A 55,399-nucleotide genomic window follows, 5' to 3' on the forward strand; every position below is an offset into this window, starting at 1 on the left:
GAGGCGCCGGCGACGCTCGGCCTGGTGCTCGGCTGGCTGGCGATGGGCGGTTGGACGCTGCTGTTCGTGCTGGCGGGCTTCGGCGCGCTCGGCTGAGGCGGCCGGGCCGGCCGGGTCGCAGCGGGCAGGACCGCCGCGGGAGGGACCGTCGCGGGCGGGGCCGGGCCGGACTGCGGAGGCGGTGTCCCCGGTCCCGCTACCACGCCGAGGCGCCCAGGTCCCGCTGCCGCGCCGACGCGGCCCGATAGTATGCCCGGCAGCGAAAGTCAGTACGCCCGGCAGCGGAGCGGGGAACCACCGCCCGCACCGTCGTCCCCGGCCCACCCACCAGCCCCAGGGCACCGGCCCGGCGGACTTCGGACGCCGGCCGAGGCTTGCTGCGCACCTTCGACCGGCCGCCCGGCCCGGCACCGACCAGCAGTAGGGACACCGTCAGTGACAGTCAGCACCGAGGGGGCCGCCGACGTGCGTCCGGGCACCCCGAGCGGACCGGCCGCCGGGCCCACCCCCGCGCCCACGGGCCCAGGCCCGGGGCGCGGCCCGCGCACCCGGGGCGGCCTCCTGCTGCTGGAAGCCGTCGTGGCGTTCGGCGCCGCCCTGGTCCTGCCCGTGCTGGCGCGCAGCTTCAAGCTCGACCCGCTGAACCGGATCGCCCAGGTCAGCGGCCTCGCCGCGCTCCAGCTGCGGTTCGCGCTGCTCGGGCTGGTGCTCATCGCCGCGGTGGTGCTCGCGATGCGGCTGCGCCGCGGCCGCCACTTCGACCTGGCCACCCGGCTCGCATCCGCCGGCATCGCGGGCCTGGCCAGCGGTTTCGTCGCCGCGGGCGCGGTGATCGCGCTCCTGGGAACGCCCTGGCCGATGTTCGGCCTCAACGGCGACAGCGGCCGCATCGTCGAGTGGGCCCACGCCGTCGCCAACGGCCGTCCCTCCGGTTCTGCGGTCTACCCGCCGCTGCCCCTGTACACCCTCGGCTACTACGCCGAGTGGTTCCACGGCGGCAACGCCGCGTACGCGTTCAAGGACCTGCAGATCCTCGGCGCCGCCGCGTTCGGGCCGCTCGTCTACCTGGCCTGGCGCATGCTGCTGAGCCCCGTCCGGGCGCTGGCCTTCGGCGTGGTCCCGGCCTTCGCGCTGATCGACTCGTACAAGCCGTACAGCCAGACCGTGCTGGTGCTGCTCGTGCCGGTGCTGGTGGCGATGGTGGTGGCCCTGCGCCGCACCGGGACCGAGGGCTGGCGGCCGCTGCTGTTCAAGGGCGCCGGGTTCGGTGCCGTCCTGGGCGTGCTCTTCCTCACCTACTCGGGTTGGTTCCTGTGGAGCGCGGCCGGCGTGTTCTTCGCCGCGCTGCTGTACTTCCCGTGGCGGACCGGGCCGGCCAAGGGCGCGGCCTTCATGGGCGCCGCCCTGGGCGCGTTCCTGGTGGTGGCCGGGCGCTACCTGAAGGTCATGCTGGTCGAGGGGCAGACCACCAAGGACTACAACTTCCGCTTCGACAACTTCACCGACCCGGCGTACTACCTGATGTGGCGCACCGACATGCCGGGCAAGGTCGGCGACTGGCCGCCGCCCGGGGAGTTCGGCGGGGTCGGGCTGTTCGCGCTGGTGACGTTCGTCTGCCTGGGCGCGGCGATCTGGCTGGGCCTGCGCAAGCCGCTGGTGGTCACCATCGCGGCCATGTTCATCAGCGCCTGGGTGATGCGCATGTACATCGCCTCGCACATGTACGAGACGCAGACCGTCCAGCTGTACACCCGCACCAACAACCAGCTGCTGTACTGCGGGCTGATCCTGTGCGCACTGGTGGCCCACCTGGTCTCGCTGCGGCTGGCCGAGCGGCGTACGGCCTCCGGTTCCGCTTCTGATTCCGCTTCCGCTTCCGGTGCCGCCTCCGCCGTCGCGGAGCCGGCCGGCGGTACCGGCACCGCCACCGGCTTCCCCGGTCGGGAAGGGGCGGTGATCGGGGCGCTGTGCGCGCTCCTGCTGCTGCTCGGTACCGTCTCCTCGTCCATGTCCGACCGCTACATGCCCGCGCAGGACGGCACGTACCGGATCCTGCCGTGGGTGTCGCACACGATCCGGATGCAGGACGGGAAGTGCCCGAAGTTCGCACCCAAGGGCGCATGCTCGAAGGACGGCGACCAGGGCTGGCTGAGCTACATCCGATGACCCGGGAAGACCGATGATCTCCGCACTGACGCGGGCGGCCGACTGGTCGGCCCGGACCCCCAAGCGGCTCTGGGCCGTCGCCTTCACGCTGTTCTTCGCCCTGTCGGCCTCCTGGGCGGCGGCCACCCCGCTCGGCGGCTCCCCCGACGAGCACGCGCACTTCATCCGTGCCGCGGCCGTCGCCCGCGGCCAGCTGGGCGGCCCCGAAGTGATGGTCCCGCACATGGTGGCGGGCATCGAGGGGAAGTTCGCCGAGACCGGGGTGCAGCTGCCGCAGTGGTACGCGCAGCTGCCCAAGCAGCACGAGTGCTACGCCTGGAAGGAGGGCACGCCCGCGTCCTGTGCGCCGGCCCTCGGGCACTCCGGGAAGACCGTCCAGGTCACCACCGCCGCCGGCCGCTACCACCCCGCGTACTACCTGGCGACGGGCTGGCCGAGCCTGCTCGTGAAGGGGCCGCACGCGCTGTACCTGATGCGGCTGGCCTCTGCGGCGCTCTGCTCCGCGCTGCTGGCAGGCGCCGTGGTCACCGCCGCCGAGTGGCGGCGCCGCTCGGCGGCCCTGCTCGGCGTCTTCGCCGCGGCCACGCCCATGGCCCTGTACATGGGGGGCATGGTCAACCCGAGCGGCGGTGAGATCGCCGCCGGGATCCTGGTGTGGACGGCCCTGCTGTCGGTCCTGATGTCGCCCGACGCGCGGCTGCTGAACCGGCGGCTCGCCCGGGTGGGCATCGGCGGCCTGGTGCTGATCAACATCCGGCCGCTCGGCCTGATCTGGTTCGCCGGCGCGGTGTTCTTCGCCCTGCTCCTGCAGCAGCGGGGCGTCCTGGGCCAGGTGCTGCGCCGCAAGGCGCTGTGGGTGTGGACGGCGCTGCTCGGCGCGGCCACGGTCGGCGCGCTGCTGTGGGCGGGCGCCCACCCGGACAACTCGGTGATCAACACGCCCAAGACGCTGACCATGAAGGAGGCCGCGCGCCAGACCTTCGGCAACACCGAGACGTACGTCCACCAGATGCTCGGCTACTTCGGTTGGCTGGACACCCCGGCCCCGGCCTTCACCTGGCTGGTGTGGCTGGGCGTGCTCGCGGTGCTGACGGCGCTGGGGCTGGTGTACGGGCGGGGCCGCGAGGTGGTGGCGCTGCTCGGCATGCTCGTGGCGATCGTGGTGGTGCCGGTGGTGGCGCAGACGCTCCAGGCGGAGAAGCTGGGCATGGTGTGGCAGGGCCGCTACCTGCTGCCCTTCGCGGTGGGCCTGCCGCTGATGGCCGTGATGACCGCTGCGAGCCGGTCGCCCGAGGGGAGCTTCCCCTGGCGCAGGCTGACCGGTTTCGCGGTGGCCGGGCTGGCGCTCGCCGACGCGGCGGCGTTCTTCTGGACGCTGCGGCGCTTCGCGGTCGGCACCTCCGGCCCGTGGGTGCCGTTCGCGGCGCACTGGGCGCCGCCGGGCGGCTGGATGCTGTGGACCGCGGTGTACACGGCCGCGGCGTTCGCCGTGGTGCTGCCGGCTCTGGTGCGGGACCGGGAGCCCGCGGCGCCGGAGGACGGCCCGCGGCAGGACGGCGCCGCCCGCCCGTGGCAGCAGCGCCCGCGGGTGCCGGCAGCCGGCTGAACCGGACTCCCGCGCGGCTGCGCGGCCGCGTGACCGCCTGCCCCGATCCCTGACGGCTCGACCCTCCGGCCGGCCCGCGTGTCCGGGCCGGGCGGGCCGGGGAGCGCCGGGGCGCCGGTCAGGCGGTGAGGTCGGCCGTCACCACCGTCTGCGTACGGTCGTCCGCCTCGGCGAGCAGGGTGCCGCCCGGGGCCCAGATCGCGGCCCGTCCGCAGCCGGTCCACGGGCCGGCCCGGCCGACGTGGTTGGCGAGGGCCACGTACAGGCCGTGTTCCTTCGCCAGCCCGGGGTGGACGGCGGCCCGCTCCTCGACGCCGCCGCCCGTCCCGTACAGGGAGGACGCGAGGTGGACGCGGCAGCCGGCCGCCGCCGCGCGCCCGGCGAGCTCGGGGAAGTGGTTGTCGAAGCAGATGCCGAGCGAGAAGCGGATCCCGCCGAGCTCGAAGTGCCCGTCGCGGTCGCCCGCCGCGAAGACGTCCTGCTCCTGCCGGTACAGGTGCTGCTTGGCGTACGTCGTGACGTGCCCGCCGTCCGCCGCGTAGACCAGCGTCGCGATGGCGGGCCGCGGGCCGCCGGTGCGCAGCGCGACGTTGACGGCGACGGCGGTGCCGGCGGCCCGCAGCGGGTCGAGCCGGGGATCGTCCGGGTCCGCGATCCACAGGCCCGGGTCCGCGGCCAGGGCGGCCAACTCGTAGCCGGTCAGCGTGAACTCGGGGAACACCACGAGCCCGGCGCCCGCGTCCCGGGCCCGGGCGGCGAGGGCGGCGGCCCGTGCGGTGTTGCCGGGGACGTCGGCGGGTATGCAGGTCAGCTGCGCTGCGGCGATCTTCATGGGCCCCAGGATGCCGGACCGCCGCGGCCGGGTGGCCGGAAAGCACCCGTCGACGGGGGCCGCAGGGCGGGGGCGGGGGCGCGGCCCGGGCGGGGGCGCGGCCGGGGCGGGCCGTCAGCGCGGCGGCTCGGCGGCGGTCACCTGTCGGTGCGCCAGCTCCGCGAGCCGCGCCTGCCCGTCCCTACCGGGGTGGAACCAGTCCCAGTGGCTCAACTGATCTGCGGCGAAGGGGTACTGGAACACCGCGCCGCCGTCGTAGCGGCACAGCGCGTCCTTCGCGCAGACCTCGCGGAGCACCTCGTTGTACTCGACCACCCGCGCCCGCACCTGCTCGCGCCGGGTCGTTGCCGACGCAGCGGACGACAGCGGATCGGCGAGCATCGACTGGCAGATGCCCAGCTTCCACACCTGCCGCACCATGGGACTGTCCTTGCCCTGCTGCCACAGCCGCTGCAGGTCCGGGATGCTGGAGACGTACACCTGGGAGGCGGGCGAGGCCGCGCGCAGCGCGCCGATGGCCTTCTCGAAGCCCGTTCGGAACTCCGCCACCGAGGTCATCGCCGAGGCCGACGGGCGGCACGCGTCGTTCGAGCCCACCATGACCGTGACCAGCTCGGGCTTGTGCTCCGCGGCCGAGGCCAGCTGTCCTTCCAGGTCCGCCATCCGCGAGCCGGTGGCCGCGTGGTTCCAACTGCGCGCCGCCACCTCGGCGTCGCCGAGCAGCCGCGCGGCGAGCGAGCGGACCGCGGGGTCGTTCCCGGTGGCCCAGGAGACCTCCGGGCAGTCGGCCAGGACCGAACAGGCGTCGAAACCGCGGGTGATGGAATCGCCGACGGCGGCGATCGACGCGGGCGCGGTGTTCCAGCGCGGCCCGGCCTGCGCGCCCCGCTCGCCCTGCTCCGGCGTGGCGGCCGCCTGACACCCGGTCAGCGCCCCGGCCAGGAGGGCCGTGGCCGCCGCCGCGCCCGCGAGTGTGCGCCGCGTGCGGCGTCCGGGAGCGGTGGTGCGCATCGGGTGGTCCTCCTTGTCGCCCCGCATCCTCACGGGGGGCGTCCTGCTGAGTGAAAGCTCTGGGTTTGGCGGCCTCGGACCGACCGTACGACACACCATGGCCCCTGCCGCACGGTAGCTTTTTCCCCGTGGCGTTTCGGCCGCAGGTCCCGCAGCGCGATGTCAGATTATTTCCGTTACATTACATCACGTCACATTCTGTCCGTTTTCTGGAGTTTATTCCCGACCTCGTCCCACACTGGAGGTCCCGGTGACGACACGTGGAGTTCTGTACGTGCATTCCGCACCGCGCGCGCTCTGCCCGCACGTGGAATGGGCTGTTGCGGGCGTGCTGGGGGTGCGGGTGAACCTCGACTGGATCCGGCAGCCCGCCGCTCCGGGCACCTGGAGAGCCGAGTTCTCCTGGCAGGCCGAGGCGGGCACCGCGTCGAAGCTCGCCTCCGCGCTGCGCGGCTGGCACCTGCTGCGCTTCGAGGTGACCGCGGAGCCCTGCAGCACCGCCGAGGGCGAGCGCTACAGCTCCACCCCGGACCTCGGCATCTTCCACGCCGTCACCGGCCTGCACGGCGACATCCTGATCCCCGAGGACCGGCTGCGCGCCGCCCTCGCCCGCTCCGCATGCGGCGAGACCGACCTGGAAGAGGAGATCTCCCGGCTGCTCGGCAAGCCCTGGGACGACGAACTGGAGCCCTTCCGCTATGCCGGCGAGGGCGCACCCGTGCGCTGGCTGCACCAGGTGGTCTAGTGCCGTGACGTGCGAGAGGCCCACCCGGATCCCCGGGTGGGCCTCTCGTGCACGGGGCGCGGCGTCCGCGGCGCGGAGCGGCGGACGGCGCCCCCTTCGGGCTCAGACGCTGCGGAAGCCCAGCGTGACGTTGTGGCCGCCGAAGCCGAACGAGTTGTTGATCGCGGCGATCGGGCCCTCGGCGGGCAGCTTGCGCGGCTCGCCACGGACGATGTCCGCGGTGATGTCCTCGTCCAGCTCGTCGATGTTGATGGTCGGCGGGGCCGTCCGGTGGTAGAGCGCCAGCACGGTCGCGACGGTCTCGATACCGCCGGCGCCGCCCAGCAGGTGGCCGGTCATCGACTTGGTCGCGGAGATCGCGACGTGGTCGAGGTCGTCGCCCAGGACCTTGCGCAGGGCCTTCACCTCGGCCGTGTCACCCTGCGGGGTGGACGTGGCGTGCGCGTTGACGTGGACCAGCTCGGCCGGGTCCAGGCCGGTGTTGTCGAGCAGGTTCTGCACGGCGGCGGCGACACCGCGGCCGGTCGGCTCCGGCTGCGCGATGTGGTGGCTGTCCGCGGACAGGCCCTGGCCCAGCACCTCGCAGTAGACGCGGGCACCGCGCGCGGCGGCGTGCTCCGCGGACTCCAGGACCACGACGCCCGCGCCCTCGCCGAGGACGAAGCCGTCACGGCCCTTGTCGTACGGGCGGGAGGCGTGCTGGGGGTTCTCGTTGTTCTTGGACATCGCCATCATGTTGGCGAACGCGGCGATCGGCAGCGGGTGGATCGCCGCCTCGGTGCCGCCCGCGACGACCACGTCGGCGCGGCCGGTGCGGATCATCTCGACGGCGTAGCCGATGGCCTCGGCGCCGGAGGCGCAGGCGCTGACCGGAGTGTGCACGCCCGCCTGGGCGTTGACCTCCAGGCCGACGTTGGCCGACGGGCCGTTCGGCATGAGCATGGGGACGGTGTGCGGGGAGACCCGGCGCACACCCTTTTCCTTCAGTACGTCGTACTGGTCGAGCAGAGTGGTGACACCGCCGATGCCGGAGGCGATCACGGTGCCGAGGCGGTCCGGCGCGACGGACTCGTCCTCGCCGGCCGGGGCCTTGAAGCCGGCGTCGGCCCAGGCCTCGCGGGCCGCGATGACGGCGAACTGGGCCGAGCGGTCCAGCTTGCGCGCGAGCGGCTTGGGGAGGACTTCGCTCGGGTCGACTGCGACCGGTGCGGCAATGCGGACCGGGAGTTCGGCGAAGCGCTCGCCCTCCAGGGGCTTGACGCCGGAACGGCCGGCGAGCAGACCTTCCCAGGTCGAAGCGCTGTCGCCACCCAGCGGAGTGGTTGCGCCGATACCGGTGACGACCACGGTGCGATTGGTCGGGCTCACAGGAATTCTTTCTCCACGTCTCAGGGGGTGCTGAATTGTCACGGCGCCACCGCCGGGTGGCGACAAACGCTCGTCAGGCTCAGGCCTGGTGCTTCAGGATGTAGTCGGCGGCGTCACCGACGGTCCGGAGACCCTTGACGTCCTCGTCCGGGATCTTGACGTCGAAGCGCTCTTCGGCGGCGACGACGACCTCGACCATGGACAGGGAGTCGACGTCCAGGTCGTCGGTGAACGACTTGTCGACCTCGACGTCCTCGACGGGGATACCGGCGATCTCGTTGACGATCTCCGCCAGACCCTCGACGATCTCTTCCTGCGTGGCGGCCATGTGGCGCTCCTTCTGTAGCTGACTGCGGTGAAACAGGCCCAGATGTGGTTCTGGGTCCTAGGGGAGGGTAACGACCGTCGCGGCGTAGACGAGCCCCGCCCCGAAGCCGATGACGAGCGCGGTGTCGCCGCTCTTCGCCGCTCCGGTCGCCAGGAGCCGCTCCATCGCGAGCGGGATCGAGGCGGCCGACGTGTTGCCGGTGGTTTCCACGTCACGGGCGACCGTGACGTGCTCCGGCAGCTTGAGGGTCTTCACCATCGAGTCGATGATCCGCATGTTGGCCTGGTGCGGGATGAAGACGTCCAGGTCGTCCGGGGTGATCCCGGCGGCGTCGAGCGCCTGCTGGGCCACCTTGGCCATCTCGAAGACGGCCCAGCGGAACACCGCCTGGCCCTCCTGCGTGATGGCCGGGAACTTCTCGCCGGCGTCCCTGCCGAGGTACTCGTCCCACGGCACGGTCTGCTTGATCGTCTCGGACTTGTCGCCCTCCGAGCCCCACACCGTGGGGCCTATGGCCGGCACGTCCGAGGGGCCGACGACCACGGCGCCGGCGCCGTCACCGAACAGGAAGGCCGTCGCGCGGTCCTCCAGGTCGGTCAGGTCCGACAGCCGCTCCACGCCGATGACCAGCACGTACTGCGCCGAGCCCTCGACGACGAGGCCCTTGGCCAGGGTCAGGCCGTAGCCGAAGCCGGCGCAGCCCGCCGAGATGTCGAACGCGGCCGGCTTGACCGCGCCGACCCGGTGGGCGATCTCGGTCGCGACCGCGGGGGTCTGCCGGAAGTGCGAGACCGTGGAGACGATCACGGCGCCGATCTGCTCGGGGGAGATCCCGGCAGCGGCCAGCGCCTTGCCGGAGGCCTCCACCGACATCGCGGCGACGGTCTCCTCGGGCGAGGCCCAGTGCCGGCTCGAAATGCCCGAGCGGGAACGGATCCACTCGTCGGACGAGTCGATCTTCTCCAGGATGACGTCGTTGGGGACGACCCGGGACGGGCGGTAGCCGCCGACGCCGATGATGCGGGCGTACGGGGAGCCCTGGGCAGGCTTGATCTTCGACATGCTGTGTGGGCTCCTTCTCTCAGGCCGACTGCTCGGCGACGAGCGCCGCGGCCTTCGCGAGGTCGTCCGGGGTCTTCAGGGCCACGTTCGGCACGCCCTTGAGCGCGCGCTTGGCCAGCCCCGTCAGGGTGCCGCCCGGGCTCAGCTCGACGATCCCGGTGACGCCGAGCTCGGCGAACCTCTCCATGCACAGGTCCCAACGGACCGGGTTCGCGACCTGGCCCACCAGACGGGCGACGACCTCGGCGCCCGAGGCGACGACCTGGCCGTCCTTGTTCGACACGTACGTCAGCTCCGGGTCGGTCGGCGCGAGGGCCTTGGCGGCCTCGTCCAGCGTCGCGACCGCGGGAGCCATGTGGTGCGTGTGGAAGGCGCCCGCGACCTTCAGTGCGACGACCTTCGTCGAGCCCTCGGGCTTCTCGGCGACCAGGGCGTCGATCTGCTCCTTGGTGCCGGCGGCCACGATCTGGCCCGCGCCGTTGATGTTGGCCGGGGTCAGGCCCAGCTTCTCCAGGTGCGCGACGACCACGTCGCGGTCACCGCCCAGCACCGCGGCCATGCCCGTTTCGGTGACGGCTGCGGCCTCGGCCATCGCCAGACCCCGGGTCCGCACGAACGACAGCGCGTCGGTCTCGGAGAGCACACCCGCGCAGGCGGCAGCGGTGATCTCGCCGACGCTGTGGCCCGCGACGACACCGAAGGCCGTACGGGAACCCAGCGCCGAAGCGGAGAGCAGTCCCGCGGCGACCAGCAGCGGCTGGGCCACGGCCGTGTCGCGGATCTCGTCCGCGTCCGCCTTCGTGCCGTAGTGGGCAAGGTCGAGCCCGATGGCGTCCGACCACGCGGCGACGCGGTCAGCGGCGCCGGGCAGTTCGAGCCAGGGGGTCAGGAAGCCGGGCGTCTGTGCGCCTTGGCCGGGAGCGACGAGTACGAGCACCCTCACACTCTCTCTTGTCGAGGGTCCCAGCCGCCCGTGGGGACAGGGACCAAGAACCGTCAGGGTAATTGTTGAAGTCCGACAAAAGTCTAGGGCTGCTGATCGTTGTCGGCCAGGCGCCCGAGGATCAGGGCGATCCTCAGTGTGAACGCCGAGCGGACATCAGAAGGCGACCAGCCGGTGACGTCGGTCACACGTCGGAGCCGGTAGCGCACCGTGTTCGGGTGCACGAACAGCATCCGCGCGGCCCCTTCGAGACTGCTCGCCTGTTCCAGGTAGACGCTGAGCGTCTCCAGCAGCGCCGACCCCGCCTCCTCCAGCGGTCTGTAGATCTCCTCCACCAGCTGCTCCCGGGCGGAGGGATCCGAGGCGATGGCGCGCTCTGGCAGGAGATCGTCCGCGAGCACCGGCCGCGGGGCGTCCTGCCAGGCCGAGCAGGCCTTCAGGCCGGCCGCGGCCGCCTGCGCGGACCGGGTCGCGTTCAGCAGGTCCCCGACCACCGGGCCGGCCACCACCGGGCCCGCCGCGAACGGCCCGATCAGCGACTTCGCCACCTGCAGCGGGTTGTCGCTGCCGCCCGCGATCACCACCAGGCGGTCGCCGAGCACCCCGGTGAGCACCTGCAGCTTGTGGTGCCGGGCGGCCCGCCTGATCGCCTCGACCGTCAGCTCGCTGTCGCCCTCCGGCGCGGTGCCGAGCACCACGCAGACGTGCTCCGGCGAGTTCCAGCCGAGGGCCGCGGCCCGCGAGAGCGCGCCCTCGTCGGCCTCCCCGGACAGCACCGCGTTCACCACCAGGGACTCCAGCCGGGCGTCCCAGGCGCCGCGCGCCTCGGCGGCCTGCGCGTACACCTGGGCCGTCGCGAACGCGATCTCCCGCGCGTACACCAGCAGCGCCTCGCGCAGGATCGACTCGTCGCCCGGGGCCGCCACCTCCTCGATCGCGGCCTCCATGACCTCGATCGTGGTGCGGACCATCTCGACGGTCTGGCGCAGCGTGATCGCCCGGGTCAGCTCGCGCGGCGCCGTCCCGAACACGTCGGTGGAGATCGCCTGCGGGGTCTCGGGGTGCCGGAACCATTCGGTGAACGCGGCGATGCCGGCCTGGGCGACCAGGCCGATCCAGGACCGGTTCTCCGGGGGCATCGCCCGGTACCACGGCAGGGTCTCGTCCATGCGCGCGATGGCGTTGGCGGCGAGTCGGCCGGAGGACTTCTCCAGTCGGCGCAGCGTCGCGGCATGCGGATGGGCGGCAGCGGGATGCGCGGGGGAATGCTCACGTTCGGGTTGGGGCACGGGACAAGACTGCCTTATCGGGACGGCGGCGCGGAGTGCGCCCTCACACCCAAGGTCTACCGTGGGCCCATGATTGATGTACGCCGCGGTGCCGACCGGTACCCGGGCGGTGACCCCGAGGCGGGGATCACCACCCGGCACGCCTTCTCCTTCGGCAGCTTCTACGACCCGGACAACCTGCGCTTCGGCCCGGTCCTCGCCTGCAACGAGGAGGCCCTCGCCCCGGGCGCCGGCTTCGACGAGCACCCGCACAGCCACACCGAGATCGTCACCTGGGTCGTCGAGGGTGAGCTGACGCACAAGGGCAGCACCGGCGAGGAGGCCGTGATCCGCCCCGGCGACGTCCAGCACCTCGGCGCCGGGTCCGGCGCCCGGCACATCGAACGCAACGACGGCGCCGAGCCGCTGCGCTTCGTGCAGACCTGGCTCGCGCCGCTGGTCCCCGGCGGGGAGCCTGCGTACCGGCTCGTCCGCGGCCTCGCCGACGACGCCCCGTACGAGGTCCCCGCGGCCGGGGCCGTCCTGCACGTGCGGCGGCCGGGCGCCGGCGAGCACGTCGCCGTTCCCGCCGCGGAGCGGGTCTACCTGCACGTGGTCCGCGGCGACCTGCGGCTGGACGGCGTGGAGCTCGGGCCCGGGGACTCGGCCCGCATCACCGCAGAGCAGGGCCTGCAGGCCGTGGCGGGGTCCCCGGGGGAGCTGCTGATCTGGGAGCTCCCGTAAGCCTGCGGTGCGGCCGCTCAGCGGTGGAGCGGACCGGAGAGCTCGGCGACGACCCCGTCCGTGAACCCGGGCCAGGCCTCCACGGCCCACGGGCCGAAGGCGCGGTCCGTCAGCGCCACGCAGGCGGCGCGCACGGCGGGGTCCACCCACAGGAAGGTGCCGGCCTGGCCGAAGTGGCCGAAAGCGGCCGGCGAGGAGGAGGCGCCCGTCCAGTGCGGGCTCTTGGTGCCGCGGATCTCCACGCCCAGCCCGAAGTCGTTCGGGGACTGGTGCCCGTACCCGGGGAGCACGCCCTTGAGGCCGGGGTGGACCACGGTGGTGGCCTCCGCGACCGTGCGCGGGTCGAGCAGGCGGGGCGCCTGCAGCTCGGCGGCGAAGCGGACCAGGTCCGACACGGTGGAGACGCCGTCCTTGGCGGGCGAGCCCTCCAGGGTGGTCGAGGCCATGCCCAGCGGCTCGAACACCGCCTGGTGCACGTACTCGGCGAAGGGGATGCCGGTGGCCTTGGTGATGTGGTCGCCGAGCACCTCGAAGCCGGCGTTCGAGTACAGCCGGCGCGTCCCGGGCGGGGCCATGACCCGGTGCTCGTCGAAGGCCAGGCCGCTGGTGTGCGCCAGCAGGTGACGGACCGTCGACCCCTCGGGGCCCGCGGGCTCGTCCAGCTCGACGGCCCCCTCCTCGTACGCGACGAGCGCGGCGTACGCCGCGAGCGGCTTGGTCACCGAGGCCAGTGCGAACCGGTGGTCGACGGGTCCGCGGGAGCCCGCCAGGCTCCCGTCGGCCCGGACGACGGCCGCCGCGGCGTTCGGTACCGGCCAGGTGTCGATGATCCGCAGGCTGTCCAGGGTCTCCACGCTCTCCATGCCGCCGAGCCTACTTGCTTGGAGTGCACTCAAGGGTTCTAGCGTGGTCGCCATGAGCCTGACAGGGACGCAGACGCGGTACACGATCAGCGAGGTCGAGGCCCTGACCGGGCTGAGCCAGCACACCCTGCGCTGGTACGAGCGCATCGGCCTGATGCCGCACGTGGACCGCTCCCACTCGGGACAGCGGCGGTTCAGCGACGCCGACCTGCAGTGGCTGTCCTTCGTGGGCAAGCTGCGCGCCACCGGGATGTCGGTGGCCGACATGGTGACCTACGCCGAACTGGTCCGCGAGGGGGAGCACACCGTCGACCGGCGGCGCGAGCTCCTGGAGCGGACCCGGCGCGAGGTGCGGGCGCGGATCGCGGAACTCGGCGACGCGCTCGCCGTACTGGACTTCAAGATCGAGCTCTACACGGGGAAGGCGGCACACCAGTGACGCAGAACAGCACCATCGAACAGGTCGAACTCGGCAAGGGCGGCCCGCGGGTCGGCGTCCAGGGCCTCGGCTGCATGGGCATGAGCGAGTTCTACGGGGAGACGGACGAGGCGGCGGCCCGCGCCACGCTCGGGGCGGCGCTCGACGCCGGGGTCACCCTCTTCGACACCGCGGACGTCTACGGGCGGGGCCGCAACGAGGAGTTCCTCGCCCCCTTCGTCGCCGCGCACCGCGAGGAGATCACCCTCGCCACCAAGTTCGGCATCGAGCGCACCGACGACCCGCACCACCGCGGCATACGCAACGACCGGACCTATGTCCGCCGCGCGGTGGAGGACAGCCTGCGGCGGCTCGGCACCGAGGTGATCGACCTCTACTACATGCACCGCCGCGACCCGGAGGTCCCGCTGGCCGAATCCGTGGGCGCCATGGCGGAGCTGGTGCAGGAGGGCAAGGTGCGCCACCTGGGGCTCAGCGAGGTCACCGGGCCGGAGCTGCGCGAGGCGTACGCGGTGCACCCGATCGCCGCGCTCCAGTCGGAGTGGTCCCTGTTCAGCCGGGACGTGGAGCGCAGCGCGGTGGCCGCGGCGGCGGAGCTGGGCGTGGCCTTCGTGCCGTACTCCCCGCTCGGCCGCGGCTTCCTGACCGGCGCCTTCGCGGACGCGGCGGAGCTGTCCGAGGGCGACTTCCGGCTCTTCCAGCCGCGGTTCACCGGCGACAACGCCAAGGCCAACGCGGCGCTGCTGGAGCCGGTGCGGCAGGTCGCGCGGGCCCACGGGGCCACCCCGGCGCAGATCGCGCTGGCCTGGGTGCAGCAGCGGGCGCAGGTGCACGGGCTGACCGTGGTCCCGATCCCGGGCACCCGCAGGCCGGGGCGGCTCGCGGAGAACACCGCGGCGACCCGGATCACGCTCACCGGGCAGGAGCTGGCCCTGCTGGAGCCGATCGCCGGGCAGGTCGCGGGGGACCGCTACCCGGACATGACCTTCACCTCGGCCGCTCGCGAGGGGTAGCCGCAGACGGGGCCGGCGCCGCGAGGGCCGAGGGCGCTACGCCCCGGGGAGGTCGGTGGTGAAACGATCCCGCAGGGCCGAGTACTCCGCGTCCGTCAGCAGGCCCGCACTGTGCAGCTCGCTCAGGTGGTGCAGGCGCTCGTCCGTGCGCGGCGCCGGCACCGAGGCGACCGGAGTGCGCACGCGCAGGGCGGCCAGCACGGCCGCGGCGAACGGCAGCGACTCGTGCACGGCCCCGTACCCGGTGCCGAAAACGGCGGCGGCCAGGTCGTGGTCCGGCCGCGGGTCGACCCCGGTGCCGTCCCGGCGTATGAGCCGCAGGTGGCCGCCCGGCCCCTCCGGTGAACGCCATTCGATTCCGGCCAGCTCCGAGAGCGGGTAACGCTGGTCGCCCGCCTTCCACTTGGTGCCGGTGGCGCCCGTACGCGACCAGTGGAAGCTGACCGCCGAGCCGTCGAAGCCGACGCGCGCGTCGTACGCCTTCAGCTGCAGCGGCGGCTCCGCCACCGGCACCAGGAAACGCTCGGACGGCTCGTCCGCCTCGGGGCCCAGCCGCTCGCGCAGCCGGTCGGCGAACTCCCGCGCCTGCTCGGCCCGGTCACCCGGCACCACCAGGCGGTAAGGGTCGCAGACCTCGCGCAGCTGCCCCGCGGCGGCCTCCATCAGCGGATCCGCGCCCGGTCTCGGCGCAGCCTGCAGCACCACCGCGTCCCGTCGGCCCGTGGCCGAGCGGGCGGTGAGCTCCACCGCGGAGAGCGCCTCGAAGGGGATCCGCCGCTCCCCGAGGGCATTCCACAGCCTTGGCGTTCGCATCCCCCGGGTGAAGCAGATGAGCACCGAGTCCGAGTCGAACTCCCAGACGGCATGATTTCCGGCCAGTACGTCACCCATGCGGCACATGGTAAAGGGACACGCCCCTGTGCGTCCCCCTCGGCGCGGGGCCCGATTTCCGGGGCTCTACGCGTGTCCGTCCGCTTCTGTACCGGAAATTCCACGGCGGCAGGCGTCGTCCCCGGTCGCGCAGACCACCGAGTCGAAGGTGCCGGTTCCGATTTTGGCGAAGTTGTCCAGGGAGCTCGTGCCTGGCTCGAAATAGCCGGTATGCCGCTTGGCCCCGGCCGAGGACAGCAACCGCGCGCCGAACTCCGGCGACACCGGGTCCGCCCCGTGCCCCACGCCGCCGACCTCCAGGTGCGGCACGTCCGCGATCCAGTCGTCGGAGTCCCGCATGGCCCACACCCGCGCCGAGGTGCGCAGCTCGGCCACCGAGCCCGCACGCATCCCCGGACTGCCGGCGACGACGACGTCCGTCACCCGGTCGGGCAGCGCGTGCGCGGCGACCCCGCAGACCACCGACCCGTAGCTGTGGCAGAACAGCGCCACGCTCGCGTCCCCCGGCAGCGCCGCCGCGAGGGCCTCCAGCCGTACGGCGCCGTCCACCGCCATCCGCCCGGTGGCCGCGTCCACGCCGACCCCGGACGGGGCGGTGTAGTCGGCCCAGGCGACGACGGCGGTCCGGCTGCCCGGATCGGCGGCGCGCTCGGCCGCGTACAGCGACTGCGCCATGCCGACCGGGGCGGTCAGCCGGCGCTGCGTGCGCTCGAAGGTGAGGACGTCGGTGTCCACGCCGGGGACGATCACCGAGACCCGCTCGGCCCGGTCGAGGTCGCCGAAGACCTCGGCGATGCGGCCGCCGCCGGTGGGGTTGAAGGCGAGGATCTGCCGGCCGGGCTCGGCGAGGGAGGCGAAGCGGTGGGCGCGCCGACCGGCCGTGGTGCGGTCGGCCGGGGTCAGGCTGACGTCGCGGCTGCGGGCCTCCTCGGCCTTCTCCGCGAGCGAGAGGGCGCGCAGGTTGGCGCGGTAGCGCAGGACGGCGGGCGCCCCGTCGAGGTTCCCGACGACGAACGGGTGGGCGTCGGCGAGCCGGGCCCGCTGGCCGGGCTCGATGCCGGCGAAGAACCGGGCCACCGTGCGCACGGGGGCGTCGGCGGGCGGCACCTGCCGGCCGTCGATCCGGGCGGTGGACCAGGCGGTGAGAGCGGCGGCCCGCAGCGAGGTGCCGGCATCGGGCCGGTGCACGGTGGTCCAGCCGGTGGTCGCCAGCATGAGGAAGACGACCGCCAGCGCGAGCAGCATGCGCAGGACGGCAGGGCGCGGATCGGCGCCGATGGCGGTGGGGTGGGCAAGGCCGGGCAGGTTCACTGGGACCAGCGTATGAGACCGGAACGGGCCCTGAGGCACAGGGTGATGGGGACCACGGGGTGAGCCGGGACACGGTGACGGGGCTCACGGTGACGGGGCTCACGACCCCCGCCCGCCGCGCCCCCGGCCGTCGTGACCCGGCTCACGCCGGCCCCCGCTCCTACTGACCGTGTTTCAGCGCCAGTCCGCGGCGAGCGCCGGGCCGATCCGGTCGAGGTACGCGTCGGTCATGTCCCGCAGGGCGGCGACGCTGGCGTCCCCGCCCTGCCCCCACAGCCGTCCGGTGACCCGCATCACACCGGAGAACACGGCGACGGCCACCCGGGGGCGCGGGTCGCCGTCCACGTCCAGGCCCTCGCGCTCCGCGATCAGCCGGGCCAGCCGCTCCTCCAGTTCGGTGCCGCGGCGCAGGTGGACGGCGAGCAGCGCCGGGGTCGACTCGATGAGCTGGTAGGTGCGCATGTACAGGTCGAGCGGGACGACGTCGGCGAGGGCCTCGCCGAGGGTGTCCCACACGTCGCGCGTCGCGGCGCGCAGGGCCGTGAGGGGGCCCTCCGCGGCGGGCCGGGCCCGCAGGGCGGCGAGGAGGTGGGTTTCGGCCAGGTCCTGGGCGGCGAAGGCGACCTCCTCCTTGTTGGCGAAGTAACGGAAGAAGGTGCGCTGGGAGACGTCCACGGCGTCGGTGATCTCGTCGACGGTGGTGTGCTCGTACCCCTGCGAGACGAAGAGGAGGAGGGCGGCGCGCAACAGCGCGTCCCGGGTGCGCCGCTTCTTGCGCTCGCGCAGTCCGGGCGCCGGGGCCGGCCGCTCGTCGGTCATCACCGCGGGAGTCCTTTCAAGGCTGGTTTCGGGCCGGTTTCGGGCCGGTTCCGCCCGGTTCGGGCGCCGGGCGCGGGGGTTTCCAACACCGGGACCGCATGCCCGATCTGACGCTGAGTGAGCGGTCAGGGTACCTGTGACCGACGTGACAGCCGCTGCCCCGTTAAGCCGTCTGTGAAGTGTCAGTCGCTGTCACTAGCCTGTTCGCATGACTCATCAGATCACCGTCGACGGCCGCGACGACCGGACACCCGTCAAGGAGCCGGGCGGGGCGCCGGCCCGGTCGGGGCTGCGCGGCCACCCGTGGTTGACCCTCTTCGCCGTGGCCATCGGCGTCATGATGGTCACGCTGGACGGCACGATCGTCGCCGTCGCCAACCCCGCCATCCAGAAGGACCTCGGCGCCTCGCTCTCCGACGTCCAGTGGATAACCAACGGCTACCTGCTGGCGCTCGCCGTCTCCCTCATCACCGCCGGCAAGCTCGGTGACCGTTTCGGCCACCGCCAGGCCTTCCTCCTCGGCATCGTCGGCTTCGCCGGCGCGTCCGCCGCGATCGGCCTGTCCTCCAGCGTCGAGTTCCTCGTCGGCTTCCGGGTGGCCCAGGGCCTGTTCGGCGCCCTGCTGATGCCCGCCGCGCTCGGCCTGCTGCGCGCCACCTTCCCCGCCGAGAAGCTCAACATGGCCATCGGCATCTGGGGCATGGTCATCGGCGCCTCGACCGCCGGCGGGCCCATCGTCGGCGGCCTGCTCGTGGAGCACGTCAACTGGCAGTCCGTCTTCTTCGTCAACGTGCCCGTGGGCGTCATCGCCCTGGTCTTCGGCCTGGTCATCCTGCTCGACCACCGCGCCGAGAACGCCCCGCGCTCCTTCGACCTCCCCGGCATCGTCCTGCTGTCGCTCGGGATGTTCTCCCTCGTCTGGGCGCTGATCAAGGCCTCGGAATGGGGCTGGGGCGACACCCTGACCATGCTGTTCCTCGGCGGGTCCGTGCTCTGCTTCGTGCTCTTCGCCGTCTGGGAGGCCAGAGCCGGCGAGCCGCTGATCCCGCTGGGGATGTTCCGCTCGCTGCCGCTGTCCGCGGGCACCGTGCTCATGGTCCTGATGGCGTTCGCCTTCATGGGCGGCCTGTTCTTCGTCACGTTCTACCTGCAGAACGTGCACGGCATGAGCCCCGTCGACAGCGGCCTGCACCTGCTGCCGCTGACCGGCATGATGATCGTCGGCTCGCCGCTGGCCGGCGCCGCCATCACCGCCGTCGGACCGCGCGTCCCGCTCGTCGCCGGCATGGTCGCCACGGCCGCCGCCTGCTTCGGGCTGTCCGGGCTCACCCCGGGCACCGGCACCCTCGAGATGTCGCTGTGGTTCTGCCTCCTCGGCGTGGGCCTCGCCCCCGTCATGGTCGGCGCCACCGAGGTCATCGTCGGCAACGCCCCGCTGGAGCTGTCCGGTGTGGCCGGCGGGCTCCAGCAGGCCGCCATGCAGGTCGGCGGCAGCCTCGGCACCGCCGTCCTCGGCGCCGTCATGGCCCGCACGGTCGGTGACTCGTTCGGGGACAACTGGCGGGCCGCGGAGCTGCCGCCGCTCGCCCCGGAGCAGCAGGCCCTCGTCGAGAAAGGGGTCCAGGTCGGCATCGCACCGGTCCCGCAGGGCGCGCCGCAGCCGGTCGCCGACGCCATCACCCAGGTCGCGCACGACACGTTCGTGTCCGGCATGAGCACCGCCTTCACCGTCGCCGGCGTCGTCGCGGTCCTCGCCGCGGTCGTGGCCTGCTTCACCAAGCGCGGTGAGAACGCCGCCGCGGGGGCGGGCGCGGCCCACGTCTGAGCCCTGCGCCGTCAACCCGCTGTGCACCACAGCCCCGCCGGACGGTTCCGGCGGGGCTGTCGCCTATCAGGGTGGACCCGCCCGAACCCCCTTCCGCCGGCCCGTCCGCGCAGGTCAGCGTGGTGGCCGAGCCGCTGCGGAACAGGTCCGGGGGCGGCACGTCCACAAGGAGTCGACCCGTCATGCGTACGAGTTCCCCCACAGGTGTCACGCCCGCCCGCACCACCACCGCCACCCGCACCACGTCCCGTACGGCCCCTGGCACCGCCACGGGCACGGGCACGTCCCGCGCCACCTCCGGACGCGCCCATGCGGTGCTGGCCGTGGCCGCCCTGGTGCTGGCCGCCCTCCTGCCCGGCGCCTCCGGCACCGCGCACGCCGCAGGCCCGCCGCCGACGAGGGCGGTGCCCTGCGCGACCGGGCAGCTGTGCCTGTGGGCGCAGCCCGACTTCAAGGGCAAGCGGCACGTCCACGAGCTGAGCAGCCTGGACATCAACAGCTGCACCGCGCTGCCCGCCGGGACCAGCGCCCAGTCCCTCGTCAACCGCACCGGGCGGCCGGTGACCACCTACCAGTCAGCCGAGTGCGCCGAGACGGGCGAGTTCCAGACCTACCCCGGTGACGGGGTCCAGCTCCCGGAGTCGCCCTACCTGGTGCGCGCCTTCAAGGTGTGGGAACGCTAGCGGGCCCCGCCGCCGGAGCCGCCGGCCGCCGCCGGAGCCGTCGGCGCCACTGCGGCCGCCGGGACCGCCTCGGACACCTGGACCGGAGCCCCGGTCCGCCCGTCCGGGGCGGTCCCGCCCAGCCGGGCGACCTCGGCGCGCAGGGCCCGTACCTCCGCGGTCAGCTCGGCGATGGCCGCGGTCTGCGCCCGCTCGGCCTGGTCGTCGAACTCGAAGCGGGCGATGAACCAGGCCGCGATGTTCGCGGTGACCACACCGAGCAGGGCGATCCCGGAGAGCATCAGCCCGACCGCGAGCACCCGCCCCAGCCCGGTGGTGGGGGAGTGGTCGCCGTACCCGACGGTGGTCATCGTGGTGAAGCTCCACCACACGGCGTCGCCCAGGTTCCGGATGTTTCCGTCGGGCGCGTCCCGCTCCACGCTCAGCACCGCCAGCGAGCCGAACATCATCAGCCCGACCACCGCGCCCGCCACGTACGTGGTGAGCCGGATCTGCGGGGCCATCCGGGCCCGCCGGCCCACCAGCAGCAGGGTGGACACGAGCCGCAGCAGCCGCAGCGGCTGGATCATCGGCAGCAGCACCGCGGCCAGGTCCAGCCAGTGCCCGCGGACGAAGCTCTTCTTGGACTCCGACAGGCCCAGCCGCACCAGGTAGTCGAAGGCGAACGACGCCCACACCACCCACTCCGTGACCGTGCAGGCACGGTGCACCCGGGCGTCCGCGTCGGGGACCACGATCGGCACGGCGTAGGCGACGGCGAACGCCACGGCGAGGACGAGCAGCGGGGTCTGGCTCCGCCGCTCCCACCGCAGCTGGCGGGACGGTTCCTTCATACGCAGCATCGTAAGGAACGCGTAAAGCTCACTGGCCGGCGCAGCGGTGCGGCGGCCGTCGCACGGCGGCGGGCCGGGGCGCACACCCGCACCCCGGCCCGCCGACCGTCACCGCGGGACCCCTCGGGCCCCTCCCGGTCCGCCGCTACGCGTCGCCGCCCGCCGCACCCGGATCGGCCGCGGCCACATCCAGCAGCCGGTAGCGGTCCACGGCCTGCTTCAGCGCGGAGCGGTCCACCCGGCCCGCCTTGGCGAGCTCGGTCAGCACCGCCAGCACCACCGACTGGGCGTCGATGTGGAAGAAGCGCCGCGCCGCACCCCGCGTGTCCGCGAAGCCGAACCCGTCCGCACCCAGGGAGGTGTACGCGCCCGGCACCCACCGCGCGATCTGGTCCGGGACCGCCCGCATCCAGTCCGAGACCGCGACGAACGGCCCGTCGCCGGCCGACAGCTTCCGCGTCACGTACGGAACGCGCTGCTCCTCCTCCGGATGGAGCAGGTTGTGCTCCTCCACCGCGACGGCCTCGCGGCGCAGCTCGTTCCAGGAGGTCGCCGACCAGACGTCCGCCTTGACGTTCCACTCCTCGGCCAGGATCCGCTGCGCCTCCAGGGCCCACGGCACCGCCACGCCCGAGGCCAGGATCTGCGCCGGAACGGAGCCGGACGTGCCCGTCGCCACCCGGTGGATGCCCTTGAGGATGCCGTCCACGTCGACGTTGGCCGGCTCGGCCGGGTGCTGGATCGGCTCGTTGTAGACGGTCAGGTAGTAGAAGACGTCCTCGGCCTCGGGGCCGTACATGCGCCGCAGGCCGTCCTTGACGATGTGCGCGATCTCGTAGCCGTAGGCCGGGTCGTACGCGATGCAGCCCGGGTTCGTCGCCGCCAGCAGCTGGGAGTGGCCGTCGGCGTGCTGGAGGCCCTCACCCGTCAGGGTGGTCCGGCCCGCCGTCGCACCTAGGACGAAGCCGCGCGCCAGCTGGTCGGCCATCTGCCAGAACTGGTCACCCGTGCGCTGGAAGCCGAACATCGAGTAGAAGACGTAGACCGGGATCAGCGGCTCGCCGTGCGTCGCGTACGCCGAGCCGGCGGCGATCAGCGAGGCCGTGCAGCCCGCCTCCGAGATGCCGTCGTGCAGCATCTGGCCGGTCGGGGACTCCTTGTACGCCAGGAGCAGGTCGCGGTCGACGGCCTCGTACTGCTGGCCCAGCGGGTTGTAGATCTTGGCGCTCGGGAAGAACGAGTCCATGCCGAAGGTGCGGTACTCGTCCGGTGCGATCAGCACGAACCGCCGGCCGATCTCCTTGTCCCGCATCAGGTCCTTCAGCAGCCGGACGAAGGCCATCGTGGTGGCGATCGACTGCTGGCCGGAGCCCTTCTTGACCGCCGCGTAGGCCTTGTCGTCGGGCAGTTGCAGCGGCTCGGCGCGCACCACACGGGTCGGCACGTAGCCGCCCAGCGCCTTGCGCCGGTCGTGCATGTACTGGATCTCGGGCGAGTTCCGCCCCGGGTGGTAGTACGGCGGGGCGCCGCTCTCCAGCTGCCCGTCCGTGATCGGCACGTGCAGGCGGTCGCGGAAGCGCTTGAGGTCGTCGACCGTCAGCTTCTTCATCTGGTGCGTGGCGTTGCGGCCCTCGAAGTTCGGGCCGAGCGTCCACCCCTTGATCGTCTTCGCCAGGATCACCGTCGGCTGGCCCTTGTGGGCGCGGGCCGCCGCGTAGGCCGCGTAGATCTTCCGGTGGTCGTGGCCGCCGCGCCCCAGGTGCAGGATCTGGTCGTCGGTCATGTCCGCGACCATCGCCCGCAGCCGCTGGTCGTCGCCGAAGAAGTGGTCCCGGATGTACCCGCCCGTCTCGGTGGCGTACGTCTGGAACTGGCCGTCCGGCGTCGAGTTCATCTTGTTGACGAGGATGCCGTCGCGGTCCTGCGCCAGCAGCGGGTCCCAGGAGCGGTCCCAGATCAGCTTGATGACGTTCCAGCCGGCCCCGCGGAAGATCGACTCCAGTTCCTGGATGACCTTGCCGTTGCCGCGCACCGGGCCGTCGAGGCGCTGCAGGTTGCAGTTGACGACGAACGTGAGGTTGTCCAGGCCCTCGCGGGCCGCCAGCGACAGCTGGCCCAGCGACTCCGGTTCGTCCATCTCGCCGTCGCCGAGGTACGCCCAAACGTGTGATGCGGAGGTGTCCGCGATCCCGCGCGCCTCCATGTACCGGTTCATCCGGGCCTGGTAGATGGCGCCGATCGGGCCCAGGCCCATCGAGACCGTCGGGAACTCCCAGAAGTCCGGCATCAGCCGCGGGTGCGGGTAGCTGGACAGGCCGTACGGGGCCTTCGACTTCTCCTGGCGGAACGCGTCGAGCTGCTGCTCGGAGAGCCGGTCCAGCAGGTAGGCGCGGGCGTAGACGCCGGGGGAGGCGTGGCCCTGGAAGAAGATCTGGTCGCCGCCGTCGCCCTCGTCCTTGCCCCGGAAGAAGTGGTTGAAGCCCACGTCGTAGAGGGAGGCCGAGGAGGCGAAGGTCGCGATGTGGCCGCCGACGCCGATGCCCGGGCGCTGGGCCCGGGAGACCATGACGGCCGCGTTCCACCGGGTGGCGTTGAGGATCTTGCGTTCGATCTCCTCGTTGCCGGGGAAGAACGGCTCGTCCTTGGTCGCGATCGTGTTGACGTAGTCCGAGCTGCGCATCTCGGGCACGGCCACGCGCCGCTCGCGGGCCCGCTCGATCAGGCGCAGCATGAGATAGCGGGCCCGCTCACGGCCGCGCTCGTCGACGGCGGCGTCGAGGGAGTCGAGCCACTCCCGCGTCTCCTCCGGATCGAAGTCCGGGACCTGGCTCGGCAGGCCGCCAATGATGATCGGGTTGCGATCGGATGCGGAAGCCACGCTGTTCCTTCGCTGTCAGGGGAGTCGTGCCTGGTTCGCCGCCTCCCATGGTCTTACGCTCGGTCGGAATCGTCATCTTTACCAGTGGGTAATCCCTGGAGTCGGGCGATTTCGCGAAGGACGCCGGCGACCGCACGGCAGCGGGTCGCCCCCGGAACCCGACGATCACCCGTCCGCAAGGATGTCCGGTCCCTCAAACAGGTAAGAAGTTCCCAGGCGATGCCGAATCAGCTGCAATGGTGTGGGATGAATCACCACGGGGCCGTGCGGGAAGGCTGAAAGTTGCGGCGAGACGGCCGCAATCGTCACCGTTTCGGCGGTCCCGGCGGCCGGGTACTTGCGCGATCCGCCGCGCCCGTGTGGACTACGCCCAATGCTGCGCGTACGCGCGCGGCCGAAGAACATTCACCGAACATGAGCAGGAGGCACCCCGTGAGCGCGACCGCGGACCACGCGGAGAGCCTGGCCGCCCGGCTGGGTTTCCAGTCCGAACAGGTGGTCCAGGAGATCGGCTACGACGAAGACGTCGATCAGGAGTTCCGCGAAGAGATCGAGGAACTGATCGGCAACGACCTCGTCGACGAGGACTACGACGACGTGGCCGACGCGGTGCTGCTGTGGTTCCGCAACGAGGACGGCGATCTGACCGACGCCCTCGTCGACGCCACCGAGATGGTCGAGGAGGCGGCGCTGATCCTGCTGCTGACCCCGAAGACGGGCCGTCCCGGGTACGTCGAGGCCAGCGACATCAGCGAGGCCGCCGAGACCGCCGGCCTGTCGCAGACGAGGCCCGTCAGCGTCGGCAAGGAGTGGGCCGCCAGCAAGCTGGTGACCCCCAAGGCCGCCAAGTCCAAGCGCTGAACGACGCGCCGTAGCCGAGCGCCGCAGCCAAGCGGAAACACACCCCGCCGACCCCCGTCGGCGGGGTGTGTGCGTCTGCGGGTCCCGGCCCCTAGGCTGGCACTCTCACTCGAACAGTCGAACGCAGGGATGCGGGAACGAAGGGATGCGACAGATGGCCATCGAGATCGGCAGCAAGGCCCCGGACTTCGAGCTCAAGGACAACCACGGCGCCACCGTCCGGCTCGCCGACTTCCGCGGCGAGAAGGCCGTGGTGCTGCTGTTCTACCCGTTCGCCTTCACCGGTGTGTGCACCGGCGAGCTGTGCGAGCTGCGCGACCAGCTGCCCCGCTTCCAGAACGACGACGTCCAGCTCCTCGCGGTCTCCAACGACTCGGTGCCGACCCTGCGCGTCTTCGCCGAGAAGGAGGGCCTCGACTACCCGCTGCTGTCCGACTTCTGGCCGCACGGCGAGACCTCCCGCGCGTACGGCGTCTTCGACGAGGAGAAGGGCTGCGCGGTCCGCGGCACCTTCATCATCGACAAGGAGGGCACCGTGCGCTGGACCGTCGTCAACGGGCTGCCCGACGCGCGTGACCTGAACGAGTACATCAAGGCGCTCGACAGCCTGTGAGCCGCCTTCCCGTTCGGCCGGGCGGTTCCGCGGGCAAAAACCGTATGCCGGCGGGAACCCGTCACTAGGATCAGCACGTTGATCCGGTAGCTCCCCCAGCCCCCGCTGGGAGGGCCCCCATCGCACGGCAGGGGCACCGCCCCGGACATGAATTCATTGGAGGACCCGTGGGAGTCAGCCTCAGCAAGGGCGGTAACGTCTCGCTGACCAAGGCCGCGCCGAACCTGACGGCAGTGCTCGTCGGTCTGGGCTGGGACGCTCGCACCACCACCGGCGTCGACTTCGACCTCGACGCCAGCGCGATCCTGACCAACGACCAGGGCAAGGTCACCAGCGACTCGAACTTCGTGTTCTTCAACAACCTGAAGAGCCCGGACGGCTCGGTCGAGCACACCGGTGACAACCTCACCGGCGAGGGCGAGGGCGACGACGAGGCGATCAAGGTGAACCTGGCCGGCGTCCCGGCCGACGTCGCCAAGATCGTCTTCCCGGTCTCGATCTACGAGGCGGACAGCCGCCAGCAGAGCTTCGGCCAGGTGCGCAACGCGTACATCCGCGTCGTGAACCAGGCGGACAACACCGAGCTCGCCCGCTACGACCTCTCCGAGGACGCCTCGACCGAGACCGCCATGGTCTTCGGCGAGCTCTACCGCAACGGCGCGGAGTGGAAGTTCCGTGCCATCGGCCAGGGTTACGCCTCCGGCCTGGCCGGCATCGCGCGGGACTTCGGCGTCAACGTCTGATCCCGCTTGCTGTTCACCCGTCCGGCGCCGTGCACACCCTGTGTACGGCGCCGGACGCGCTTGCACCACTGCCCTGCCGCACCACTGCCCTGCCGCACCACTGCACCGCCGCACTGCTGGACCACTGCGCCACCGCACTGCCGGCCCGCCCACGCCCACGCGGCGGGCCACGACCACCACGTCGTCCGGGGAGGACTTCAACATGGGCGTCACACTCGCCAAGGGGGGCAACGTCTCCCTGTCCAAGGCCGCACCGAACCTCACCCGGGTCCTGGTCGGTCTGGGCTGGGACGCGCGTTCGACGACGGGGGCCGACTTCGACCTCGACGCCAGCGCGCTGATGTGCCGCGACGGCCGGGTCATGGGGGACCGGTACTTCGTCTTCTACAACAACCTCAAGAGCCCCGAGGGCTCCGTCGAACACACGGGCGACAACCTCACCGGCGAGGGTGACGGCGACGACGAGTCGATCATCGTCGACCTGACCAAGGTGCCGGCCGAGGTCGACAAGATCGTCTTCCCGGTCTCCATCCACGAGGCGGACGCCCGTCGGCAGACGTTCGGGCAGATCACCAATGCCTTCATCCGCGTGGTGAACGAGTCGGACGGGCAGGAGCTGGCCCGCTACGACCTCACCGAGGACGCCTCGACCGAGACCGCAATGATCTTCGGCGAGGTGTACCGGTACGGCGGCGAATGGAAGTTCCGGGCGGTGGGTCAGGGGTACGCGTCGGGCCTGAGGGGCATCGCTCTAGACTTCGGGGTCAACGTTTCGTAAAGCCGTACGAGAACATGGGGTGCCAGTGGTTCTGAAAACCTTCGGCTGGTCGTTCGCCATCACGGCGCTCGGCCTTGCCTTCGCCGCTTGGCAGTGGGGGTGGGAGGCGTTCGGGATCGTGCTGATCCTGTCGATCCTCGAAATCTCGCTGTCCTTCGACAACGCGGTCGTCAACGCCGGAATCCTGAAGAAGATGAACGCCTTCTGGCAGAAGATCTTCCTCACGGTCGGCGTCCTGATCGCGGTCTTCGGCATGCGGCTGGTGTTCCCCGTGGCCATCGTCGCGATCAGCGCCAAGGTGGGCCCGATCGAGGCCATCGAGCTGGCCCTGGACCACCCTGACCAGTACGAGGCGCTGGTCACCGACGCCCACCCGGCGATCGCGGCCTTCGGCGGCATGTTCCTCTTGATGATCTTCCTCGACTTCGTCTTCGAGGAGCGCGAGCACAAGTGGCTCGCCTGGCTGGAGCGGCCGCTGGCCAAGCTCGGCAAGGTCGACATGCTCTCGGTGTGCATCGCCCTGATCGCCCTGCTGGTCACCGCGATGACCTTCGCGACGAACGCCCACACCAGCACCGGCCACGCGGACAAGTCCGCCACCGTCCTGCTCGCCGGAGTCGCCGGTCTGATCACCTACCTGATCGTCGGCGGCCTCTCCTCCTACTTCGAGGACAAGCTGGAGGAGGAAGAGGAGCGCGAGCACGAGGAGGAGGAGAAGGCCAAGGCCGAGGGCAAGCAGGTCTCCGCGGTCGGCCTGGCCGGCAAGGCGGCGTTCTTCCTGTTCCTCTACCTCGAGGTCCTCGACGCCTCCTTCTCCTTCGACGGCGTCATCGGCGCCTTCGCCATCACCAACCACATCTTCTGGATGGCGCTCGGCCTCGGCATCGGCGCCATGTACGTCCGCTCGCTCACGGTCTACCTGGTCCGCCAGGGCACCCTGGACGACTACGTCTACCTGGAGCACGGCGCGCACTACGCGATCGGCGCGCTCGCGGTCATCCTGCTCGTCACCATCCAGCACGAGATCAGCGAGATCGTCACCGGTCTCATCGGCGTGGTCCTGATCGCCGCCTCGTTCTGGTCCTCCGTGCGCCGCAACAAGCGGCTGGAGCTGGAGGGCGCCTCCGCGGAGGCGTGACCTTCCGCCGAGGCATGACCGCGGCGGTATTGCGGAACGCTCCATGCGGGGCGGCCTGCTGGGTCCACGGACCCGGAAGGCCGCCCCGTCGGCGTAGGTAGCCGCGCCCGTGCGGCGGCCCGCGCGGGGACCACAGGGGGATCAGGGGATCCCGGCAGTCAGGGGGGACAGGGGATGGGATTCTTCGACGGCATCAGGGGCAGCCGCGCCCTGCAGTTCGACTCGGGCAACGCCTCTTCGGCGATCGAGCTCACCAAGCGGCACCCGACGGTGTCGCTGACCAAGCAGGGCGCCGTGCACGGCAATCTGCGCGTCAACCTGTCCTGGCGGATGCGCAGCTCCGACATCGGCGGTCGCAGCGGCCAGAGCGGGCAGCTGCTGCGGCACCCCTTCAAGCTGTTCAAACCGGACGTGGTGCAGGGGCACACCCAGGGCGTGGTCAACGTCGACCTCGACATCGGCTGTCTGTACGAGCTGGCCGACGGCACCCGGGGCGTCGTCCAGCCGCTGGGCAACCTCCTGGGCGACATCAACAGCCCGCCGTACGTGAAGCTCAGCGGCGACGACCGGTTCGGTGCGCCCTCCGGCGAGACGATCTTCGTCAACCTCGACCACGCGGACGAGATCAAGCGGCTGCTGGTGTTCGTCTACATCTACGACCAGACCCCGGCCTTCGACCGGACCCACGCCCTGGTCACCCTGTACCCGATCACCGGGCCGCGGATCGAGATCCCCCTGGAGGAGCGCCACCCGCAGGCCCGCTCCTGCGCGGTGGTCTCCCTGGAGCACGTCAAGGGCGAGCTGGTCGTGCGCCGCGAGGTGAAGTTCGTGTACGGGTTCCAGGCCGAGCTGGACCGGCTGTACGGGTGGGGCCTGCAGTGGGGGCGGGGCTACAAGAGCGCCAAGGCCTGACCGCCCCCACCGGGCGGCGTCAGCGGCGGACGAACTGCGGGCCCTGCACCGGCAGCCGGAACGACGGGTCGCCGCCGGGGGCCGGCACCGGCGCCGGGGACACCGGCTGCGGGTACCCGTACGCCGGCTGCGCGGCCGGCGGGGCCTGCGTCTGCGGCGTCGGCTGGTGCCCGGACGGCGGCGTCGGCGGCTGCATCGCGGCCGTCTGCTCGGAGGTGGGTCCGGCCGCGCCCGCGCCGGCGGACGCGCCCTCGGCGCCCTCGGCGGCGTTCTCGTCCACCGAGATCCCGTGGTCGGTCGCCAGTCCCACCAGGCCGTCGGAGTAGCCCTCGCCGAGCGCGCGGAACTTCCACGTGTCGCCCCGGCGGTACAGCTCCCCGCAGATCAGCGCCGTCTCGGCGCCGGTCTCGGGCCGTACGTCGAAGTAGGCCAGCGGTTCGGCGCCGCCGGTCGCGGTGGCGTCGTACAGCAGGATCCGCAGGTCGTGGACCCGCTCGAACGGAACGTCCTCGGCGGAGGCGACCACCAGGATCCGGTCCACCACCGGGGGCACCGTCCGCAGGTCCGCCTGGACGGCGTCGGTGACGGAGTCGCCGACCTGCTTCTTGCCGAGCCGCCACACGGACCCGGAGGGGTGCCGGGGCTGGTTGTAGAAGACGAAGTCCTCGTCCGAGCGCACCCGTCCGTCCGGGCCCACCAGCAGCGCCGAGGCGTCCACGTCCGGTACGTCGGGACCGCCGGTCCAGCGCAGTACCGCCCGGACCGCCACCGTGGTCACCGGGATGTTCGAGCCCTTCTGCATCGCGTGCGTCATGCCCGTCATCCTGCCCTCCCGGGGCGGCGCGGAACAACGCGGCCCCCCGCAGGGCCTTGCCGCGGCCGCCGACCGTCGGCATGGTGCATAAGGGTTACCTGAACTTCATGTGCTTGAGGAACTCTTGACCCAGATTCGTACGTACTATTACCGGCCACGCCAGTTGGGCCGCCGAGGCAGTACGGGGGAAGCACATGCGTCACTTTGGGCACATATCGCCCGCGGTCCGCAAGGAACTCTTCTACATGGAGCCGGCCGAGTTCACTGCCGCCTCCCCTGCACGCCTGCTCGCCGCCGCGCTCGGAGCCACCCTCTACAGCCCGGCCACCCGCCCGAACCTCGCCGCCGACATCCGCAAGCAGGCCGCCCGCGGAGTCGTCTCCATGGTCCTGTGCCTGGAGGACTCCATCAGCGACGGCGACGTGCACGACGCCGAGGAGAACCTCGTGCGCCAGTTCGCCGCCCTCGACGAGCAGGGCGCGGACGGCCCGGAGAGCCCCCTCCTCTTCATCCGCGTCCGCACCCCCGAGCAGATCCCCGACCTCGCCCGCCGCCTCGGCGGCTCCGTCCACCGGCTGGCCGGATTCGTCCTGCCCAAGTTCACCGCGAGCCGCGGCCCCGCCTTCCTCGACGCCGTGGCCGAGGCGGAGGCCCTCACCGGCCTCCCGCGGCTCTACGCCATGCCCGTCCTGGAGACCCCGGACCTGCTCCACCTCGAAACCCGCGTCGAAGCCCTCGCCGGGATCTCCCGCACGGTCAACCGGTACCGCGAGCGCGTGCTCGCCCTGCGGCTCGGCGTCACCGACTTCTGCTCCGTGTACGGCCTGCGCCGCACCCCCGACATGACCGCGTACGACGTCCAGATCGTCGCCGGGGTCATCGCCGACGTGGTCAACGTGCTCAGCCGCGCCGACGGCACCGGCTTCACCGTGACCGGCCCCGTCTGGGAGTACTTCCGCCGCCAGCAGCGCCTCTTCAAGCCGCAGCTGCGGCGCAGCCCCTTCCTGGAGGAGGGCGCCGAGGAACTGCGCACCACCCTGATCGAGCACGACCTCGACGGGCTGCTGCGCGAGATCGAACTCGACCGGGCCAACGGACTCCTCGGCAAGACCTGCATCCACCCGGCGCACGTCACGCCGGTGCACGCGCTGTCGGTGGTCTCCCACGAGGAGTTCAGCGACGCCCAGGACATCCTGCGCCCCGAGCGCACCGGCGGCGGCGTCATGCGCTCCGCCTACACGAACAAGATGAACGAGGTGAAGCCCCACCGGGCCTGGGCGGAGCGCACCATGCTGCGCGCCGAGGTGTTCGGGGTGGCGAGGGAACAGGTCGGCTTCGTCGACCTGCTCACGGCCGGGCTCCAGGTGTGAGTGTGTACGGGCGCGGACGCGGCTGATATGGCTTACGAGGCCGATGTGACCGGCATGACTGGACTGGCATGACTCGCATGACTGGTGTGACTGGTGTGACTGATGTGATGGCGGAGAAGGGCAAGACGATCGACGCGGTGTGGTCGGGAACCTGGGTCGCGGACCGGCTGGGCGTACGCCTGGAGGGAGCGGACGGCTCCCGCGGCCCCGGGCTGGCGGAGCTGCTCGGCCTCGCCCTGCGGCGCAACCCCAAGCGGGCCCACCTGCTGGTCTCGCAGGTGCTCGGCAAGCACGTCCCGCAGTCCCCGCGCACCGTCCACGCCGCCGGGTACGGGCTCGGCCGGCGGGTCCGGGCCCTGCTCGACGCCGCCGGGGAGGACCCGGCCGCCGCAGTGGTCCTCGGCTACGCCGAGACCGCGACCGGCCTCGGCCACTGCGTCGCCGACGGCCTGGGCGCCGCCCCCTACCTGCACTCCACGCGCCGCCCGGTACCGGGCGTGGCCGCCGCCGGCGGCTTCGAGGAGAGCCACTCGCACGCCACCTCCCACCTGCTGCTGCCCGCGGACCCGAAGCTGCTGGCGGGCGGCGGGCCGCTGGTCCTCGTGGACGACGAGTTCTCCACCGGCAACACCGTCCTGAACACCATCCGCGACCTGCACGCCCGCCACCCCCGTACGCACTACGTGGTCGTCGCCCTCGTCGACGTGCGCTCCCCCGCCGACCGCGAGCGGCTCAGCGCCTTCGCCGCCGAGATCGGCGCGCGGGTCGACCTGCTCGCGCTGGCCTCGGGGACCGTGCACCTGCCCGAGGGGGTCCTGACCGAGGGACAGGCCCTGGTCGAGCAGTACGAACGGGAGGCGGCCTCCGCGGCGCCTGCCGGTTCCGTCCCCACGCCTGCCGGTTCCGTCCCCGCGCCTGCACGTTCCGTCCCCGCGCTCCGCCCCGCCCCGGTCCGACGGGTCGAGCTGGCCTGGCCGGCCGGGGTGCCCGACGGCGGCCGCCACGGCTTCACCCCCGCGCACCGCGACCGCCTGGAGGCCGCCCTGCCCGCGCTGGCCGGGCAGCTCACCGACGCGCTGGGCACCACCCCCGGACGGGTCCTCGTCCTCGGCAACGAGGAGCTGATGTACGCGCCGCTGCGCCTCGCGCTCGCGCTGGAGGAGTCCGGGGCGGCCCGCGAGGTCCGCTTCTCCACCACCACCCGCTCGCCCGTCCTCGCCGTCGACGACCCCGGCTACGCGATCCGCACCCGGCTCGTCTTCCCCGCCCACGACGACCCGGCCGACGGGCCGGGCGACCGGTACGCCTACAACGTCGCCGGGGCCGGCTTCGACACCGTCGTCGCCGTGGTCGACGGCCGGGGCGACACCAGCGCGCTGCATGCCGCCGACGGGCTCCTCGCCCGTCTGGCCCCGCACACCGGGCAGGTCCTGCTCGCCGTGGTCCCCTCGTACGTGCCCGCGGCGCCCACGCCCCCGCCCGCCCCCGACGCCAGTCCCGACCGGCAGGAGCCGACCATGTCCGAGCGGACCGTGCCCGAGCCGGCCCTGCCGCAGCCCCGCCTGCCCGAACCGCTGCGCGGCCCCGCCTTCTCCTCGTACGCCGCCGAGGACGTCGGCTGGCTGCTCCAGGACCTCTCCGGGGTGGCCCTGGAGGCCCCGACCGAGGAACGCGAGGAGGCCATCCAGGGGGGCGGTGCGCACTACGCCGAGTCGCTCCCCGTCGAGTACCAGCCGTCCGAGCAGTACCAGGAGCTCTACCGGAGCGCGCTGGAGGCCTCCGCCGCCCGGATCGCCCGGGCGGTCGGCACGGTCACCGAGACCGTCCTCGCCGAGCGCACCCCCTCCCCGGTCCTGGTCTCCCTGGCCCGCGCCGGCACGCCCGTCGGCGTGCTGATGCGCCGCTGGGCCCGGGCCCGGCACGGCCTGGACCTCCCGCACTACGCCGTCTCCATCGTGCGCGGCCGCGGCATCGACGCCAACGCGCTGCGCTGGCTGGCCGCCCACCACGACCCCGCCGATGTCGTCTTCGTCGACGGCTGGACCGGCAAGGGCGCCATCACCCGCGAGCTGTCCGCCGCCCTGCGCGCCCACCGGGACCAGGAGGGCGGTCCCGCGTTCGACCCGGACATCGTGGTCCTGGCCGACCCCGGCTCGTGCGTGCCCACGTACGGCACCCGCGAGGACTTCCTGATCCCCTCGGCCTGCCTCAACTCCACCGTGTCGGGCCTCATATCCCGTACCGTGCTCCGGTCCGACCTGGTCGGGCCCGCCGACTTCCACGGCGCGAAGTTCTACCGCGAGCTCGCCGGGGCAGACGTCTCCGTCGACTTCGTCGACGCCGTCGCCGCCCGCTTCGAGGAGGTCGCCGATGCCGTCGACGCCGACGTCAAGGAGCTCCTCGCGGCCGACCGCACCCCGACCTGGGAGGGCTGGGCCGCCGTGGAGCGGATCAGCGAGGAGTACGGCATCCACGACGTCAACCTGGTCAAGCCCGGCGTCGGCGAGACCACCCGGGTGCTGCTGCGCCGGGTGCCGTGGAAGGTGCTGGCCCGGCGCGGCGCCGGCCCCGACCTGGACCACGTACGGCTCCTCGCCGAGCAGCGCGGGGTGCCGGTGGAGGAGGTCGACGGCCTGCCCTACACCTGCGTGGGACTCATCCACCCCCGATACACGCGCGGCGCGACCGGCGCCGACGGAAAGGCCGTGACCTCCAAGTGACTGTCCTGGTAGCCAGCGATCTCGACCGTACGCTCATCTACTCGTCGGCGGCCCTCGGCCTGACCGTGCCCGACGCGGCCGCGCCGCGGCTGCTGTGCGTGGAGGTGCACGAGAGCAAGCCGCTGTCGTACATGACGGAGACCGCGGCGGCCCTGCTGGCCGAACTGACCGCGGACCCCTCGGTGGTGTTCGTCCCCACGACGACCCGCACTCGCAAGCAGTACCAGCGCATCCGCTTCCCCGGCCGGCCGGCACCGTACGCGATCTGCGCCAACGGCGGTCAGCTGCTCGTGGACGGGGAACCGGACCGGGAGTGGCGCCGGCAGGTGGCCGCCCGACTGGCCGAGGAGTGCGCCCCGCTGGAGGAGGTGCACCAGCACCTGCTGGCGACCGCCGACCCGGTCTGGCTGCGCAAGGCACGGGTGGCGGAGGACCTGTTCGCGTACCTCGTCGTCGAACGCGACCTGCTCCCGGAGGAGTGGATCAAGGGGCTGACCGAGTGGGCGGAGGCCCGCGGCTGGACGGTCTCGCTCCAGGGCCGCAAGGTCTACGCGGTCCCGCGGCCGCTGACGAAGAGCGCGGCGATGCGCGAAGTGGCCCGGCGCACGGGTGCGTCCACGACCCTGGCGGCCGGTGACTCGCTGCTCGACGCCGACCTGCTGCTCGCCGCCGATACGGCCTGGCGGCCCGGGCACGGCGAACTGGCCGACGCCGGCTGGCACGCGCCCACGGTCACGGCCCTGGCGGAGAAGGGCGTCATGGCGGGCGAGGAGATCGTGCGGGCGTTCGCCCGGACTGCCCGTGAAGTAGGCACACTTGGCGCATGACCAAGGGCAACACGACAAAGATCACTGACGAGCTCTACCGGTACGTGCTCGACCACAACCCCCCGCTGGACGAGATCCAGCGGGGGCTGGTGGAGACGACGTACGCCGAGTTCCCCGACGTCGCCGGCATGCAGTCGGCGGAGGAGCAGGGCCCGCTGCTGGCCTTCCTGGTCCGGCTGACCGGAGCCCGCCGCATCGTCGAGATCGGCACCTTCACCGGCTTCTCCACCCTCTCCATGGCCCAGGCGATGCCCGCGGACGGCCTGCTGATCGCCTGCGACATCTCCGAGGAGTGGACCGCGTACGGGCGGCAGGCCTGGGAGGCGGCCGGCGTCGCCGACCGCATCGACCTGCGCATCGCCCCGGCCCTGGACACGCTCCGGGCCATGCCGGCCGAGCCGCACGTCGACATGGCGTACGTGGACGCGGACAAGGAGAACCAGATCGCCTACTGGGAGGAGCTCGTGCCGCGGATGCGGCCCGGCGGGCTGATCGTTACCGACAACACGCTGTTCCACGGCACGGTCCTGGACGAGACGGCGACGAGCGGGTCGGCGGCCGGAGTCCGCGCCTACAACGAACACGTCGCGGCGGATCCGCGGATGGAGTCCGTACTGCTGGCGATCTCGGACGGGCTCACCCTGTCGCGCAAGCGCTGACGCCGACCGCCCGACCGCCCGACCGCCCGACCGCGGCCCTGCGGGCAGGGCGACGGTCGGGCAGGTGGGCTAGCAGCAGCCTCCGCCGCCGCAGCAGCCCCCGCCGGACGGGGCGGGGGCGCTGCTGGTCCCGCCGACGGCCACGGCGGAGAGCAGCTTGACGGTGTCGGAGTGCCCGGCGGGGCAGTCGGCGGGCGCGGACGACTCGGCCATGGGACGGCTGACCTCAAAGGTGTCGTCGCAGGTCCGGCAGCGGAATTCGTATCGAGGCATGGCCCAAGGCTACCGAGGACGCCCCGCCCGGTCCGCGGTCCCCGGTCCGCGGCACCCGGTGTGCTGGGCGGGGCACGGCACTAGCGACCGTCGGGGTCCAGGAGGCGGAGCTCGTCCTCGGAAAGGCGCAGCGCGCCCGCGGCGATGTTGTCGGCCAGGTGGTCCGGGTCGCCGGTCCCCGGAATCGCCAGGACGTGGTCCCCGAGGTGGAGCGTCCACGCCAGCCGCACCTGGGCCTGGCTCACCCCGCGGGCGTCCGCGATGGCGGAGACGGCGGCGGCCGCGGCGTCGGCGGCGGCGTCGGAGGTGGAGGCGGTGTCCGGGGCGGCGTCGGAGGGGTGCAGGCCGGCCTCGCGGCGCGACCCGGCCAGCGCGTAGAACGGGACGTACGCGACGCCCCGTTCACCGCAGAGCCGTACGAACTCCCGCTGCTCGGCCCGCTGCTCGGGGGCGAAGCCGAGACCGTACGCGTTCTGCACGCAGACCACCGGGGCGATGGCCTGTGCTTCGGTGAGGTGGTGGGGCCGGACGTTGGACAGGCCCAGGTGACGGATGAGCCCGGCCTCGCGCAGCTCGGCCAGCGCGCCGAAGCGTTCGGCGATGGACCCGGTGCCGACGATGCGCAGGTTGACCACGTCGAGGTGGTCCCGGCCCAGCTCGCGCAGGTTCTGCTCGACCTGCCCGCGCAGCTGCTCGGGGGTGGCGTGGGGCATCCAGGAGCCGGACGGGCCGCGGCTCGGCCCGACCTTGGTGGTGATGACGAGGTCGTCCGCGTAGGGCGCGAGCGCACGGTTGATCAGTTCGTTGGCGGAGCGCAGGCGGGAGAAGTAGAAGGCGGCGGTGTCGATGTGGTTCACGCCCAGCTCGACCGCGCGGCGCAGTACGCCGATCGCGCGGTCGCGGCCGCTCGGGGCCGCGGCGGGGTCGAAGGCGGCGCCGTCCTGGGTGATCCGCATCGCGCCGAAGCCGATCCGGTTGACGCGGAGGTCGCCGAGGTTCCAGGTGCCCGAGGCCGCTGCGGTGATCTTCTGTGGGGTCATGCCGGAATGATCAACGGTCGATAGGGTGGGCCGCCAATGATTCCGTTCCAGCTGAATCCGCGGCGGGGCGGCGGGACGTCGGGGCGTCGGGGCGGCGGAAGAGGGGGCGGGGGACTGTCATGGGCCGGCCGACGGTGCTGTCGTTCTCGGCGGACGATCTGGCGCGGACGCGGTTCGCCGTGTCGCCGATGTGGCAGTTGATGGCTGCCTTCCGGCTGCTGGCCCGGTCCTGGGGCGAGGCGCCGGGGCCGGGTCCGGCGCCGGGTCCGGCGGCTGGTGGGCGGGTGGCCGGGCATGCCGGGCATGCCGTGCACGGGCCGTGGCTGGCGCAGGTGGGGCCGCGGGTGGCCGCGGCCGGCCTGGACCGGGGTTGGCTCGCCGAGCTGATCCCGGCCGCCTCCCGCTACGCCCCCGACTTCCTCACCCCGGCGCCCTCCGGTCCGGCACCCGCACTGGAGCAGGAGCTCGCCGCGGTCACCGCGACTCCGGCGGAGCGGGTGCGCCGGGACCTCGAACACCTCGGGCGGCACCAGGGCCGGCTCGGCCCGCGGCTGCGCGCGCTGCACGCGGATCCGCGCGGCCGGCTGGCCCGGGTCGCGGAGGAGGCCGAGGCCTTCTGGGAGCTGGCCCTCTCCCCGTACTGGGCCCGGATCCGGGCCCTGCTCGACGCCGACGTCCTGTACCGGGCCCGGCAGTCCGCCGAGCACGGCGCCGCCCGCCTCCTCACGGACCTGGACCCGCAGGCCGACTGGGACGGCGTCGCCCTGCGGCTGGCCCCTCCGCGGTCCCCGCAGCGCGCGCTCAGCCGGGAGGCGGCGGGGCCGGGGCTGCTGCTGATCCCCTCGGCGTTCAAGGCCTCCGGCCTCTCCACCCGGGTGGCGCCGCCGGACCCGCCCCAGCTCGTCTATCCCGCGCGGGGCACCGGCTCCCTGTGGGAGACGCGGTCCCGGACCGCCTCCGCGGCCCTGGCGGTCGTCCTCGGGCGGTCGCGCAGCACGCTCCTGGCGGAGCTGGACAGCCCGGCCTCCACCACCGAGCTCGCCGACCGTACGGGCCTCTCCCCGGCGCGGGTCTCCCAGTGCCTGACCGCACTGCGCGACGCGGGCCTGGCCAGCGCCCACCGGGCCGGCCGGACGGTGCTGTACGCCCGTACCGCCGCGGCCGAAGCCCTGCTGGCCGCGGCCGCGGACGCACCGGGGGGTGCGGCGGGAGGCCGGCCGGGCCGGGCGCAGGGGCCGGGGCCGGCTATGGCTATGGGTTAGCTGTCGGGGTCAGTGCCCGGTGGCGGGGGTCGCCGGGCGCGCTCGGGCCCGGGCCCGGTCCTCGCGGGCCGCCTGCTCGGGGTGGCGGGCCCGCCAGTACGGGTTGTCGTGCGGCAGGGCGCTGCCCACCCGCCCGTACATCCCGAACCACATCAGCATCACGCCGACGACGAAGCTGAACAGCACGTTCTGGATCTCGAAGGCGAGGAAGTTCAGCCCCGTGTCCAGCAGGGCCAGGTTCACGAACCCGCTCGCGATGAAGGCCAGGCCGAGCACGATGTTGATCGTCGACGCGAAGTTCCCGCCGATCACCATCCCGATGAAGAGCAGCAGGCCGACACAGATCGACAGGACGCTCAGCGCGCCGTTGGTGTTGAGGGAGAGCACCCGGTCGCCGCCGGTGTCGAAGAACCCGATCCGGTTCATCAGCCCGAGGATCCCGAAGACGACGAGCAGGATCCCCGTCAGACCGGCACCGACCCGGTACACCGTGCTGAGCTTGTGGTCGACGGGCAGGTGCTCGTCGAGCTGCGCCTCGACGGGGTGCACCATGCGGCGCACGCGGCGCCTCAGCCGGTGGGTCTCCTGCGGCACCTGCGGCCCGTAGGGCTCGTGGGGTACGTAGGGCGCGTAATTCTCATGGGCCTCGTGACACCCGTAGGCGGCGTGAGGCGCATATCCCTCACGCGGCGCAGCAGCTGCCGCGGAAGCAGACGCTGCTTGAGACGCACGAGCCCTACGGGAAGAACGAGCCGTGTGGGAAGTGTGGGCAGCCATCCCGCCCTCCTCTGCTCCGTCCCTGTCCCTCCCAGCATCCGCCGATGCCCACCCCCGGACAACTCCTGCCCGGTCGCACCCGGGCCGTGCCCCGGCCGTGCCCCGCCCGGCTCAGCCGCTGGCGCGCCGGCCCCGCAGGTCGGCCACCACCCGGCCCACCACCGCCCGGACGTCCTCCATCTCCTGGAGGAAGTGCCAGTAGTCGGGGTGACGTCCCTCCAGCGAGGCCAGCGCCCGCTCGACCCGGGCCACCGACTCGTCCAGCGGTCCCGCGTGCCGCGGATCGGGCACGCTGCGGCCCTCCATCGCCAGCCGCTGCGCGTCCCGGATCACGAACCGGGTCCGCTGCACCTCCTGCTGCGGGTCCCGGGCCACCGCCTCCAGCCGGGTCAGCCGGTCCTGCGCGGCCGACACCGCCTCGTCGGTGGAGTCCAGGGCCGCCCGTACCGCGTCGATCAGCGCCGTCACGTCCGCCCAGCGCTGTTCCTCCCGCGCCCGCCCGGCCTCCCGCAGCTGCTCCTCCACCCGTGCGACATCCCGTACGGCCTGTTCCGGCACGTGCTGCAGGTCCTGCCAGCACGCCGCGCTGAACCGGCGGCGCAGCTCGCTGAGCACCGGATCCACCCGGTCCGCCCGGTTGCCCAGCGCCTGCGCCCGGGTCCGCAGGCTGACCAGCCGCCGGTCGATCTCCGCTGCCCGCTCCGGCAGCCGCGCCAGCTCGGCGCGTATCGCCTCGGCGTCCCGCAGGATCCGGTCGGCGCGCTGCAGGGTGTCCTGCACCCCGTGCTGGGCGACGCCCTGGTTCAGCAGGGTCAGCTCTGGCCCGAGCGCAGCCAGCCGCGCCGCCAGGTCATCGGCCCGCATCCCCGTCCCGCGGACCTCGTCCAGCGCCGTGCTCGCCGCCAGCAGCGCCGCCTTCGCCCGCTCCCGGGCCGGCGCCACCCGCGCGAGCTGCGTCTCGGCCCGGTCCAGCAGCGGCTGGATGCCCTGAGCAAAGCGATCCAGCTCCGCCTTGGCCCGTACGAGCTCCTCGCGGGCCCGCGTCAGCTGGTCCCGCGCCCGCGCCGCGACGGCACCGTCCAGCTCGGGCCGGTCCAGGTCGTGCGCGTCGACCGCCTCGATGTACACGTGGCTGGCCTGGTCGATCCGCCGCCCCAGCGCGGCGAACCCCTCGCCCGCCTGCCGCGCCGCGGGCGAAGCGTCCGCGGCCGCGATGGTCTCGATCGAGATCCGCAGATCCCGCTGCGCCGTGTCCAGCTCGTAGAACGCTGCAGCCGCGGCGTCCTTGGCCGCCTGGGCGTCCGCCCGCCGACTGTCGTCCCGCCCACCGAACCACCGCCGGGATGCCGTCGTCACAATCCCTCTCCCGTACCGCGCCCGCCTCCGCCATGCCCGGTCCATTCTCTCCCACACGAACGGGTTTGCGTGGGGGGCGTGCCCGCCATGTAGGCTGTCCACTCATCCACGGGTGCGTAGCTCAGGGGTAGAGCGCTGCTCTTACAAAGCAGATGTCGGCGGTTCGAAACCGTCCGCGCCCACCAGTCAAGAGGCCCCCAACCGATCACGGTTGGGGGCCTTTGACGGCTACAGGTGACGGCAGTCGCCTACTCGGCCGACCGCCGCCGGCGCAGCAGCCGGTCCATGTGCCCCATGGTCTCCCGCCTACTGCCGTTGGTCACGGGGGTGTAGATGTTCGTCGTGACGGCGATCTGAGTGTTGCGGGGAGGTTCTGCCGGGCCCCGGCGACCACGTCGGCGTTGTCGAGGCCCACGACGGTGAGTCCGGCCCCGCCGGGGTGGTAGGCGACCGCTACGGCCTGCCGCCACTCGCGGGCCCACGCGGGGACGGTGGCGAGGCCGTCGAACATCCCCCAGTCTCCGATGCCCTTGAGGTCGGCGATCCGGAACTCGACCGTGCGGTCGGGGGCCAGCCACAGGGCGAGCGCGCGCAGGGCGGTGACGACGATCGAGGGGGTGATCGGGGCGTCGGCGTCGTCGCGCTGGCCGGCGGGCATGGCCCACTGGGGGGCAGCCTGTCGCTTGCGGCCCAACGCCCACGGCGCGGCGTGCGCGGCCCACGGGCCGAGGGTGACCAGCGGTCCCCACATCGCGGTGACCAGGCGGATCAGCTCGATTGCCGCGGCGAGCGGGCCGACGACGTAGCTGATGTCCCTGTGGGCGATGGCCAGCACGATGCCCAGGGCGGGTCGGATCCTCTCCGGCCCTTCCCCGTCGCCGATCCGGAAGGCGCGGGGATCGGGTCCGAACGGTGATGCGCACGGGGGTCCGGTCGGAGCCCGGCGGGCGCATACTGGTCGCAATGACAAAGCCAGCCGCACCGAAGCGCCATCTGCCGAGCAGCCCCTTCAAAGCCCCGACCGTGCCACCCCTCAAGCACTTCGCGGTGGGTGACCTGGTCACGCACGACGTGTACGGACTCGGCCGAGTGATCGGTGTCGAGGACGGAACCGCGACGCTCGTCGATTTCGGCTCGACGCGAGAGCGGATCTTGAGCCCGTACGCCAAGATGATCAAGCTGTAGGACCGTTGTCCCAGACCACGCGGCGACAGAGCCCCGATTCGAGCTTACAAAGCAGAAGTCGGCGGTTCGAAACCGTCCGCGCCCACCGTGCCCCAACGGGCATTTTCCGTGCGAGCGGGCTTCGGGAGCACTTTCCGGGAGCCCGTTTCGTCGTTTCCGGGGGCGGTTCGGGGACGTTTCGGAGCCCCCGGCGGTTGACGGCTTGGGTTTCCGTGGAGCCCGCCGGCCTCGTGATCGTGATGCTCTTGTTGAAGGTGTGCGGCTGGCCGTCGACGTCCACGCAGTTGACCGTGGCGTCGGCCTGCATTCCCTTGCCCTTCAGCGAGTAGGCCTCTTGCACGTCCTCGCCGGAGAGCTGGACCGCCTCGGCCGATGCTTCGGCCCGCGCTGAGGAAGGAGTCGAACATCGTCGAGCTCTGCCCTGCGGCAGTGGGCGAGCCTGCCGGTGGGGCAGCATCCGGCCCCGCAGTGCTCTTTGGGGTGGTGTCGTTTCGGCGGGCTGCAGTCCGGCGTTCGACGCCCGTCAACCGGCTTGCGGATCGCGACTGCTGCGACCGTGGTGACTACAACTCGAGCGTGCGGCTGTCTGTCCACTTTTGCGCTGGTTGTTCTGGTTGGTTGGTCAAATGCCGATGGAACGGCGAACTGGCTTAGTGCAGTTTGCTCCGTCCTGACGGTTTGTCGGTGCCGGGTCGTGCCGTGCGACCCGTGCGCTTCGGGGTGCCCGGCGTGCGCCCCTTTCCGGTCGCTGGAAGGGGGCGCCAGCCTGGTGGGGGTCTACTCGGGAGGGGGCGGGATGACGCAGCCGCGGTGTGGGGCCGTCACGCAGAGTGGTGGGCGGTGCCGGAACAAGGCGATCGGCGGGAGCGGGCAGTGCGCCAAGCACCAGGGGGCCTGGACCGCGTACGGGGTGGCGCAGCGGAAGAAGAAGGAAGCCGAGGACAAGATGCGCAGGCTGCGGAAGAGGAAGTGAGTCCCGGCCGTCAGCGGGGGGTTTTCGGGAGGAGGGTGGCGGCCGTCAGGCCGGTCAGGCCGATCACGGCCAGGGTGATCATGGCGGCGGCGTAGGCGCTGCTGGTCAGGCCCGAGACCAGGATCGTGCCGGCGACCGCCGTGCCGAGGGACGAGCCGAGGTTCGACACGCTGCGGGAGAGGCCGGAGATCTCGCCCTGCTCCTCCTCGGGGAAGCTCGACTGGACGACGTTGACCGACGGGGTCAGCATCACGCCGAGGCCCAGCCCGATCAGCAGCAGCCCCGGGGCCAGCGCCCAGGGGTTCGGGGTGCTGCCGGCCAGTGCGATGAGGACGGCGATGCCGGCGATGGTGACGCAGAAGCCGGTCATGATCAGGGTCCGCTGGGGCCGCCGCTCGGCGAGGCGTTCCGCGGCCAGGGACGACACGAGCAGGCCCAGCGTGGCCGCGGTGAAGATGACGCCGGTCTGGATGGCGTCGTAGCCGCGGACGACCTGGAGGTACGCGGCGACCGTGAACGAGGTGCCCATCAGCAGCAGCCACTGCACGTTCTGCGTGACCAGACCCAGGTTGGACGTCCGGTTGTGGAACAGGCTGGTGGACAGCAGCGGCTCATGCCCCGCCCGCTCCTTGGCGCGGATCGAGCGGAAGAACCAGAAGAGGACGAGGGCGCCGAGCACGAGCAGGGCGATCATGAGCCAGACGTTGTTGTCGGCCGCCAGGATGCCCATGACGACGAGGACGAGGCCGACCGCCGAGAGGACCGCGCCGGTGGTGTCGAACGGGCGCGTCGGATCGGGCGGCAGCGGGTCCTCGAGGTGCCGGCTGAGCGCGACGATCACGACGATGACCAGGGCCTGGAACACGAAGGCCGCCCGCCAGCTCAGTGCCGACGTGATGAGCCCGCCGATCAGCGGTCCGGCGGCCGCACCGATCCCGCCCAGCGCCATGATCACGCCGAAGGCGCGGGCGCGTGAGGTCAGGTCCGTGAAGATCAGCGTCGTCAGGATGTACACGGGCGGGATGAGCAGGGCCGTGCCGACGCCCTCCAGGATCGAATTGCCGAGGATCAGCACGCCCAGCCCGGGCGCGGCCGCGCTGAGCAGGGCGCCGACGCCGTAGATCACGAGACCGGCGAGGAGGCAGCGCTTGCGGCCGTAGCGGTCGGTCAGCTTCCCGCCGGGAATCATCAGCGCCGCCATCACCAGCAGGAAAATCGTGATCGCGTTCTGCACGCCCTGCACGGTCGTGTCGAGGTCCTCGCTGATGTCGTTGATCATCACGTTCATGTTGGAGCCGGCGAAGCTGCAGATGAACTGGGCGAGAGCGAGCGGGGCGAGGACCCGACGCTGCTCCTTCGACGGCTTGCTCGAACTACGCGTGTCGGACACCGGTGTCGCCTCCGCGCCTGGGACCGGAAGGGGTCACGGCCGGCCGGCGCGCGGCCCCCGCGCCTCGGCCGCATCGAGCTGCTCGTCGAGCGACAGGGCCGCCGCGATCAACGCGAGATGGGTGAATGCCTGCGGGAAGTTCCCCAGTTGCTCGCCGGAAGGCCCGATCTCCTCGGCGAAGAGGCCGACGTGGTTGGCGTACGTGAGCATCTTGTCGAAGGCGTACCGGGCCTGCTGCAGCCGGCCCGAACGGGCCAGGGCCTCCACGTACAGGAAGCTGCACAGGTTGAACGTGCCTTCGGAGCCGCGCAGTCCGTCCGGCGAGGCCGCAGGGTCGTACCGGTACACCAGGCTGTCGCTGACCAGCTCGCGGTCCATGGCATCGAGGGTGCTGAGCCAGGCCGGATCCCGGGGCGACAGGAAACCGACCCGCGGCATCAGCAGCAGCGAGGCGTCCAACACGTCCGTGTCGTAGTGCTGAACGAACGCCTGCCGCTCGTCGTTCCAACCGCGCTCCACGATCTGCTGGAAGACGCGGTCACGGACTTCCGCCCAGCGGTCGGTGTCCGCGGGACGGGAATGCACGGTGGCCATCCGGATGCCGCGGTCGAACGCGACCCACGTCATCAGCCGGCTGTACGTGAAGTCCTTCTGCCCGCCCCGGGTCTCCCAGATCCCCTCGTCGGGCCGGTCCCAGTTGTCGGCCAGCCAGTTCAGGATGTCGGCGACCGCCTTCCAGCCGCGAATGGCGCCCATGTCGCGGCCCTGGGCCATGGCATCGGCGGCCTCGCCGTAGATGTCGAGCTGCACCTGGTCCGCCGCCGCGTTGCCGGCCCGCACCGGGGCCGAACCCATGTACCCCTCCAGGTGGTCGAGGGTCTCCTCCGTGAGGTGCGGGTCGCCGTCGATCCGGTACATGATCTGCAACGGGGCTCCCGAGGCGGTCCCGCCCGCCTCGAAACGCTCGCGCAGCCAGCGGCGGAAGGCGTCCGCCTCCTCCTCGAACCCCAGGTTGATCAACGCCCCCACGGACAGCGAGGCGTCGCGGACCCACGTGTAGCGGTAGTCCCAGTTGCGTTCGCCGCCGACCTGCTCCGGCAGCCCCATCGTGGCCGCGGCGATCGGCGCGCCGGTCGGGGCGTACGTCAGCAGCTTGAGGGTGATCGCCGAACGGTTCACCATGTCGTGCCAGCGCCCCCGGTACGTGGAGGACCGCAGCCAGGTCTGCCAGAACGCCCGGCAGTCCTCCAGCTCGGCGGTGACCCCTTCCCTGGACGGCGGGGCGGGGGCGGGTCCACCGCCCGCCGTGCTCGTCAGCACCACCGCCGCCGCTTCGCCGGCCCGGAGCGTGAAGCCGGCCGCGAGGTCGTCGCCGTCCGCCCGGAGGGTGAGGGGTGCGGTGGCCTGGACGTGGAGGTCCGTTCCCGGGCCGCGGAAGACCGCTGCCCGCTCGTCGGTCAGCTCCAGGGCGTGCGGGGCCCGCCCGTAGTCGAAGCGGGGGCGGCAACCGAACGAGAACGGCAGGCTGCCCCGCACCACGCGGACCACCCTGACCAGGCGGTGCCGGTCGGTCGGCGTCCTGTCCGTGACCGCGGGCATGAAGTCGACGACCTCGCCGACGCCGCCCGGCGCCAGGAACCGGTTGACCAGCACCGCCGTGTCGGACAGGTACAACTGCCGGACCGTCGAACCGTCCCCCTCCGGGAGGTCCACGGCCAGCCGGCAGAAGCCGCCGCGGTCCGCGTCGAGGAGCGACGCGAAGACGCTGGGGGAGTCGAAACGCGGCGTGCACCACCAGTCGATCGTTCCTCCCGCGGCCACCAGGGCCGCGGTCTGGAGGTTGCCGACCATCCCGTGGTCGGCGATGGGCGGGTATCGGTTCACGGGCCACTCCTGCGCCGGTGCGGGCGTCGTGGGCCGCAGCGCCCACGGTCCCTCATAGCGTGCGCCGCACGTCAGCACGGCGCATCCCGGCGCATCCGCTCGCATCCGGGCGCAGGGGTGTCGGTGACGGGCAGGGCCGTGGGATGGTCGGGGGATGGGCGAGTGGGGTGTCGTGGGGGCGGCTCTGCTGGGGGTCGCCGGCGTGCTGGCGGTGTGGGAGAGGAAGGCGGGGGCCGGATTCGAGCAGCGGCGGGAGGCCGAGCGGGCCCGGCTCGTCGCGCAGCTCGCCGAAGCAGGAGCAGGGGCGGGCGCGGGTGAGGGGACGGGTGAGGGGACGGGGGAAGGTCCGGGTACGGGGGCCGGCTCCGCGGGGAGGACGGCGGCCGGGGATCCGAAGTACGCCGACGTCGGCGGCATCCCGCGCGGGTACGGCCGGGACCGGCCCGAGGTGCGGGGGGACGCCGGCTTCACGGCCGTACTGGTCGAGTACTACGCGTACGGGCTGGCGCAGGCGCGCAGCAGTTTCGCCACCAGCCAGCGGTTCGCCGGAGTGGGGGCCGCGATCCTGCTGGTCGGCGTCGCCCTCGGCGTCTGGAAGGCGGAGAGCACCGGGGAGCTCTACCTCGGGATCGTCATCAGCTCGGTCGGCGTGGTCGTCACCCTCGTCGGGCAGCTGTTCCACCGGCGCGCCGACATCGCGCTGCGGCACATGGCCGACCAGACCGCCGCCCTGCGGGAGGACCGCCGGGCCGCCGCGGCCATGCAGCAGGCCGTCGGGCTGCTGGACGAGGTGGCCGACCCCGAGCTGCGCGCCCGGCTACAAGCCGGCCTGATCATGAAGTTGTCCGGGGCCGAGCTGCCCCGCTAGCGGGATAGTGGGGGTATGTGCCGTTCCATCAAGACCCTGCGCCCGCCCGCCATCCCCGAGAAGGCCACCGAGGAGGAGATCCACGCCGCCGCGCTGCAGTACGTGCGCAAGGTGTCCGGCTTCCGGGCACCCGCCGCGCACAACCAGGAGGTCTTCGACGCGGCCGTGACCGCCGTCGCCGACGCGACGCGCGACCTGCTGGACGGGCTCCGGGTGCGCGGCGCCACCACCGCACCGGCCGCCGCCACCGCCCCTGCCCAGTAGTGCTGTGACCGGAAAGGTTCACCACCTCGCGACGCCCGGCACGGCACCTCGCCGCGTTGTCGGACCGCGCGAGTACGTCCCGTACGAGCCGCGGCCCTCCGCCTTGCGATGCACCGCACCGGACGTCGCGAGGCGGCAAACCTTTCAGGCCACAGCACTAGACCGAGGGGACCGCGGCCGGGGCCGGCGCGGCCGGCCCGGGACGCGACAGGGGGGTAAGGGGACAGGGGCAGGTCAGGACGTACGGGCCCGGCGGCGCAGGATCCAGATGCCGGCGCCCAGCGCGCTCGCCGCGAGGGTGCCGCCGATCGCGATCTGGGCCGGGCTCACCGTGCCGATGCTGCCGCCCTGGCCGCCGCGGGCCGCACCGGGGGCGACCTGGAGGGAGACGGTGATGCGCGTCCCGCCGAAGTCACCGCACTCGAAGGTGACGGGGTGCACGCCCGTGGAGGCGCCGCGCAGGATGGTGGCGCTCCCGGACAGGATGTCGGAGCTGCTGCCCCCCGACAGCCGCACCTCGCCGAACGCGCTCGACGCGGCCCGCGCGCTGCCGGCGCCGCAGCCCCGCAGGCCGAGGAGGACCCGGCTGCCGGGGGCGACGGTGGTCGGGGACACGTTGGCCGAGAGGTTGGGGCCGCTGACGGCATGGGCGGCGGGGAGCGGAGCGGCAGCGGTGGCGGCGACTGCGAGCGTCGCGGCCGCGAGGCTCAACAGCGGGCGGTTCGACGGCTTGGCAGGCATGGCGAGAACTCCCTCGGGCTCCTCGAAACGGCGCGGCCAGGCCACGGATGTGACGCGGATTCGGTTGCGCACCGTGCTGTGGACGTTAGGAGCCCGAGCCGCCGACGGCGATCGGGGCCGGGTGAACGGGTGACTCGCTGCGCCACCCGGGGGAACCGCGGGGGCGGAACGTTACGCCGTCGGCGCCGCTGCGGGGGCCGGGCGGCGGATGACGAACGCGGCGAGGGCGCCCGCGGCGAACAGGGCGACCACCGAAACGGCGGTGCCGAGCCAGGCCGCACCGAGCCACTGGGTGCCGTAATAGCCGAAGGCCACGCTGTAACCGGCCCAGGCCATGCCCGCCAGGGCCGACCACGGCAGGAACTCCCGCACCTTGCGGTGCGTCTTCCCCGCCCCCAGCGACACCACCGAACGGCCGGCCGGAGCGAAGCGGGCGATCACGACCAGGGCGCCGCCGCCCCGGGCCAGGGCCGTACCCAGGCGCTCCTGGGCCAGCGTCAGGCGCCGGGAACGGGCGATGGCCCGCTCCAGCCGGTCGCCGCCGCGCCGGGCCAGCCGGAACGCCGCCATGTCACCCAGCACCGAAGCGGTCGTCGCGATCAGCAGGAGTGCCGCGATGTCCGGGACCTGCTCCGGCACCGGAACCGGCCCCGCCGCCCCGGCGGCAGCCGCAGCCGCCGCCGCGGTGATCACCAGCACCCCGCTCGGCAGCACCGGAAGGAACACGTCGAGCACCACGGACAACGCCACCACGGCGTAGATCCATGGGCTCGCGGTCAGCGACCCCAGACTCTCCCACAAGACGAGACCCCCCGGTCCGGTTGACGTGCCTCGGCACGAGGCGCCGCGACGTCGCGCGGAAGCGGCAGGGGCGGCTTGACAGCCACACAGCGTACGCCGGGCACCGCCGCCCCGGACGGCCGGGGGCGCCCCAGCCGCCCGCGCGTCAGCCGCAGGGGCCCGTGGGCCCGCGACCGCCCCTCACCGCGCTCAGGGCTCCGGCGTCAGCCGGCGGTCCAGGACCGTCACCAGCCGGGCGCCCGCGCCCACCCGGCCGCCCCGCCACCGCCGTTTTCCGCCCGCCCGGCGCGCCTGCTCCAGCCGCAGCCGCGCCACCCGGCCCGACAGCGACAGCGTCATCAGCTGGTTCCCGAACCAGGGGCCGCCCGTACGCCGCCAGCTCAGCGGAGGACGGCCCGTCCTCCCGTGCCGCGACAGACCGCGCCCCAGCCAGCGGCCGAGCCGCGACCAGCCCAGCCGGAACCCCCACCGCACCACCGCCGGAATCGAGTTGTGCACCGGCGAGCACGTCAGCTGGAACAGCCGCGCCGTACTCGGTATTCGGGGCTCGGCCACGTACGCGTGGTGCACGTCCCCCGACAGCACCGCCACCGTCGCCGGCGCCCGCGGCCCCGTCCCCACCTCCTCGATCAGATCACTGAGCGCCTTGAACGAGGCCGGGAACGCCGCCCAGTGCTCCAGATCGCTGCGCCGCCGCAGGTCCTCGCCGATCCGCGCCCAGCGGGGCCCGCGCTCACCGCGGCACAGCGCGGCGTTCCACACCTCCGCGTCATGGATCAGCGGCGGCATCAGCCACGGCAGGGAGGACCCGATCAGCAGGTGGTCGTATCCCCCGTGGCCGGCCAGGGCGTTCTCCCGGAGCCACTCCTGCTCGGCCGGGTCGAGCATGGCCCGCCCGTCCTCGGCGAGCACCCGCGCCGCCCGCGTGTCCACCATCAGCAGCCGCGACCGGCCGAAGTCGCGCCGGTAGCTCCAACGCACCGAGCTCGGATCGGCGTCCGCCGCGGCGGCGAAGGCGCGCAGCGCGTCCGTACCGTCCGCGTCCTTGCACACCGCCTGGTACAGCGCATCGGCAGCGAGCTCGGAGGGCGAGAGATTGCCCAGGTGCTGGTACACCCAGTACGACATCAGCCCGCTGATCACCCGCTCCTGCCACCACGGCGTCGCCCGCATCTCCGCGAGCCACGCGGCGCTGGTGTTCCAGTCGTCCACGACGTCGTGGTCGTCGAATATCTGGAGGCTGGGGACCGTCGACAGGAGCCAGCGGATCTCCGGGTCCAGCCAGGACTCGTAGTAGAGGCGGGTGTACTCCTCGTAGTCCGCGACCTGCGCACCGGGCGCCTCCCGCAGGTCGCGGCGGGCCGTCAGCCACTGCCGGGTCTCCCGGGACAGCTGGTCCGCGTACACCTGGTCGCCCAGGAGCAGCAGGACGTCGGGGCGCGGCTCCTGCGGGGCGGCGGCGAGCTGCGCCGCGAGGGTGTCGAGCGCATCCGGCCCGTGCGGCCCGTGCCGGTCGGCCGGCGGGGCGGCCTGCCGGCAGGACCCGAACGTGATCCGCAGGCCGGGGCCGGGGCGACCGGCATCCGCCGTGGCGGGGGTGCTGATCGTGCTCGGCGGGAACGCGCTGTCGGGCAGCGGCCAGACCCGCACCCCGTCGAGCAACACCTCGTACGAGGTCGTGGTCCCCGGGGTCAGGCCGGTCACCGGCACCAACGCGTAGTGGTGTCCCGCTATCTGGAACGTGCGCACACTGCCGGCGGCCCCGTCGGCGCAGCGCACCTCGGCCGTGCACGGGCGGTCGGTCTCGACCCATATCGTGGCCGAACCGCCCGTGTTCCAGTCGACGTGGCGCAGCAGTGGCCCCAGGCGCAGCGTGCCCATGGAACTCCCCCTCCTCCGTAACTTCGATCACGGTACGACGGCGAGGGGGAGCCTGGCCTCCCCCTGGTGGGGGAATTCGGGCGAGGGCCGGCAGACGGCCGGAAGCGGCTGCGCCCGCGGCCGGTCCGCAGGGGGCTGTCAGCAGCCGTTCAGGACGTTCACCAGGGCCGTCTTCTCGGCGGAGTCCATGCTCAGGCCCCAGTACTGCTTCACGTGGACCCACATGCGGGCGTAGGTGCAGCGGTAGGAGGTGGTGGACGGCAGCCACTCGGCCGGGTCCTGGTCGCCCTTGGCCTGGTTGACGACGTCGGTGACCGCGATGAGCTGAGGGCGGGTGAGGTCGTTGGCGAACTGCTGGCGCTTGGAGGTGGTCCAGGAGTTGGCCCCGGAACGCCAGGCCTCGGCGAGCGGGACGACGTGGTCGATGTCGAGGTCGGCCGCCGCGGTCCAGGTGGCGCCGTCGTACTCGGAGTACCAGTTGCCGCTGACCGAGGCGCAGTTGGCGTCGGTGACGACGTTGCGGCCGTCCCGCTTCAGGACGGTCTCGCGGGTGTTGCAGCTGCCGGAGACGGTGCTCCAGTGCGGGAACAGGCTGCGGCTGTAGCCGCTGGTGGAGCCCTCGGCGCGGGGGGTGACGGTGGCGAGGTAGGCGCGGGCCGCCGAGGCGCTGATGGGGGTGGGCGGGGCGGCCTGTGCGACCGGGGCGTTCACGAGGGAGGTGAGGGCGGCAAGCGCAACGGTTGACGCGAGCACGCCAAGGCGACGCGCGTAGACGGAGGGTATGCGGGCCGAAAGGGCCATGGGGATGCTCCCTGGGTGCGGGGGGTGTGCGGCCGGGTGGCCCCCGTAGGGGGCATGGCCAGGGTGGCGGTGCCGGATTGCGTGACGGCGGGCGCAAGGTTACAGGGGTGCGACATGGGCACGTCACGTTCGGGGGCCCAACTTTCCTGCAAAAAACGGAAGTTGAAGTTCCGGAGGTGTGGGAGGCGTGTCGGAAGGGGGCGCAAGTGACCAAAGTCCTGGTCCGGACCGCCTCGGGCTCCCGTATGCTGGTCAGAGCAGAAGGGGAGTAGCTCTTCGCCGGACCGTCGACATACTGCTGGGTCACCCAGCCGGCGCCCGGAGGCAGGCAGCCGCACGCGCGGGGTCCGCCAGCGAGACCTTCGGCCGCAGTGTCCTGTCCAGGTTCACCTGCATCCGTCCGTGCCCGGACGTATGCGCGTGAACACCGTCAGGGCGCCGCCGAGCCGAAGCGAACCCTGACACACCCCAGGTCTCTCGGAACCGGCGGCGCCCGCCCCGCCCACCGATCGAGGTCCCATCCCCGTGTTCAGCGCGAACTTCAGCATTGCCGTCACGGCCATCGCGTTCGGCGTCGTCTTCCTCGCCGAGCTCCCCGACAAGACGGCCCTCGCCGGCCTGATGCTCGGCACCCGCTACCGCGCCTCCTACGTCTTCGCCGGCGTCGCGGCCGCCTTCGCCGTGCACGTCGCACTCGCCATCGCCGCGGGCAGCGTCCTCACCCTGCTCCCGCACCGGCTCGTCCAGGCCGTGGTCGGCGTCCTCTTCCTCGCGGGTGCGGCCATGCTGCTGCTGAAGAAGAGCGACGACGACGAGGAGGTCAAGGCACCCGCCGACCAGTCCTTCTGGAAGGTCTCCGGGGCCGGCTTCATGCTGATCCTCGTCGCGGAGTTCGGCGACCTCACCCAGATCATGACCGCCAACCTGGCCGCCCGGTACGACAACCCCGTCTCGGTCGGCATCGGCGCCGTGCTCGCCCTGTGGGCGGTCGCGGGCATCGGCATCCTGGGCGGCCGCACCCTGATGAAGTACGTGCCGCTGCGCCTGATCACCAAGGTCGCGGCCGCCGTCATGGCCGCCCTTGCCGCGTTCTCCCTGTACGAGGCGATCGCGGGCTGAGCTGACGGGAGGGCCGCGGCGCGGTGCGGGGCGCCGGCGGGCCGGGGCGTCCCCCGGCGTCCGGCGACGGCTGACGCGCCCCGGGAGCTTCTGTGGAGCGGGGTTTCGGGGTGCGTCCGGGAGCGTCAGGCTGTGGGCGTCAGGGTGAGGTGGATCGCGCCGGTCGGGGTCGTGGTGACGCGGACGGCGATCAGGTCGGGGACGTGGGCCGTCGGGGCGTGCTCGGCGGCGCGGGGGCCGATGCCGATCACGCGCATTCCGGCGGCGCGGCCGGCGGCTATGCCCGCTCCCGAGTCCTCGAAGACGATGCAGTCGGCCGGGTCGACGCCCAGTTCGGCGGCGCCCTTGAGGAAGCCCTCGGGGTCCGGCTTGCTGGCCCCCACGCACTCGGCCGTGACCCGCACGTCGGGCATCGGCAGGCCGGCCGCGGTCATCCGGGCCGTGGCCAGGGCCGCGTCGGCGGAGGTGACCAGGGCGTGCGGCAGCCCGCCGATCGCCGCCATGAACGCCGAGGCCCCGCCGACCGGGACCACGCCCTCCGTGTCGGCGGTCTCCCGCGCGAGCATGACGGCGTTCTCCGCGTAGTTGACCTCCATCGGGCGCTCCGGCAGGAGGACGGCCATCGTGGCGTACCCCTGACGGCCGTGCACCACCTTGAGGGCGGCCTCCGGGTCCAGACCGTGCGAGACCGCCCACTCGCGCCAGCAGCGCTCGACCACCGCGTCCGAATTGACCAGCGTGCCGTCCATGTCCAGGAGCAGGGCCTTGGCGGTGAGGACGACGGGGGAGGGGGTGGTGCTGGCCGGCATCGGCGGGGCTCCAGACGGGGCGGGAGAAGAGAACAAGTGGTTCCGTCCACCGGTCAGGGAATGCGGACGGAACCACTTTGTTCCTACACGATACAAAACAAGGGGCGGTGTGCGCCACCGCGGGGTCGGAACGTCAGCCGAGACCCTCCAGAACCTTGCGCGTCTGCGGGCCGTACACGCCCTCCGGGTCGCCCTTGACGTCGTTCTCCCACTGGAACCAGGCGACGGCGTTCTCGGTGCGGTCGTCGTACTTGCCGTTGTACTTGCCCCGGTACAGGCCCTGGGCCGCGAGTTGCCGCTGGAGCTTCTCCACCTCGGGGCCGCTGTCGCCGTGGCGCAGCGTCGGCCCCTTCGGGGCCGGCGGGGAGCTGCTCGCCGGACGCGGGGCGGACGACGGGCTCGGCGGCGATGCGGGTGCCGAGGAGCGGGAGGCGCCGGGCGACGCCGACGCCGCTGTGGAGGGGCTGGCGGACTTGGTGGCCGACGCCTTGCGGGACGGAGCCGCCGAGGTGGTCGCCGTCTCCGCCGGATCGGTCGGCGCCACGCTGGCCGCCGGCCCCGTCGGCTTCGCGTCCAGGAGGACCGTGTCGCTGTCGGCGGAGCGCGGCAGCATGCCGAACGCCAGGGTCGCCGTGCCCACCGCCACCACCGTCCCGGCACCGGCGAGGACCGTGGGGAGGCGGCGCCGACGGGAGCCCGACGAGGACCGCTTCCCGGGGGCCCCACCCCCACCCCCTCCCTCTCCCCTTCCCCTTCCCCTTCCCCGGAGCGTGCCGAGTTCGCCCAGGTCGTGCGGGGCCGGCAGTGGCGCCGTCTGGGCAGGCCAGGACGCCTGCGGCGGGGTGTCCGGCCAGACCGCGGGTGTTCCGTACGCAGGGGTGGCGTCCCCGTGCGCAGCCGTAGCATCCGGGTGGGCGGGGGCGTGGGCGTCGGCGTGCGCTGGATCGGTCACCGCGCCGTACACGGGCTGCGCCGGCGGTATCGGCGGCATCGGTGGCGCGGGTGGTATCGCCTGCGGCGGCTGAGTCGTCAGCGGGTCCGGCTCGCCGGGATGGGGCAGCGATACGTACGGGCGGATACGCAGTGGCTCGAAACCGCCCCCCGGTCCTCCCGGTGCGCACTCACAGCCGACGCCCCTGGCGTCGCAATCTGGACAGCGCTCAGCGCTCACTGGACTCCCTCCCTGGCCATTGCCTGCGATTATGCAGACCCGTCAACGGCCGCCCAACCCGCCCGAGAGGCCATAACCGGACACACCGCTCAGGATGGAAATGTTGACCCGGCCTGAGGAGGAGAGGATGGCTGGCGAAGTCACCAAGGGCGCCGCAGATCCCGTTTCCGGTCCGGGAAAGTCCGGCCCCGCCGCCGAACACGCCTCCCGTGAGGTCCTCGCCTCCATCGGCGCGCTCATGCTGGGCCTGCTGCTCGCCGCCCTCGACCAGACGATCGTCTCCACCGCCCTGCCGACGATCGTCAGCGATCTGGGCGGAATGGAGCACCTGTCCTGGGTCGTCACCGCGTACCTGCTCGCCTCCACCGCCGCGACGCCGCTATGGGGCAAGCTCGGCGACCAGTACGGGCGCAAGAAGCTGTTCCAGGGCGCCATCGTCCTCTTCCTCGTCGGATCCGCGCTCTGCGGCATCGCCCAGGACATGTCCCAGCTGATCGGGTTCCGCGCCCTCCAGGGCCTGGGCGGCGGCGGACTGATCGTGCTGTCCATGGCGCTCGTCGGAGACATCGTCCCGCCGCGCGAACGCGGCCGGTACCAAGGCCTCTTCGGAGCCGTGTTCGGCGCGACCAGCATCCTCGGACCGCTCCTCGGCGGCCTGTTCGTCGACCAGCTGTCCTGGCGCTGGGTCTTCTACATCAACCTCCCCATCGGTCTCGTCGCACTCGCCGTCATCTCGACGACCTTGCACATCCCGGGTCGCCGCTCGAAGCACACCATCGACTACCTCGGCACGTTCCTCATCGCATGCGTCGCCACCTGCCTCGTCCTCATCGCCTCCCTCGGGAGCAACTGGGGCTGGGGATCGGCGCGGATCATCGGCCTCGCCGTCCTCAGCGCCGTGCTGCTCGTCGCGTTCGTCCTCGTGGAGCGCAGGGCCGCCGAACCCGTCCTTCCGCTCGGTCTCTTCCGCATCCGCACCTTCACCCTCTGCTCGGTGATCAGCTTCATCGTCGGGTTCGCGATGTTCGGCGCGATGGTCTACCTCCCGACGTTCCTGCAGGTCGTGCAGGGCGTCTCGCCGACCCTGTCCGGTGTCCACATGCTGCCGATGGTCCTCGGCATGCTCATCGCCTCCACCGGGTCCGGCCAGATCGTCACCCGCACCGGCCGCTGGAAGGTCTTCCCCATCCTCGGGACCGGGGTCACCGCCATCGGACTCCTGCTGCTGCACCAGCTGCACCGCACCAGCGGCAGCTGGGAGATGAGCACGTACTTCTTCGTGTTCGGCCTCGGGCTCGGCCTGGTGATGCAGGTCCTCGTACTGGCCGTGCAGAACGCCGTCAGCTACGAGGACCTCGGCGTCGCCACCTCCGGAGCGACGTTCTTCCGCTCCATCGGCGCCTCCTTCGGCGTCGCGATCTTCGGCACGGTCTTCGCCCACGGGCTCGACGAGAAGCTCGCCGCCGCCCTCGCCGGGTCCACCATCCCGCCCGGCACGATCGCACAGGTGGAGGCGGACCCCCGGGCCGTCGCGACGCTACCCGCCGACGTGCAGCCCACCGTGCTCGACGCCTACTCCGAATCGATCACGAACGTCTTCCTCTACGCCGTCCCCGTCGTGCTCGTCGCCTTCGCCGTCTCCTGGTTCCTCAAGGAGGACAAGCTGCGCGGCTCCGTGACCGCACCCGACGTGACCGAGACGCTCGCCTCCAATCCCGTCCAGCGCTCCTCCCGCGAGGAG

General features: G+C 72.5%; 53 protein-coding genes and 1 tRNA gene (2 of these 54 only partly in view). 27 read left to right on the forward strand and 27 right to left on the reverse strand.

Annotated elements, in window-relative coordinates; genetic code table 11:
• The 3 genes from ACZ4VL_RS12465 to ACZ4VL_RS12475 all read left to right on the forward strand — a co-directional run.
• A protein-coding gene (locus ACZ4VL_RS12465) for a DUF1707 and DUF4190 domain-containing protein (protein ID WP_468198920.1) crosses the window boundary here: on the forward strand, positions 1–96 show its 3' end. The gene continues 531 nt to the left of window position 1, outside the view; the window shows 96 of its 627 coding nt (coding positions 532–627); its start codon lies off the left edge, out of view; its stop codon occupies positions 94–96.
• 339 nt (positions 97–435) lie between these two features.
• Entirely contained in the window at positions 436–2,166 is a 1,731-nt protein-coding gene (locus tag ACZ4VL_RS12470; protein WP_468198922.1) for a hypothetical protein, read from the forward strand.
• A 13-nt stretch (positions 2,167–2,179) separates the two neighbouring features.
• Complete coding sequence (locus ACZ4VL_RS12475) at positions 2,180–3,772, forward strand: DUF2142 domain-containing protein (protein WP_468198924.1); 1,593 nt, start codon at positions 2,180–2,182, stop codon at positions 3,770–3,772.
• Positions 3,773–3,890: 118 nt separating this feature from the next.
• Here the strand turns inward: ACZ4VL_RS12475 and ACZ4VL_RS12480 are convergent, their stop codons facing one another.
• Positions 3,891–4,604: a carbon-nitrogen hydrolase family protein gene (locus ACZ4VL_RS12480; protein ID WP_468198926.1), complete on the reverse strand. Its 714-nt coding sequence runs from the start codon at positions 4,602–4,604 to the stop codon at positions 3,891–3,893.
• A 114-nt stretch (positions 4,605–4,718) separates the two neighbouring features.
• On the reverse strand, positions 4,719–5,615 hold the full coding sequence (locus ACZ4VL_RS12485; protein ID WP_468198927.1) for an SGNH/GDSL hydrolase family protein: 897 nt from the start codon (positions 5,613–5,615) through the stop codon (positions 4,719–4,721).
• A gap of 250 nt (positions 5,616–5,865) precedes the next feature.
• On the opposite strand from ACZ4VL_RS12485, the gene ACZ4VL_RS12490 reads away from it, so the two are divergent.
• The gene (locus ACZ4VL_RS12490) at positions 5,866–6,360 is read left to right on the forward strand and encodes a DUF3145 domain-containing protein (protein ID WP_404238006.1); all 495 of its coding nucleotides are present in this window, start codon (positions 5,866–5,868) and stop codon (positions 6,358–6,360) included.
• A gap of 102 nt (positions 6,361–6,462) precedes the next feature.
• Here ACZ4VL_RS12490 and fabF read toward each other — a convergent pair whose 3' ends face one another.
• From fabF to ACZ4VL_RS12515, 5 genes are all read right to left on the reverse strand, one after another.
• Entirely contained in the window at positions 6,463–7,728 is a 1,266-nt protein-coding gene (gene fabF, locus ACZ4VL_RS12495) for a beta-ketoacyl-ACP synthase II (RefSeq protein WP_468198929.1), read from the reverse strand.
• Positions 7,729–7,807: 79 nt separating this feature from the next.
• Positions 7,808–8,056 carry an acyl carrier protein gene (locus ACZ4VL_RS12500; RefSeq protein WP_361083696.1) on the reverse strand — a complete coding sequence of 83 codons (249 nt, stop codon included), beginning with the start codon at positions 8,054–8,056 and terminating at the stop codon, positions 7,808–7,810.
• A gap of 57 nt (positions 8,057–8,113) precedes the next feature.
• Entirely contained in the window at positions 8,114–9,118 is a 1,005-nt protein-coding gene (locus ACZ4VL_RS12505) for a beta-ketoacyl-ACP synthase 3 (RefSeq protein WP_468198932.1), read from the reverse strand.
• Positions 9,119–9,137: 19 nt separating this feature from the next.
• Positions 9,138–10,055, reverse strand: a complete 918-nt coding sequence (locus tag ACZ4VL_RS12510) for an ACP S-malonyltransferase (protein ID WP_468198935.1) — start codon at positions 10,053–10,055, stop codon at positions 9,138–9,140.
• 89 nt (positions 10,056–10,144) lie between these two features.
• On the reverse strand, positions 10,145–11,350 hold the full coding sequence (locus ACZ4VL_RS12515) for a PucR family transcriptional regulator (protein ID WP_468198937.1): 1,206 nt from the start codon (positions 11,348–11,350) through the stop codon (positions 10,145–10,147).
• 69 nt (positions 11,351–11,419) lie between these two features.
• Here ACZ4VL_RS12515 and ACZ4VL_RS12520 point away from each other — a divergent pair, with 69 nt between their 5' ends.
• Positions 11,420–12,073, forward strand: a complete 654-nt coding sequence (locus ACZ4VL_RS12520) for a pirin family protein (protein WP_468198940.1) — start codon at positions 11,420–11,422, stop codon at positions 12,071–12,073.
• A 17-nt stretch (positions 12,074–12,090) separates the two neighbouring features.
• Here ACZ4VL_RS12520 and ACZ4VL_RS12525 read toward each other — a convergent pair whose 3' ends face one another.
• On the reverse strand, positions 12,091–12,918 hold the full coding sequence (locus ACZ4VL_RS12525) for a serine hydrolase domain-containing protein (protein ID WP_468199030.1): 828 nt from the start codon (positions 12,916–12,918) through the stop codon (positions 12,091–12,093).
• 70 nt (positions 12,919–12,988) lie between these two features.
• Between ACZ4VL_RS12525 and ACZ4VL_RS12530 the strand changes: the two genes are divergently transcribed.
• Both ACZ4VL_RS12530 and ACZ4VL_RS12535 read left to right on the forward strand, forming a co-directional pair.
• Positions 12,989–13,375, forward strand: a complete 387-nt coding sequence (locus ACZ4VL_RS12530) for a MerR family transcriptional regulator (RefSeq protein WP_468198942.1) — start codon at positions 12,989–12,991, stop codon at positions 13,373–13,375.
• A complete protein-coding gene (locus ACZ4VL_RS12535; RefSeq protein WP_468198945.1) occupies positions 13,372–14,388 on the forward strand; it encodes an aldo/keto reductase in 1,017 nt (338 codons plus the stop codon). The genes ACZ4VL_RS12530 and ACZ4VL_RS12535 overlap by 4 nt, the downstream gene beginning before the upstream one ends.
• A gap of 36 nt (positions 14,389–14,424) precedes the next feature.
• Here the strand turns inward: ACZ4VL_RS12535 and ACZ4VL_RS12540 are convergent, their stop codons facing one another.
• The 3 genes from ACZ4VL_RS12540 to ACZ4VL_RS12550 all read right to left on the reverse strand — a co-directional run bounded on the left by ACZ4VL_RS12540 (position 14,425) and on the right by ACZ4VL_RS12550 (position 17,409).
• A complete protein-coding gene (locus ACZ4VL_RS12540) occupies positions 14,425–15,288 on the reverse strand; it encodes a DUF4429 domain-containing protein (RefSeq protein WP_468198947.1) in 864 nt (287 codons plus the stop codon).
• A gap of 57 nt (positions 15,289–15,345) precedes the next feature.
• A complete protein-coding gene (locus ACZ4VL_RS12545; protein WP_468199032.1) occupies positions 15,346–16,524 on the reverse strand; it encodes an alpha/beta hydrolase in 1,179 nt (392 codons plus the stop codon).
• Positions 16,525–16,764: 240 nt separating this feature from the next.
• A complete protein-coding gene (locus ACZ4VL_RS12550; protein WP_468198949.1) occupies positions 16,765–17,409 on the reverse strand; it encodes a TetR/AcrR family transcriptional regulator in 645 nt (214 codons plus the stop codon).
• 337 nt (positions 17,410–17,746) lie between these two features.
• On the opposite strand from ACZ4VL_RS12550, the gene ACZ4VL_RS12555 reads away from it, so the two are divergent.
• Both ACZ4VL_RS12555 and ACZ4VL_RS12560 read left to right on the forward strand, forming a co-directional pair.
• Entirely contained in the window at positions 17,747–19,234 is a 1,488-nt protein-coding gene (locus ACZ4VL_RS12555) for an MFS transporter (RefSeq protein WP_468199035.1), read from the forward strand.
• Between the two features lie 182 nt (positions 19,235–19,416).
• Positions 19,417–19,917 (forward strand): peptidase inhibitor family I36 protein, encoded by a 501-nt coding sequence (locus tag ACZ4VL_RS12560; protein ID WP_468198951.1) that lies wholly within the window; start codon positions 19,417–19,419, stop codon positions 19,915–19,917.
• On the opposite strand, the gene ACZ4VL_RS12565 is transcribed toward ACZ4VL_RS12560, so the two are convergent.
• Positions 19,914–20,750 carry a potassium channel family protein gene (locus ACZ4VL_RS12565; RefSeq protein WP_468198954.1) on the reverse strand — a complete coding sequence of 279 codons (837 nt, stop codon included), beginning with the start codon at positions 20,748–20,750 and terminating at the stop codon, positions 19,914–19,916. The genes ACZ4VL_RS12560 and ACZ4VL_RS12565 overlap by 4 nt on opposite strands.
• A gap of 145 nt (positions 20,751–20,895) precedes the next feature.
• Complete coding sequence (gene aceE, locus ACZ4VL_RS12570; protein ID WP_468198956.1) at positions 20,896–23,628, reverse strand: pyruvate dehydrogenase (acetyl-transferring), homodimeric type; 2,733 nt, start codon at positions 23,626–23,628, stop codon at positions 20,896–20,898.
• A 432-nt stretch (positions 23,629–24,060) separates the two neighbouring features.
• Between aceE and ACZ4VL_RS12575 the strand changes: the two genes are divergently transcribed.
• The 6 genes from ACZ4VL_RS12575 to ACZ4VL_RS12600 all read left to right on the forward strand — a co-directional run bounded on the left by ACZ4VL_RS12575 (position 24,061) and on the right by ACZ4VL_RS12600 (position 28,673).
• The gene (locus ACZ4VL_RS12575) at positions 24,061–24,489 is read left to right on the forward strand and encodes a DUF3052 domain-containing protein (RefSeq protein WP_468198959.1); all 429 of its coding nucleotides are present in this window, start codon (positions 24,061–24,063) and stop codon (positions 24,487–24,489) included.
• A gap of 154 nt (positions 24,490–24,643) precedes the next feature.
• Entirely contained in the window at positions 24,644–25,102 is a 459-nt protein-coding gene (locus ACZ4VL_RS12580; RefSeq protein WP_361083655.1) for a peroxiredoxin, read from the forward strand.
• 167 nt (positions 25,103–25,269) lie between these two features.
• A complete protein-coding gene (locus ACZ4VL_RS12585; protein WP_361083652.1) occupies positions 25,270–25,845 on the forward strand; it encodes a TerD family protein in 576 nt (191 codons plus the stop codon).
• A gap of 202 nt (positions 25,846–26,047) precedes the next feature.
• Positions 26,048–26,623 (forward strand): TerD family protein, encoded by a 576-nt coding sequence (locus ACZ4VL_RS12590; protein WP_468198961.1) that lies wholly within the window; start codon positions 26,048–26,050, stop codon positions 26,621–26,623.
• A 25-nt stretch (positions 26,624–26,648) separates the two neighbouring features.
• Complete coding sequence (locus ACZ4VL_RS12595) at positions 26,649–27,761, forward strand: DUF475 domain-containing protein (protein ID WP_468198964.1); 1,113 nt, start codon at positions 26,649–26,651, stop codon at positions 27,759–27,761.
• A gap of 174 nt (positions 27,762–27,935) precedes the next feature.
• Entirely contained in the window at positions 27,936–28,673 is a 738-nt protein-coding gene (locus tag ACZ4VL_RS12600; protein WP_404238030.1) for a TerD family protein, read from the forward strand.
• Positions 28,674–28,692: 19 nt separating this feature from the next.
• Here the strand turns inward: ACZ4VL_RS12600 and ACZ4VL_RS12605 are convergent, their stop codons facing one another.
• Positions 28,693–29,487: a TerD family protein gene (locus tag ACZ4VL_RS12605; RefSeq protein ID WP_468198966.1), complete on the reverse strand. Its 795-nt coding sequence runs from the start codon at positions 29,485–29,487 to the stop codon at positions 28,693–28,695.
• Positions 29,488–29,681: 194 nt separating this feature from the next.
• Between ACZ4VL_RS12605 and ACZ4VL_RS12610 the strand changes: the two genes are divergently transcribed.
• From ACZ4VL_RS12610 to ACZ4VL_RS12625, 4 genes are all read left to right on the forward strand, one after another.
• On the forward strand, positions 29,682–30,857 hold the full coding sequence (locus ACZ4VL_RS12610) for an HpcH/HpaI aldolase/citrate lyase family protein (protein WP_468198969.1): 1,176 nt from the start codon (positions 29,682–29,684) through the stop codon (positions 30,855–30,857).
• A gap of 77 nt (positions 30,858–30,934) precedes the next feature.
• Positions 30,935–33,577, forward strand: coding sequence for a phosphoribosyltransferase (locus ACZ4VL_RS12615; protein ID WP_468198971.1), 2,643 nt, complete (start codon positions 30,935–30,937; stop codon positions 33,575–33,577).
• On the forward strand, positions 33,574–34,404 hold the full coding sequence (locus ACZ4VL_RS12620) for an HAD family hydrolase (protein WP_468198973.1): 831 nt from the start codon (positions 33,574–33,576) through the stop codon (positions 34,402–34,404). The genes ACZ4VL_RS12615 and ACZ4VL_RS12620 overlap by 4 nt, the downstream gene beginning before the upstream one ends.
• Positions 34,401–35,063: an O-methyltransferase gene (locus tag ACZ4VL_RS12625; RefSeq protein WP_468198975.1), complete on the forward strand. Its 663-nt coding sequence runs from the start codon at positions 34,401–34,403 to the stop codon at positions 35,061–35,063. The genes ACZ4VL_RS12620 and ACZ4VL_RS12625 overlap by 4 nt, the downstream gene beginning before the upstream one ends.
• 69 nt (positions 35,064–35,132) lie before the next feature.
• Here ACZ4VL_RS12625 and ACZ4VL_RS12630 read toward each other — a convergent pair whose 3' ends face one another.
• Together ACZ4VL_RS12630 and ACZ4VL_RS12635 are read right to left on the reverse strand one after the other, a co-directional pair.
• On the reverse strand, positions 35,133–35,336 hold the full coding sequence (locus ACZ4VL_RS12630; protein WP_179172463.1) for an FmdB family zinc ribbon protein: 204 nt from the start codon (positions 35,334–35,336) through the stop codon (positions 35,133–35,135).
• Positions 35,337–35,416: 80 nt separating this feature from the next.
• On the reverse strand, positions 35,417–36,376 hold the full coding sequence (locus ACZ4VL_RS12635) for an aldo/keto reductase (protein WP_468198978.1): 960 nt from the start codon (positions 36,374–36,376) through the stop codon (positions 35,417–35,419).
• A 119-nt stretch (positions 36,377–36,495) separates the two neighbouring features.
• On the opposite strand from ACZ4VL_RS12635, the gene ACZ4VL_RS12640 reads away from it, so the two are divergent.
• On the forward strand, positions 36,496–37,638 hold the full coding sequence (locus ACZ4VL_RS12640; protein WP_468198980.1) for an ArsR/SmtB family transcription factor: 1,143 nt from the start codon (positions 36,496–36,498) through the stop codon (positions 37,636–37,638).
• A 9-nt stretch (positions 37,639–37,647) separates the two neighbouring features.
• Here the strand turns inward: ACZ4VL_RS12640 and ACZ4VL_RS12645 are convergent, their stop codons facing one another.
• Both ACZ4VL_RS12645 and ACZ4VL_RS12650 read right to left on the reverse strand, forming a co-directional pair.
• Positions 37,648–38,190, reverse strand: coding sequence for a DUF4383 domain-containing protein (locus ACZ4VL_RS12645; RefSeq protein ID WP_468199037.1), 543 nt, complete (start codon positions 38,188–38,190; stop codon positions 37,648–37,650).
• A 336-nt stretch (positions 38,191–38,526) separates the two neighbouring features.
• Positions 38,527–39,816 (reverse strand): hypothetical protein, encoded by a 1,290-nt coding sequence (locus ACZ4VL_RS12650; RefSeq protein WP_468198982.1) that lies wholly within the window; start codon positions 39,814–39,816, stop codon positions 38,527–38,529.
• Between the two features lie 65 nt (positions 39,817–39,881).
• Between ACZ4VL_RS12650 and ACZ4VL_RS12655 the strand changes: the two genes are divergently transcribed.
• Positions 39,882–39,956 (forward strand) — tRNA-Val (locus tag ACZ4VL_RS12655).
• A 134-nt stretch (positions 39,957–40,090) separates the two neighbouring features.
• Here the strand turns inward: ACZ4VL_RS12655 and ACZ4VL_RS12660 are convergent.
• A complete protein-coding gene (locus ACZ4VL_RS12660) occupies positions 40,091–40,606 on the reverse strand; it encodes a hypothetical protein (RefSeq protein ID WP_468199042.1) in 516 nt (171 codons plus the stop codon).
• A 128-nt stretch (positions 40,607–40,734) separates the two neighbouring features.
• On the opposite strand from ACZ4VL_RS12660, the gene ACZ4VL_RS12665 reads away from it, so the two are divergent.
• Together ACZ4VL_RS12665 and ACZ4VL_RS12670 are read left to right on the forward strand one after the other, a co-directional pair.
• A complete protein-coding gene (locus ACZ4VL_RS12665; protein ID WP_468198984.1) occupies positions 40,735–40,956 on the forward strand; it encodes a hypothetical protein in 222 nt (73 codons plus the stop codon).
• A gap of 796 nt (positions 40,957–41,752) precedes the next feature.
• The gene (locus ACZ4VL_RS12670) at positions 41,753–41,929 is read left to right on the forward strand and encodes a hypothetical protein (RefSeq protein WP_468198987.1); all 177 of its coding nucleotides are present in this window, start codon (positions 41,753–41,755) and stop codon (positions 41,927–41,929) included.
• A gap of 10 nt (positions 41,930–41,939) precedes the next feature.
• On the opposite strand, the gene ACZ4VL_RS12675 is transcribed toward ACZ4VL_RS12670, so the two are convergent.
• Complete coding sequence (locus ACZ4VL_RS12675; protein ID WP_468198989.1) at positions 41,940–43,319, reverse strand: MFS transporter; 1,380 nt, start codon at positions 43,317–43,319, stop codon at positions 41,940–41,942.
• Positions 43,320–43,352: 33 nt separating this feature from the next.
• Complete coding sequence (locus ACZ4VL_RS12680) at positions 43,353–45,203, reverse strand: glycoside hydrolase family 15 protein (protein WP_468198991.1); 1,851 nt, start codon at positions 45,201–45,203, stop codon at positions 43,353–43,355.
• Positions 45,204–45,357: 154 nt separating this feature from the next.
• Between ACZ4VL_RS12680 and ACZ4VL_RS12685 the strand changes: the two genes are divergently transcribed.
• Together ACZ4VL_RS12685 and ACZ4VL_RS12690 are read left to right on the forward strand one after the other, a co-directional pair.
• Complete coding sequence (locus ACZ4VL_RS12685) at positions 45,358–46,071, forward strand: TRADD-N-associated membrane domain-containing protein (RefSeq protein ID WP_468198993.1); 714 nt, start codon at positions 45,358–45,360, stop codon at positions 46,069–46,071.
• 15 nt (positions 46,072–46,086) lie between these two features.
• A complete protein-coding gene (locus ACZ4VL_RS12690; RefSeq protein WP_468198994.1) occupies positions 46,087–46,335 on the forward strand; it encodes a DUF2277 domain-containing protein in 249 nt (82 codons plus the stop codon).
• Between the two features lie 234 nt (positions 46,336–46,569).
• Here ACZ4VL_RS12690 and ACZ4VL_RS12695 read toward each other — a convergent pair whose 3' ends face one another.
• The 4 genes from ACZ4VL_RS12695 to ACZ4VL_RS12710 all read right to left on the reverse strand — a co-directional run bounded on the left by ACZ4VL_RS12695 (position 46,570) and on the right by ACZ4VL_RS12710 (position 50,541).
• Positions 46,570–47,076: a hypothetical protein gene (locus ACZ4VL_RS12695; protein ID WP_404243264.1), complete on the reverse strand. Its 507-nt coding sequence runs from the start codon at positions 47,074–47,076 to the stop codon at positions 46,570–46,572.
• Positions 47,077–47,247: 171 nt separating this feature from the next.
• Positions 47,248–47,877 carry a DedA family protein gene (locus ACZ4VL_RS12700; RefSeq protein ID WP_468198996.1) on the reverse strand — a complete coding sequence of 210 codons (630 nt, stop codon included), beginning with the start codon at positions 47,875–47,877 and terminating at the stop codon, positions 47,248–47,250.
• Between the two features lie 189 nt (positions 47,878–48,066).
• The gene (locus ACZ4VL_RS12705) at positions 48,067–49,758 is read right to left on the reverse strand and encodes an alkaline phosphatase D family protein (protein ID WP_468198998.1); all 1,692 of its coding nucleotides are present in this window, start codon (positions 49,756–49,758) and stop codon (positions 48,067–48,069) included.
• 138 nt (positions 49,759–49,896) lie between these two features.
• Positions 49,897–50,541: an HNH endonuclease family protein gene (locus tag ACZ4VL_RS12710; protein WP_468199039.1), complete on the reverse strand. Its 645-nt coding sequence runs from the start codon at positions 50,539–50,541 to the stop codon at positions 49,897–49,899.
• A gap of 543 nt (positions 50,542–51,084) precedes the next feature.
• Between ACZ4VL_RS12710 and ACZ4VL_RS12715 the strand changes: the two genes are divergently transcribed.
• Positions 51,085–51,678, forward strand: coding sequence for a TMEM165/GDT1 family protein (locus ACZ4VL_RS12715; protein WP_404243271.1), 594 nt, complete (start codon positions 51,085–51,087; stop codon positions 51,676–51,678).
• 125 nt (positions 51,679–51,803) lie between these two features.
• Here the strand turns inward: ACZ4VL_RS12715 and ACZ4VL_RS12720 are convergent, their stop codons facing one another.
• Both ACZ4VL_RS12720 and ACZ4VL_RS12725 read right to left on the reverse strand, forming a co-directional pair.
• Positions 51,804–52,487: an HAD-IA family hydrolase gene (locus tag ACZ4VL_RS12720; RefSeq protein WP_468199000.1), complete on the reverse strand. Its 684-nt coding sequence runs from the start codon at positions 52,485–52,487 to the stop codon at positions 51,804–51,806.
• Positions 52,488–52,620: 133 nt separating this feature from the next.
• The gene (locus ACZ4VL_RS12725; protein WP_468199002.1) at positions 52,621–53,127 is read right to left on the reverse strand and encodes a peptidoglycan-binding domain-containing protein; all 507 of its coding nucleotides are present in this window, start codon (positions 53,125–53,127) and stop codon (positions 52,621–52,623) included.
• 658 nt (positions 53,128–53,785) lie between these two features.
• Here ACZ4VL_RS12725 and ACZ4VL_RS12730 point away from each other — a divergent pair.
• Positions 53,786–55,399 carry the 5' portion of an MDR family MFS transporter gene (locus ACZ4VL_RS12730; protein WP_468199004.1) on the forward strand. It continues 453 nt past the right edge of the window, so only the first 1,614 of its 2,067 coding nucleotides appear in the window; the start codon lies at positions 53,786–53,788; its stop codon lies off the right edge, out of view.

This window comes from Streptomyces sp. NPDC029014 (assembly GCF_055564695.1).

Bases quoted from the DNA above. Each gene is read 5' to 3' on its own strand.
- ACZ4VL_RS12475 (WP_468198924.1), top strand. From the start codon at position 2,180: ATGATCTCCGCACTGACGCGGGCGGCCGACTGGTCGGCCCGGACCCCC.
- ACZ4VL_RS12480 (WP_468198926.1), bottom strand. From the start codon at position 4,604: ATGAAGATCGCCGCAGCGCAGCTGACCTGCATACCCGCCGACGTCCCC.
- ACZ4VL_RS12485 (WP_468198927.1), bottom strand. From the start codon at position 5,615: ATGCGCACCACCGCTCCCGGACGCCGCACGCGGCGCACACTCGCGGGC.
- ACZ4VL_RS12500 (WP_361083696.1), bottom strand. From the start codon at position 8,056: ATGGCCGCCACGCAGGAAGAGATCGTCGAGGGTCTGGCGGAGATCGTC.
- ACZ4VL_RS12505 (WP_468198932.1), bottom strand. From the start codon at position 9,118: ATGTCGAAGATCAAGCCTGCCCAGGGCTCCCCGTACGCCCGCATCATC.
- ACZ4VL_RS12520 (WP_468198940.1), top strand. From the start codon at position 11,420: ATGATTGATGTACGCCGCGGTGCCGACCGGTACCCGGGCGGTGACCCC.
- ACZ4VL_RS12530 (WP_468198942.1), top strand. From the start codon at position 12,989: ATGAGCCTGACAGGGACGCAGACGCGGTACACGATCAGCGAGGTCGAG.
- ACZ4VL_RS12540 (WP_468198947.1), bottom strand. From the start codon at position 15,288: ATGTGCCGCATGGGTGACGTACTGGCCGGAAATCATGCCGTCTGGGAG.
- ACZ4VL_RS12545 (WP_468199032.1), bottom strand. From the start codon at position 16,524: ATGCTGCTCGCGCTGGCGGTCGTCTTCCTCATGCTGGCGACCACCGGC.
- ACZ4VL_RS12550 (WP_468198949.1), bottom strand. From the start codon at position 17,409: ATGACCGACGAGCGGCCGGCCCCGGCGCCCGGACTGCGCGAGCGCAAG.
- ACZ4VL_RS12555 (WP_468199035.1), top strand. From the start codon at position 17,747: ATGATGGTCACGCTGGACGGCACGATCGTCGCCGTCGCCAACCCCGCC.
- ACZ4VL_RS12560 (WP_468198951.1), top strand. From the start codon at position 19,417: ATGCGTACGAGTTCCCCCACAGGTGTCACGCCCGCCCGCACCACCACC.
- ACZ4VL_RS12565 (WP_468198954.1), bottom strand. From the start codon at position 20,750: ATGAAGGAACCGTCCCGCCAGCTGCGGTGGGAGCGGCGGAGCCAGACC.
- ACZ4VL_RS12580 (WP_361083655.1), top strand. From the start codon at position 24,644: ATGGCCATCGAGATCGGCAGCAAGGCCCCGGACTTCGAGCTCAAGGAC.
- ACZ4VL_RS12590 (WP_468198961.1), top strand. From the start codon at position 26,048: ATGGGCGTCACACTCGCCAAGGGGGGCAACGTCTCCCTGTCCAAGGCC.
- ACZ4VL_RS12600 (WP_404238030.1), top strand. From the start codon at position 27,936: ATGGGATTCTTCGACGGCATCAGGGGCAGCCGCGCCCTGCAGTTCGAC.
- ACZ4VL_RS12605 (WP_468198966.1), bottom strand. From the start codon at position 29,487: ATGACGCACGCGATGCAGAAGGGCTCGAACATCCCGGTGACCACGGTG.
- ACZ4VL_RS12610 (WP_468198969.1), top strand. From the start codon at position 29,682: ATGCGTCACTTTGGGCACATATCGCCCGCGGTCCGCAAGGAACTCTTC.
- ACZ4VL_RS12615 (WP_468198971.1), top strand. From the start codon at position 30,935: ATGACTGGTGTGACTGGTGTGACTGATGTGATGGCGGAGAAGGGCAAG.
- ACZ4VL_RS12625 (WP_468198975.1), top strand. From the start codon at position 34,401: ATGACCAAGGGCAACACGACAAAGATCACTGACGAGCTCTACCGGTAC.
- ACZ4VL_RS12630 (WP_179172463.1), bottom strand. From the start codon at position 35,336: ATGCCTCGATACGAATTCCGCTGCCGGACCTGCGACGACACCTTTGAG.
- ACZ4VL_RS12635 (WP_468198978.1), bottom strand. From the start codon at position 36,376: ATGACCCCACAGAAGATCACCGCAGCGGCCTCGGGCACCTGGAACCTC.
- ACZ4VL_RS12640 (WP_468198980.1), top strand. From the start codon at position 36,496: ATGGGCCGGCCGACGGTGCTGTCGTTCTCGGCGGACGATCTGGCGCGG.
- ACZ4VL_RS12645 (WP_468199037.1), bottom strand. From the start codon at position 38,190: ATGGTGCACCCCGTCGAGGCGCAGCTCGACGAGCACCTGCCCGTCGAC.
- ACZ4VL_RS12650 (WP_468198982.1), bottom strand. From the start codon at position 39,816: ATGGACCGGGCATGGCGGAGGCGGGCGCGGTACGGGAGAGGGATTGTG.
- ACZ4VL_RS12665 (WP_468198984.1), top strand. From the start codon at position 40,735: ATGACAAAGCCAGCCGCACCGAAGCGCCATCTGCCGAGCAGCCCCTTC.
- ACZ4VL_RS12670 (WP_468198987.1), top strand. From the start codon at position 41,753: ATGACGCAGCCGCGGTGTGGGGCCGTCACGCAGAGTGGTGGGCGGTGC.
- ACZ4VL_RS12685 (WP_468198993.1), top strand. From the start codon at position 45,358: ATGGGCGAGTGGGGTGTCGTGGGGGCGGCTCTGCTGGGGGTCGCCGGC.
- ACZ4VL_RS12690 (WP_468198994.1), top strand. From the start codon at position 46,087: ATGTGCCGTTCCATCAAGACCCTGCGCCCGCCCGCCATCCCCGAGAAG.
- ACZ4VL_RS12695 (WP_404243264.1), bottom strand. From the start codon at position 47,076: ATGCCTGCCAAGCCGTCGAACCGCCCGCTGTTGAGCCTCGCGGCCGCG.
- ACZ4VL_RS12705 (WP_468198998.1), bottom strand. From the start codon at position 49,758: ATGGGCACGCTGCGCCTGGGGCCACTGCTGCGCCACGTCGACTGGAAC.
- ACZ4VL_RS12720 (WP_468199000.1), bottom strand. From the start codon at position 52,487: ATGCCGGCCAGCACCACCCCCTCCCCCGTCGTCCTCACCGCCAAGGCC.